This window comes from Sphingomonas phyllosphaerae, assembly GCF_029623345.1.
Lineage (GTDB): Bacteria > Pseudomonadota > Alphaproteobacteria > Sphingomonadales > Sphingomonadaceae > Sphingomonas > Sphingomonas phyllosphaerae_C.
Map to the genome: position 1 here is coordinate 1 of NZ_JAPYKH010000016.1, position 56,713 is coordinate 56,713.

A 56,713-nucleotide genomic window follows, 5' to 3' on the forward strand; every position below is an offset into this window, starting at 1 on the left:
ACCAGCCCTTGTACGCCGACAGCGGCGAGGGGTGCGGCGCACACAGCACCAAATGGCGCCGCGCCGCATCGACCTCCCGCACCAGCCCCACCTTGGCCTGCGCGTGCGCGCCCCACAGCAGGAACACCACCGGCTCCTGCTTCGCCGCGACCGCGCGGATCACCGCGTCGGTGAACGCCTCCCAGCCGCGCGCGCGGTGCGAGGCGGCGCGGCCGCTCTCCACCGACAGCACCGTGTTGAGCAGCAGCACGCCCTGCCGCGCCCAATGCTCGAGCGAGCCGTCGCGCGGCGGCGCCACGCCGAGGTCGCTCGCCAGCTCCTTGTAGATGTTGACGAGGCTCGGCGGCGGCTTGACCCCCGGGGGCACCGAAAAGGCCAGTCCATGCGCCTGCCCCGGCCCGTGATACGGGTCCTGCCCCAGGATCACGACTCGCACCGCCGACAAAGGCGTCAGCTCCAGCGCGCGAAAGCGTGCCTCGGCGCTCGGGAAGACCGCCTTGCCCGCCGCCGCCTCATCGCGCAGGAACGTCTGGAGCGCCGCCATCGTCGCGCATTCCAGCGCCGCCGCGAGCGGCGCCTCCCAGCTGGGGTCGAGGCGTGGCGGCCAGCTCATCTCAGTGCTTGCGGACGAACTCGGCGCGCAGCACCAACCCCTTGATGCCGTCGAACTTGCAGTCGATCTCCTGCGCGTCGCCGGTCAGCCGGATCGCCTTGATCAGCGTGCCGCGCTTGAGCGTCTGGCCCGCGCCCTTCACGTCGAGGTCCTTGATCAGCGTCACCTGGTCGCCGTCCGCCAGCAGGTTGCCGACCGAGTCGCGCACCTCCACCGTCGCCGCGGCCGCCTGCTTCTCCGCCAGCGCGGCGGCGCTGACCCACTCGCCGCTGTCCTCGTCGTACACGTATTTGTCGTCGCTCATGCTCGGTCCCTCACCCCTTCGTGCTCCTGCCGAAGCAGGAGCCCAGAGCCACAAGCGTCGCGCTCCGCGACACTGGGTTCCTGCGTCCGCAGGAACACGCGCGCGCTAGCACGCGTGGCGCTCCCCTCAGTGACGGAAGTGGCGCATCCCGGTGAACACCATCGCCAGCCCCGCGGCGTCCGCGGCGGCGATCACCTCCTCGTCGCGGATCGAGCCGCCCGGCTGGATCACCGCGGTGGCGCCCGCCTCGACCGCCGCCAGCAGCCCGTCGGCAAAGGGGAAGAAGGCGTCGGATGCAACCGCCGAGCCGATCGTGCGCGGGCTCGCCCAGCCCGCCTTGTCGGCGGCGTCCTTCGCCTTCCACGCCGCGATCCGCGCCGACTCCAGCCGGTTCATCTGCCCCGCACCCACCCCCGCGGTGGCACCGTCCTTGGCATAGACGATCGCGTTGGACTTGACGTGCTTGGCCACCGTCCAGGCGAACAGGCAGTCGGTGAGCTCCTGCTCGCTCGGCTGGCGCTTGGTCACCACCTGGAGGTCGGCGCGCGCCACCGCGCCGCCGTCGCGCGACTGGACCAGCCAGCCACCCGCGATCGACTTGGCGGTGAGCCCGTCGCGGCGCGGGTCAGGCAGAGCGCCGGTGAGCAGCAGCCGCAGGTTCTTCTTGGCGGCGAACAGCGCCAGCGCCTCCTCGTCGGCGTCGGGCGCGACCACCACCTCGGTGAAGATGCCCGTGATCGCCTCGGCGGTGGCGCGGTCGAGCGCGCGGTTGACCGCGATGATGCCGCCGAACGCGCTCACCGTGTCGCAGGCGAAGGCGGCCTGATAGGCCTCGGCCAGCGTCGCGGCGGTGGCGACGCCGCACGGGTTGGCGTGCTTGACGATGACGCAGGTCGGCGCCGCCTCGCGGAACTCGGCGACCAGCTCCAGCGCCGCGTCCGCGTCGTTGTAATTGTTGTAGCTCAGCGCCTTGCCCTGGACCTGCCGGGCCTGGCCGATGCCCGCGACGCCGTCGGACGCGGCGTAGAAGGCGGCCTGCTGGTGCGGGTTCTCGCCGTAGCGCAGCGTCTCGCCGGCGCGGCGCAGGGTCAGCGGCAGCGTGGCGGGGAAGGTCTCGCCCTGGTCGGTCCCTGCGAACCAGCGCGCGATAGCGCCGTCATAGCCGGCGGTGAGCGCATAGGCCTTGGCGGCGAGCCGCTTGCGCTCGGCGAGGTCGGTCTCGCCGCGCGCCACCAGCGCGTAATCAGCCGGGTCGGTGACGATCGCGACATAAGCGTGGTTCTTCGCCGCCGAGCGCACCATCGACGGGCCGCCAATATCGATATTCTCCACCACCTCGTCGCGCGCCGCGCCCTTGGCGACGGTCTGCTCGAACGGGTAGAGGTTGACGACGACGAGGTCGATCGCGGCGATATCATGCTCGCGCATCGACTGGGCGTGCGCTTCGTCGTCGCGCACCGCGAGCAGCCCGCCGTGGACCTTGGGATGGAGCGTCTTGACGCGGCCGTCCATCATCTCGGGGAAGCCGGTCAGGTCGCTGATGTCGCGTACCTCGAGCCCGGCGTCGCGCAGCGCCTTGGCGGTCCCGCCGGTCGAGACCAGCTCCACCCCCTTGTCGGCGAGTGCGATGGCGAGGTCGACGATGCCGCTCTTGTCGGAAACGGACAGGAGCGCGCGGCGGATCGGGATGATGCTCATGCGCGCGCGCTTACGCGGGCGCGCGCGGTGGCTCAAGCGCCTGTGCGGATAGTGGCCGCTAGCGCCCGCTCGCCGCGCGCGTCAGGTTGAGGAACACGTCCTCCAGGTCGGGCTCCTTGGTCGAGACGTCGACGATGCCGTAGCCGTCGGCCTGCACCGCGCCGAGCACCTCGCCCGCGTTCACCCGATCCTTGGCGTAGGTGATCTCGAGCGTGCGCGTGCCCTTCAACGCGATCTTCCCGAAGCAGGCGTTCTCCGGCACCACCGCGACGTCGCGGTCGACGGTGACCGCAACCACCTTCTCCTGTGCCTTGCCGACCAGCTCGGCGGTCGGCTCGTTGGCAATGACCCGGCCGCCGCTGATGATCGCGATGCGATCACACAATTCCTCGGCCTCCTCGAGATAGTGCGTCGTCAGCACCACCGTCACGCCCGCGGCGTTGAGGCCGCGGACATAGGTCCACAATTGCTGGCGCAGCTCGATGTCGACGCCGGCGGTCGGCTCGTCGAGCACCAGCACCGGCGGCGCGTGGACCATCGCCTTGGCCACCATCAGCCGCCGCTTCATGCCGCCCGACAGCGTGCGCGCATAGGCATTGGCCTTGTCCTCGAGATGGACCGCGCGCAGCAGCTCCATCGAGCGCCGCTCCTTCTTGGGCACGCCGTACAGCCCGGCCTGGATCTCAAGCGTCTCGACCGGCGTGAAGAAGGGGTCGAACAGGATCTCCTGGTTGACGATCCCGATCGACGCCTTGGCGTTGCGCGGGTGCGCGTCGATATCGAAGCCCCAGATCTCGGCGCTGCCGCTGGTCTTGTTGACCAGCCCGGCGAGGATGTTGATCAACGTCGACTTGCCCGCGCCGTTGGGGCCGAGCAGCCCGAAGATCGAGCCGCGCGGCACCTCGAAGCTGACTCCGTCGAGCGCGCGCTTGCCCGGCGCGCCGCCGACGCCCGCATAGGTCTTGCACAGGTCACGGATGGCGATCGCGGCGTCGGTCATGCGCGCGGAGGTAGGCGCGCGCGCGGGGCTTGCCAATCCTGCATGGGGCGGACGCGGCGGGATTGTCTCGCCGCGCCGCGCTTGCTAATCGCTCGGCCATGCTGCCGCCGCCCGAACTCGTCCGCGTCTCGCAACCCCGCGTCGCCTGCGACGGCGCGAGCGACATCCCCGGCGGCGCCGCGCTGGGCCACCCGCGCGTGTGGCTCCAGATCGACGAGCACGGCTATGTCGACTGCGGCTATTGCGACCGCCGCTTCGTGCTGATCGGCGGCCCCGCTGATGGCGCCGACCACAGCCAGCTGCCCGATATCGCCGAGGGTGCCAGCCCACAGTGATCGCGCGGTGGCGCGCACGCCCGCGCGCCCCTATCTTGGGGTGATGACCGACCCGCGCTCCTTCCTCTACCGTGACTCGCTCGATCCCGACGCGGCGCGGCGACTCACCGCCGCCGCGCTCGACCGCGCCGACGACGGCGAGCTTTACCTGCAATATCGCCGCGCCGAGGCGTTCGGCTTCGACGATGGCCGGCTCAAGACCGCGAGCTACGACACGCACGCGGGCTTCGGACTGCGCGCCGTCTCGGGCGAGATGACCGCCTTCGCGCATGCCAACGAGCTGAGCGCCGCGGCGATCGAGCGCGCCGCGGCGACGATGCGGCTGATCGATCCCTCGGCGCAGCCGCGCGCGGCCGCGCCGTCGCACACCAACCAGCGCCGCTATACCGACGCCGATCCGCTCGACCTCGTCCCCTTCGCCGACAAGGTCGCGCTGTGCCAGGCGATCGATGCCGCCGCGCGCGCGCGCGACCCGCGCGTGGCGCAGGTCTCGGTCGGGCTGTCCGGGACGTGGAGCGTGATCGAGATCGTCCGCCCGGACGGCTTCGTCGCCACCGACGTGCGCCCGCTGGTGCGGCTCAACGTCTCGATCGTCGCCGAGCAGAACGGCCGTCGCGAGACCGGTAGCTTCGGGCTGGGCGGTCGCTACCTCTACGACTCGCTGTTTGCACCCGAGACCTGGAACCGTGCGATCGACGAGGCGCTGGCGCAGGCTTTGGTCAACCTCGAGTCGGTCGCCGCCCCCGCGGGCGAGATGACGGTGCTGCTCGGCGCCGGCTGGCCCGGCATCCTGCTCCACGAGGCGATCGGCCACGGGCTGGAGGGCGACTTCAACCGCAAGGGCACCAGCGCCTTCTCGGGGCGGATCGGCGAGCGCGTCGCCGCCGCGGGCGTGACGATCGTCGACGACGGGTCGATCAAGGATCGTCGCGGCAGCCTCACCATCGACGACGAGGGCACGCCGACGGCCGAGACGCTGCTGATCGAGGACGGCATCCTGCGCGGCTACATGCAGGACCGGCTCAACGCGCGGCTGATGGGCGTGGCGCCGACCGGCAACGGCCGCCGCGAGAGCTTCGCGCACGCGCCGATGCCGCGCATGACCAATACCTTCATGAAGGCGGGGCAGGACGATCCCGCCGAGCTGCTGTCGCGGGTGAAGCGCGGCATCTTCGCCAAGTCGTTCGGCGGCGGGCAGGTCGACATCGTGTCGGGCAAGTTCGTCTTCTCCTGCACCGAGGCCTATCTCGTCGAGGACGGCAAGATCGGCGCACCGATCAAGGGCGCCACGCTGATCGGCGACGGGCCGAGCGTGCTCACCAAGGTCCAGGGCGTCGGCACCGACTTCGCGCTCGACGAGGGCGTCGGCATGTGCGGCAAGGGCGGGCAGAGCGTTCCCGCGGGCGTCGGCCAGCCGTCGCTGCTGATCGGCGGGCTGACGTTGGGCGGGACGGCGTGAGCGAGGTCGCGCGGCGCTAGAAGCCGGAGATCAGCATATCGAGCGCGGCGCCGATCTCGTAATCGTGCGCCGCCAGTGATGCCCGCCATGTTCGCAGCTCTTTGGCCGGGATGGCGGCGGCGAGATGTGTGAGCATCGTGTAAGAGCGGCCGTCTATCTCGAAGCGGGGGTTGAGCCGGCGATCTGGCCGAGCCCGCGCCGTCTCCCCGCTCACGTCATCGCTGAGCGGGATGACGAAGCGGCTGTTGAGCCCGCTTAGCACGTCGGCTTGGCAATCGACGACGAGCCCGCCGTGTGTCGTCACGTAGACGTCGAACTTGGCCATCAGAACAGGCGATAGCGTTCCAGCGGCAGGCCGTTCTCCTCGACCCACTTGTTGTTGGCCTCAACCCACTCGCGATTGTCTTCACGCCACCGCCGGTTTCGCTCCGCTTGGGCGGCTGCGCGGATCGCGGCCTCGGCCACCTGAGAGAGGTTGATGCCAGCATCGCGGGCCGCGGCAACGACGCCGGTGTCGATCGTCATATTGACCGATCGGCGCTTGCCCGAGGCGATGTGATCATGCTTCATGCGCGGAGATTATGCGCATGCCCACGGCGCGTCAAACCGGAGCCAGTTCGCGATGGCCGAGTTCTTCCCCGCGCTCACCGAGGCGCACCGTGCCTTCGTCGCGCGCCAGCCGGTGTTCTTCGTCGCCACCGCCGCGGCGGGCGCGCGGATCAATCTCAGCCCGAAGGGCATGGACTCGTTCCGCGTGCTCGACGACGCGACCGTCGCCTACCTGGACGTGGCGGGTTCGGGGAACGAGACCAACGCGCACCTGCTCGCCGACGGGCGCATCACGATCATGTTCTGCGCGTTCGACAACCCGGCGCTGATCTTTCGCATCTATGGCCGCGGGCGCGCGGTGCTGCCACAGGACGCCGACTGGGGCGGCCTTGCCGCCCACTTCACGCTGCTGCCCGGGACGCGTCAGATCTTCGTCGTCGCGGTGGAGCAGGTGCAGACCTCGTGCGGCTGGGGCGTGCCGCACATGGCGTTCGAGCAGGAGCGCGCCACGCTGAACACATATCATGCCGCCAACCCCGACTCGGCACGCTTCGCCAAATATGCGGTGCGCACCGCGAGCATCGACGGGCTGCCGGTGCGCAACCCGACCGTGGTGCCCGCCTGATGGCGTTGGTGGAGCTCGGCCGCTACGACCGCAACCTCGCCAACATCCTGGTCGGCCGGCTCGGATCCGAGGGGATCGACGCGCTTGCGTTCGACGGGGGCGCCTCGATTGCGGACGGCAGCTGGCTGCTGATCCCGGTGCGCGTGATGGTCGACGAGGATGATCTCGGGGCGGCGCGCCGGGTGGTGGACGGTGCCTGATTTTTAGGCACGTCTGTGGCAGTGCACAAAAGTTTAACAGTGGTTAACGGTTTATTGACAGCTTCCACCCGAGGCCATCCTCACCTCCTGCTCTCCTGACGATCCTCAACCCGCTCACATCGACATCCCCGCGGAGGCGGGGATCCAGACACGCTGAGGCTGGAGAATAGAGCCGCTACGACGGCGTTTATGGATCCCCGCCTCCGCGGGAATGACGAAGAGCAAGGAACGGGCGCGGCCAACCGCACTGCAGCCGCCTCCACGGACCCCGCTGCCAAAGCACTCGCGTCGCCAACTGGCACGTACCTTGCGAAGCGTCCCCCAGGGTAAACGCGGAAGGGGGCGCGATGAAGCTGGTCATAGCGATCATCAAGCCGTTCAAGCTCGACGAGGTGAGGGAAGCGCTCACCGGCGTCGGCGTGGCGGGGATGACGGTGTCCGAGGTGAAGGGGTTCGGCCGGCAGAAGGGCCAGACCGAGATCTACCGCGGCGCCGAGTACAGCACCAACATGGTGCCCAAGATCAAGATCGAGATCGTCTGCGGCAGCGACATCGCCGATCGCGTGGTCGAGGCGATCCAGGCCGCGGCCAACACCGGGGCGATCGGCGACGGCAAGATCTTCGTGCTCGACGTCGGCCAGGCGGTGCGGATCCGCACCGGCGAGACCGACGACAGCGCGCTGTGAGGGGGGACGGGATGAGACTTTCACGCACAATCGCCGCCGCGGGGGCGGTGGCGACGATCGCGGCGCTGGCCGCCGTGCCCGCGCTGGCGCAGGCCGCCGGGCCGGTGCGCGCGCCCAATGCCGCGCAGATGGCGACGATGGTCAACAAGGGTGACACCACCTGGATGATGATCTCGGCCGTCCTGGTGCTGATGATGTCGGTGCCCGGCCTCGCGCTGTTCTACGGCGGGTTGGTGCGCACCAAGAACATGCTCAGCGTGCTGATGCAGGTGCTGATGATCGTCTGCGTCGCCAGCCTGGTCTGGGTCAGCTGGGGCTACAGCCTCGCCTTCACCGGCGGCAACGCCTTCGTCGGCGGGCTCTCCAAGGCGTTCCTCGCGGGCGTCGGCCCCGGCTCCGCCGCGGCGACCTTCAGCAACAACGTCTATATCCCCGAATATGCCTTCATCTGCTTCCAGATGACCTTCGCCTGCATCACGCCGGCGCTGATCGTCGGCGCCTTCGCCGAGCGGGTGAAGTTCACCCCGCTGCTGATCTTCGTCGTGCTGTGGCTGACGATCGTCTATTTCCCGATGGCGCACATGGTGTGGTACTGGGCCGGCCCGGACTTCCTCGCCGACGCGCCGACCGACGCGGGCCTGCTCTACGGCTGGGGCGCGCTCGACTTCGCGGGCGGCACGGTGGTCCACATCAATGCGGGCATCGCCGGACTGGTCGGCTGCCTCATCATCGGCAAGCGTCACGGCTACAAGAGCGAGCCGATGCCGCCGCACTCGCTGACGATGACGATGATCGGCGCCTCCCTGCTGTGGGTCGGCTGGTTCGGCTTCAACGCGGGTTCGAACCTCGAGGCCAACGGCGCCGCCGCGCTCGCCTTCATCAACACCTTTGTCGCCACCGCGGGGGCCGCGGTCGCCTGGGCGGTGATCGAGCAGGTGGTGCACAAGAAGCCTTCGCTGCTCGGCGGCGTGTCGGGTGCGGTCGCGGGGCTGGTCGCGATCACCCCGGCGGCGGGCTTTGCCGCGCCGATGACCTCGATCCTCCTCGGCATGGTGGCGAGCGTGGTGTGCTTCTTCTTCGTCACCACCGTGAAGAACAAGCTCGGCTATGACGACACGCTCGACGTGTTCGGCATCCACTGCGTCGGCGGGATCATCGGCGCGATCGGGACCGGCATCGTCGCGGCGCCGTCGCTCGGCGGGCAGGGCTGGATCGACTACACCCAATTCCCCTCCGTCGCTGGCAGCTATGACATCGCCGGGCAGGTCTGGACCCAGATCAAGGCCGTGGTGCTCACGCTGGTGCTGTCGGGCGGCGTGTCGGCGGTGCTGTTCCTCGGGCTCAAGGCCACGATGGGGCTGCGTCCCTCGCTCGAGGTCGAGAGCGAAGGGCTCGACATCAACGAGCATGGCGAGCGGGCCTACAATTACTGACGAGATCGCGGGCGGCGCCTCAGGCCGCCGCCCGCCCACGACGTTCCTCCTGCGGACGCTCCTCGGCCCGGTATGGCGACATACCGGGCCTTTTTTTGCGTTCTGAGCAGGCGTGTTCCTGCCGTCGTAGAAGCATGATGAGCATCGCTATGCTGCACCCATGCTGCGCCGCAGGATGGTCAAGGGCGCGTTAAATCGCTATCTACGAAGGCGAGAGCCGGGCGACCCCGGGAATCGTGGCCCCGGCTCCGCAGAGGAGAGGATGTGCCATGACGACGATCAAACATGTCGGCGAGCAGGGCGCGGTGGTGGTCGGGGCGGCGGCCGCCTTCACCGCCGCCGTCTATCTCGCGCAATTCGCCGCCGACGCGGTAGTGTTCCTGGGCGAGTGGGTGTTGCGCTGAGGGTCGAAACGGTTGATCGTCGCGAGCCATCGAGGCTTCGCTGACGGCGTCGCGGACGGCTGTGGTGCTGCCCCACCTTCCCTTCGACCTTCATCGCCCGCACCTTCCACTTTCGTCATCCCCGTGGAGGCGGGGATCCAGACGCGCAGGTCCTGCCAGAAGTCGAGACGTCAGCGTGGAGGGATCCCCGCCTTCGCGGGGATGACCAGTGGGGGAGGCGGCCCGACCCGCTCGGCGTCGCCACCAGGGCCTTCAAAGCCCACCCCCTTCCGGGAACGTTCCCACGGCCCATTGTTCTCGCGGCGTGCGCCTGCGATATCTCCGGGCAAACGACGCCACGGGAGGGAAAACAGCGTGCGACCGATCTTGATAGGCCTCGCCGCCGCGGCGCTGTCCGCTCCCGCCACCGCGCAGGCGCCCGCCACCCCCGAACAGCTGGCGCAGGCGCGGGCGATCGTCGGCGACACCGCCGCGCGCCCGCAGACGCTCGTCCTCGCCGACGTGCCCCGCGCCACGGGCAAAGCGCGCGCGCTGCTCAACGGTCGCGACCTCGCCGGCTGGCACCCGTGGCTGGGCTACCCCGACCCGTCGGTGACCTATCGCGATCAGCCCGGTGCCGCGCCGATCGGCACGACGCGCGCCACCGCGGGCGACTTCGCCGTCCGCCAGATCGACGGCCGCCCCGCGCTCTGGGTCAAGGGCGAGACCTGGGGCGCGCTGGTCCACGAAGCCGACCTGCGCGACTATCACCTGCGGCTACACTATCGCTGGGGCGCCAAACGCTGGGCGCCGCGGCTCGGCCAGCCGCCCAACAATGGGCTGCTCTACCACACCCATGGCGCGCCGGGCGCGGTGTTCGGCACGTGGCAGCCCTCGGTCGAGTTCGAGATCATGCAGGGCTCGACCGGCATGGCGGTGGCGGTGGGGCGCGACGTGCGCCTGCGCACCACCGCCGCACTCGACCCGTCGCTCGTCTCGCCGCCGGTGCGTTATCGCCAGGGCGCGCGGCCGGTGGAGATCGTCAACGGCACGCTGATCTGGAACGTCGAGAACGCGCGCGACGCGGAAAAGCCCGCGGGCCAGTGGAACACGCTCGACCTCTACGTGCTCGGCGACCGCGCGGTCCACGTCGTCAACGGCGTGCCGGTGATGGTGGTGGACGGACTGGCAACGGTCGATGCCGCGGGGAAGCGGACGCCGCTGACGCACGGGAGCGTCCAGCTCCAGTCGGAGGGCGCCGAGACCTGGTTCCGCGACATCACGGTCGAACCGATCGACCGGTTGCCGAAGGTCGTCGTGAAGGAGTGAGGGAAAGATCCTCCCCGCTCAGCGAAGAGGGGGACCACGACGCGTAACGTCGTGGTGGAGCGGGCTCTCCTAATAGCACAGCGCCTTTGGAAGCCCCTTCCACCACCACGCTGCGCGCGGAAGTCCCCGTCGCCGTGCCGGAGAGGAGTGAAGCAGCAACTCGCGCTGTCCTAAGCGCCCGCAGCTGTGCCACAGGGAAGACATGTCCGTCGACCATCCCGATCGCCTCGAGGGCCTTCTGCGCCAGCAACTCAACGTCCGAAATTGGCCCAACACGCGCCAGCGACTCAACATTCGCAACATTCGCGGGCTAAGCGCATGACACAGAGCGATGTCCTGATCGTCGGCTCGGGCGCGGCCGGGCTCACCGCGGCGCTCAACCTGGCCGATCGCTTCACGGTCACCGTTCTCGCCAAGGGCGCGCTCAACGAGGGCAGCACCGCTTGGGCGCAGGGCGGGATCGCGGCGGTGCTCGAGCCCGGCGACACGTTCGAACACCATGTCGAGGACACGATGGTCGCCGGCGCGGGGCTCAACGACCGCGCCATCGTCGAGTTCGTGGTCGAGCGCGCGCCCGCGGCGATCGCGCGGCTGCGCGCGCTCGGCGTGCCGTTCGCCGAGGAGGGCGGCGCGCTCCACCTCACGCGCGAGGGCGGGCATTCGCACCGCCGCATCGTCCACGTCGCCGACGCGACCGGATGGGCGGTGCAGGAGGCGCTGCAGCGCGCCGCCGAAGCGCATCCCAATGTCACGCTCGTCCCCGACCAGGTCGCGATCGACCTTGCCACCAGCCGCCACGAGGAACGCTACTCGGGCGCAGGCAACGTCTGGGGCGTCTACGCGATCGACCGGCGCACCGGCGCGGTCGAGGTGCACACCGCGCGCGCGACGATCCTGGCCACCGGCGGGGCGGGGCGGACCTATCTCTTCTCGACCGCGCCGCGCGGCGCCACCGGGGACGGGATCGCGATGGCGTGGCGCGCGGGTGCGCGCGTCGCCAACATGGAGTTCATGCAGTTCCACCCGACCTGCCTGTACCATCTCGAGGTCAAGAACTTCCTGATCACCGAGGCGGTGCGCGGCGAGGGCGGGCATCTGATCAACCCCACCACCGGGCGGCGCTTCATGCCGTGGTACGACGACCGGCTCGAGCTCGCCCCGCGCGACGTCGTGGCGCGCGCGATCGACGCCGAGATCAAGCGCTACGGCCTCGACTTCGTCCATCTCGACATCAGCCACATGCCCGCCGAGTTCGTGCGCGCGCATTTCCCCAACATCCATGAGAAGCTGCTCGGGCTGGGAATCGACATGACCACGCAGCCGATCCCGGTGGTGCCGGCGCAGCATTATACCTGTGGCGGGATCGTGGTGGACCGCGACGGCCGCACCGACCTGCCCGGCCTCTACGCCGCGGGCGAGTGCACCCAATCGGGGCTGCACGGCGCCAACCGGCTCGCCTCCAACTCCTTGCTCGAATGCTTCGTCTTCGGCGAAGCGGCGGCGCAGCACATCGCGCAGCATTGGGACGCGCTGCCGCCGGCCCCTGCGGTCCGCGCCTGGGACGAGAGCCGCGTTACCGACTCCGACGAGGAGGTGGTGATCAAGCAGAACTGGACCGAAATCCGTCGCTTCATGTGGAATTACGTCGGCATCGTCCGCACCACCAAGCGGCTGGAGCGTGCGCAGCACCGCATCGACCTGCTGCGCAGCGAGGTGGAGGATTATTACGGCCACTTCCGCGTCACCCCCGACCTGATCGAGCTGCGCAACCTGCTCCAGGTGGCCGAGCTGATCGTCCGCTCGGCGCTCCACCGCCACGAGAGCCGCGGGCTGCACTTCACGCTCGACTGGCCCGAGACGCTCGCTGACGCGGCGGACACGGTGCTGGTGCCGCGGGCCTGACGCGTGACGGACGAGCGCCCCACCGTTCGTCGCGCCGGCGGTGGTGATCGTCGCAGCGGCGAGTCGCAGCGCATTGTGTCTGCGCCATTATTGTCCACAGGCACGAGTCAAGCGGGGTTGGTGGCGTCAGATATGGGTACTCGAACTTTCGGACGCCGCGCCGCGATCGTCGGGTGGACACTGCTGATCGCGGGCTGTGGCGCGGGCGCGGGCTCGGCGCTTATCCCCGCCGCGCCGCCCAAGCCGCTCGTCTCGATCCCGGTCCCGCTTGCGGCAGTGCCACCGCCCCCGCCGCCGCGCCGCTCGGCCGCGCCGCGCGCGCTCCAGGCGCGGGTCGAGCAGCTCATCCGCAACTTCCCGGGCAAGGCGGGTGCGGCGATCGTCGCGGTCGACGAGGATTGGGTGATCCAGCAGGGCGGCGACCTCAGCCTGCCGCAGCAGAGCGTCAGCAAGACCTGGGTGGCGATGACGGTGCTGTCGCAGCGCGACGAGGGCCGGCTCACGCTTGACGACCCGGTGCTGGTCACACGCGACGATCTTACCCTCTTCCACCAGCCGATCGCGGGGCTGGTGACGGGCGGCGGCTATCGCACCACCGTCGGCGGGCTGCTGACTCGCGCGCTGACGCAGAGCGACAACACCGCCAACGACCGGCTGCTGACCGTGGTGGGCGGACCGGCCGCAGTGCGGCGCTTCATCGCCAAGCACCAGCTCGGCGCGATCAAGTTCGGTCCGGGTGAGCGGCTGCTCCAGAGCGGCACCGCGGGGCTGACCTGGAACCAGTCGATGGCGCTGGGGCGCGGCTTCGAGGCGGCGCGCGCCCGGCTCGACCCGGCGGTGCGCCGTGCCGCCTTGCAGCGCTACATCGACAATCCGCCCGACGGCGCCGCGCCGGTGGCGATCGCGGGCGCGCTGGCACGATTGGCGCGCGGCGAACTGCTGAGCGAGACCTCGACCCGGATCCTGCTCGACACGATGGCGGCGTCGCGCACCGGCCACGCGCGGCTGCGCGCCGCCACGCCGCCGGGCTGGAAGGTGGCGCACAAGACCGGGACGGGGCAGGATTTCGGCGCGCGTAATGCGGGCTTCAACGACGTCGGGCTGCTCACCGCGCCGGATGGTCGACGCTACGCGATCGCAGTGATGATCGGCGACACCGCCGCGCCGATGCGGATGCGCCAGCAGTTGATCCAGAACGTCTGCGCCGCCCTCACCGGTGCGCAACCGCGCGTGGCGGGTGGGGACGAGGACGGGACGTGAGCGGCGGGTCAGCGCGGAGGGTCGATCGCTGACGGTGAGAGGCGCATGACGCCGAGCCACAACCCCGGTTTCCCACACGGCCAATCCGGTTTAGGGCAGCGCGATGCCGCACCTCTATCTCGTCGACGGATCGGGCTACATCTTCCGCGCCTACCATCGGCTGCCACCGCTGACCAACAAGCACGGCGAGCCCGTCGGTGCGGTCTACGGCTATACCACCATGCTGTGGAAGCTCGCCGACGAGCTGCACAAGGCCGACGGGCCGACGCACATGGCGGTGATCCTCGACAAGAGCTCGTCCACCTTCCGCAACGAGCTGTACGACCAGTATAAGGCGCATCGCCCGGCGCCTCCCGAGGACCTCGTCCCGCAGTTCCCGATGATCCGCGACGCCACGCGCGCTTTCTCGCTGCCGTGCATCGAGGAACAGGGCTGGGAAGCGGACGACCTGATCGCCAGCTACACCAAGGCCGCGCTGGCGCAGGGCTGGCAGGTGACCATCGTCAGCTCCGACAAGGACCTGATGCAGCTGATGACCGATCCGTCGGTCGACATGCTCGACACGATGAACAACCGCCGGCTGGGTCCCGAGGCGGTGGTGGAGAAGTTCGGCGTCGGCCCCGACAAGCTCGGCGACGTGCTCGCGCTGATGGGCGACAGCGTCGACAATGTCCCCGGCGTTCCCGGCGTGGGGCCGAAGACCGCGGCCAAGCTGATCGTCGAGCATGGCGACGTCGAGGCGGTGCTCGCCGCCGCGCCCGAGATGAAGAAGGGCAAGCTGCGCGACAATCTGATCGAGCACGCCGCGGCGGCGCGGATGAGCCGCCGACTGGTCGAGCTGGCCTGCGACGTGCCGCTGCCCGACACGCTCGACTCGCTCGCGCTGCCCGCGGAGGGCATCCCGCAGGCACCGCTGCGGGCCTTCCTCGAGCATCACGGCTTCCGCTCGCTGCTCACCCGGCTCGGCGAGGTCGCCGAGGCGACCCAGCCCGAGACCGTCGGCGCCCCCGCCGAGGACGACGAGCCCGCCTGCGACCACGACGGCTACGAAACCGTGGTCGACGAGGGCGCGCTCGATCGCTGGATCCAGGTCGCGCGACACCAGGGTTGGGTCGCGATCGACACCGAGACCACCGCCAAGGACCCGATGCTGGCCGAGTTGGTCGGGGTCAGCCTCGCGCTCGCCCCCAACCTCGCCTGCTACGTCCCGCTCGGCCATGGCGGGAGCGACATGTTCGCGGAGAAGCCGGCGCAGCTCGACCGCGACCTCGCGCTGGCGCAGCTCAAGCCGCTGCTCGAGGATCCAAGCGTGCTCAAGATCGGGCACAATCTCAAGTATGACCTGATCGTGCTCGAGCGCGCCTATGCGGCGCAGGGCGGGGTCGCGCTCGCGCCCTATGACGACACGATCGTGATGAGCTTCGACCTCGACGCCGGGCGCCACGGCCATGGCATGGACGAGCTCGCCGCGACGCACCTGTCGCACAGCTGCATCGCCTACAAGGACGTGGTCGGCACGGGCAAGAAGGCGCTCGGCTTCCACGAGGTCGATCTCAAAGCGGCGACGCGCTACGCCGCCGAGGACGCCGATGTCACGCTGCGGCTGTGGCGGCGGTTCAAGCCGCGGCTGCCGATCGAGGGCTCGACGCGCGTCTACGAAATGGTCGACCGCCCGCTGGTCGCGGTGATCGCGCGCATGGAGCGCCACGGCATCAAGGTGGATCGCGCCAGGCTGGCGCAGCTCTCCGACGAATTCTCCACCCAGATCGCCGCGCTGGAGACGCAGGTTCATGGCCTCGCGGGTGGTCCCTTCACGATCGGCAGCCCCAAGCAGCTCGGCGACGTGCTGTTCGAGCGTCTGGGGCTTAAGGGCGGGCGCAAGGGCAAGAGCGGGGTCTATTCCACCGACGTCACCGAGCTGGAGCGGCTGGCCGCCGACAAGGACTCACCCGGCGCGGAGATCGCCGCGCGCGTGCTCGACTGGCGCCAGCTGACCAAGCTCAAGAACACCTATACCGACTCGCTGCAGGAGCAGATCCATCCCGACACCGGCCGCGTCCACACCAGTTACTCGCTGACCGGGGCGCAGACCGGGCGGCTATCGTCGACCGATCCCAATCTCCAAAATATCCCGATCCGCACCGAGACCGGGCGCCAGATCCGCGACGCCTTCGTCGCCGACGCGGGCAACGTCATCCTCGCCGCGGATTATTCGCAGATCGAGCTGCGCCTCGCCGCGCACATGGCGGACGTACCGCAGCTCAAGGAAGCGTTCGCGCGCGGCGACGACATCCACAGCCTCACCGCGCAGGAGCTGTTCGGCGAGGTGACGCGCGACACGCGTGCCTCCGCCAAGACGATCAACTTCGCGATCCTGTACGGCATCTCGCGCTGGGGTCTGGCGGGGCGGCTCGACATCTCGGCGGACGAGGCGCAGTCGATGATCGACCGCTATTTCGAGCGCTTCCCCGGCATCAACCGCTATATCGCGGAGACGCTGACGCAGGTGCGCGAGCGCGGCTACACCACGACGCTGTTCGGGCGGAAGACGCATTTCCCGCGCATCCGCAGCAAGGTGCAGCACGAGCGCCAGGGCGCCGAGCGCGCCGCGATCAACGCGCCGATCCAGGGTACCAGCGCCGACATCATCAAGCGTGCGATGGCGCGGATGGAGCCGGCGCTGGCGGCGGCCGGGCTGGGCCATGTGCGGATGCTGCTCCAAGTCCATGACGAGCTCGTGTTCGAGCTGCCCGAGGGCGACGTGGACGCGGCGCGTCCCGTGATCGAGCGCGTGATGGCAACCGCGGCCGAGCCGGCGGTGACGCTCGACGTGCCGTTGAGCGTGGAGATCGGCGTCGGCGCGAGCTGGGGCGCGGCGCATTGAGGCGCCGGCTTGAGAATCGATCCTCCCCGGCACGGGGAGGGGGACGGATCGCGAAGCGAGTGGTGGAGGGCGCTCGCCTCAAACGAGACGCTTCGTGCGCGGAGAGCCCCCTCCACCAGCCTGCGGCTGGTCCCCCTTCCCGCGAGCGGGGAGGATTGTTCGAGCTCGGCTCGCCATCGCCCGCGCACGACCGGTACCGCGCCGCATGACCGCGACCGACCAACCCGACGACATCGCCGCGCTCGCCAAGGGCGGGCGCACCAATGTGGCGGGGTTCATCCTCAAGCTCGGCGCGCGCATCCCCTTCCTGTTCATCGCGGGCCATCTCTACGGCGCCGCCTTGGTCGGGCGCTTCGCCATTGCGGTCGTCGTGGTCGAGCTCGCCGCGTTGGTGGCGACGCTCGGGCTCAAGCGCGGGCTGGCGCAGGCGCTGTCCTCGGCCGAGCGGCCGCACAACCATGTCGTGTTCGACGCGCTCGCGCTCGCATTGGTCGCGAGCCTGATCGCCAGCGCGGTGCTGTTCACCTTCCCGCAGGCGATGTACCCGAATTCGGCGATCGGCGGGCTCGACCGTCTCTTTCCGCTGATCATCCTCGCGCCCGCGCTGAGCGACGTGAGCCTCGCCGCGCTCGCCTATCGTCTCGACATCAAGGCCAGCGTCACCGCGCGTGCGATCGTCGAGCCGTGGACGCTGTCGATCTTCGCCTTCCTCTTCTCCTTCTTCACGCTCAAGGACGGGCTGGTGCTCGCTTATGTGGCGTCGATGGTGGCGGCGCTGATCGCGAGCATCGTCCCGCTGCTGCGCAGCTATGGTGTGCCGAGCGGCTGGTCGCCGCACCTCAGCGTGCTGTGGCAGATGGCACGTGCCAACACGCCGCTCGCCGGGGCCGACGCGCTGGAATGGGGCAGCCGCAACGTCGACCGGCTGATCCTGGGGACGCTGTTCGCGCCCAACGTGGTCGGCATCTATTACATGGCGCAGCAGGTCGCCTCGTTGCCGCAGCGGCTCAAGACCAGCTTCGACCCGATCCTCGGCCCGGTGGTGACGCGGAGCATCGCGCGCGGCGACCTCGGCGCGATCGCGCGCCAGGTGCGCCAGGTGGCGTTCTGGATCATCGCCGCGCAGCTCGCGCTGGCGCTTACCGCCTCGATCCCGCGCAAGGCGGTGATGGCGACGATCGGCCCGCAGTTCACCAGCGGCGCCGCGGCGATGGTGTTCCTGCTGTTCGCCGAGGTGTGCGCTTCCACCGGCGCGGTCGCGGAATCGGCGCTGGTGTACCTCGCGCGGCACCGCAACCTGCTGATCTCCGCGACGATGCTGGTGATCCAGATCGCTTTGTCCTTCGCCTTCATCCTGCTGATCCGAGATGCGGGCTATGGCATCACCGAGCAGGCCGCGGGTGCGCCCGTCGCGCTGCTGCTGGTGCTGCTGCTCACCTCGTTCGTGAAGGCGCGCGTGCTCGGGCGGCTGCTCGGCGCGCCGGTGTCGCCGATGCGCTGGCCGCTGCTGTGGGCGGCGCTGGCGGGGGGCGCGGTCGGGGGTGCGTTCACGCTGCTGCCGCCGGGGTGGCGCTGGCTGCAGGTGTCGGCCGGCGTACCGGCGACGATGGCGGCCTATCTGTTCGTGATCTGGCGCTATGCCTTCGGCCCCGAGGACCGCGCGTTGTTCAGCAAGATGCCGACCGCCGAGGAAGCGACCTTGCCCAACGAGGGCAGCTTCATCCGCTAGGCGCGGCTATTCCACCAGCGCCCAGTGCAGCTCGCCCTGGCCAAGCGCGCGCCCATCGTGGCTCAGCACCGCGACGGGGCGGATCGGGCGGCCGTCGCGCACGTCGACCAGCACCGGCGAGGCGGGGCAGCCGGTCTCCCAGCGCTCGCCCCATTGCCGCAGCGCCACCATCGTCGGCAGCAGCGCCCAGCCCTTGTCGGTGAGGCGATAGACCACCTTGCGGCGATCCTCGGGCACCGCGCCGCGCTCCATGATGCCGTGCGCGACGAAGCGCGCCAGCCGGTTGGCGAGGATGTTGCGCGCAATCCCCAGCTCCTGCTGGAACTCCTCGAAATGCTGCAGTCCGTTGAAGGCGGCGCGCAGGATCAGGAAGGCCCAGCGCTCGCCCATCGCCTCCAGGGCGGCGGGCAGGCTGCATTCGGTCCAATTCTCGCGCACACGCCGCTGTTCCACAGGCCACTCCGTCACGCGACGCTAACCCGGCGACCGCGCCCGCGATAGCCGCACCGCGCGTGAAGCAACACGCCGACACGTTTTTTTCGGCATCGTTGTTGCATTGTCACCGTGGATGTAAGCACATTGGATAGGTGCTGAGGCAATATGAACTGATCGATCGCGTGCTCGCCTATGATCCCGAGGCGGACGAGGCGATGTTGAACCGTGCCTATGTCTTTTCGGTCAACGCGCACGGCACTCAGAAGCGCGCCAATGGCGATCCCTATTTCAGCCACCCGATCGAGGTCGCGGGCATCCTCACCGAGCTGCGGCTCGACGACGAGACGATCGCCACCGCGATCCTGCACGACACGGTCGAGGACACGGTCGCCACCCCGGAGGAAATCGAGCGGATCTTCGGCGGCAACGTCGCGCGGCTGGTCGACGGTGTCACCAAGCTCAGCAAGATCGAGGCGCAGACCGAGAACGAGCGCGCCGCGGAGAATCTGCGCAAGTTCCTCCTCGCGATGTCGGGCGACATTCGCGTGCTGCTGGTGAAGCTGGCCGACCGGCTGCACAACATGCGCACGCTCCACTTCATTCCCAAGCCGGAGAAGCGCCGCCGCATCGCCAAGGAGACGATGGACATCTACGCGCCGCTCGCGGAGCGGATCGGCATGTACGAGTTCATGAAGGAGATGCAGACGCTCGCCTTCGAACAGCTCGAACCCGAGGCCTATCAGTCGATCACCAAGCGGCTCGAGCAGCTCAAGGAGGGTTCGGGCGGCGACCGCATCGCCAAGATCGGGTCGGGGCTCAAGCTGCTGCTCGGCCGCGCCGGGGTGGAGGCGCAGGTGTCTGGGCGCGAGAAGCATCCCTATTCGATCTGGCGCAAGATGCAGGAGCGCCACATCAGCTTCGAGCAGCTCTCCGACATCATGGCGTTCCGCGCCATCGTGCCGAGCGAGGAGGATTGCTACCGCGCGCTCGGCATCATCCATCGCCGCTGGCCGATGGTGCCGGGGCGGTTCAAGGACTATATCTCGACGCCGAAGCGCAACGGCTATCGCTCGCTGCACACCAGCGTGATCCACGCCGAGAACCGCCGCATCGAGATCCAGCTGCGCACCCCCGCGATGCACGCCGAGGCCGAGTTCGGGCTGGCGGCGCACTGGGCGTACAAACAGGCGGTGGGCGGCGCCGCGGCGCTGCGCCCGGACTCGCAGCAGGACTGGATCAAGGACCTGGTCGAAATCCTCGACACCGCGGCGACGCCGGAGGAACTGCTCGAGCACACCCGAATCGCGATGTACCAGGATCGCATCTTCGCCTTCACCCCCAAGGGCGAGCTGATCCAGCTGCCTAAGGGTGCGACGCCGATCGACTTCGCTTATGCAGTCCACACCGATCTCGGCGACCAGGCGGTGGGTGCGAAGATCAACGGCCGCGTCGTGCCGCTGTCGACCGTGATCGAGAACGGCGACCAGGTGCAGGTGCTGCGCTCCAAGGCGCAGACGCCGCAGCCCGCCTGGCTCAAGGTGGCGATCACCGCCAAGGCGCTGGCCGCGATCCGCCGCCACCTGCGCAATACCGAGCGCGAGCAGACGATCACGCTCGGCCGCAAGCTGTACGACGACATCGTCCAGCGCCTCCCCGCGCCCCTGGCCGAGAGTGCGCGCGACGAGGCGCTCAAGCGGCTCAAGCTGCCCGACGAGGCCGCGTTGCTCCAGCAGATCGCGCGCCGTCACCTGTCCGATGCGCAGGTGATGGAGGCGCTGATGCCCGGTTCCGCCGGCGCCGACGTGGCGGAGGCGCCGCCGCAGTCGAGCGCGATCTCGATCGAGGGGCTGGCGCCGGGCGTCGCCTATGAGCTGGCGGAATGCTGTCACCCGGTGCCGGGCGACCGCATCATCGGGCTGCGCCGCCCCGATGCCTCGATCGAGGTGCATGCGATCGACTGTGGCGTGCTCGCCGACCTGGCCGAGCGTTCGGACGACGAGACCGACTGGATCGACGTGCAATGGGGCCACGCGACCGAAGGCGCCACCGCACGCATCTCGGTCGAGGTGCGCAACGAGCCCGGCGCGCTTGGCATGCTCGCGACGATCATCGGCCAGCACAAGGCCAACATCATCAACCTGCGGCTCGACAACCGCGACTCACGTTTCCACACCAACCTGATCGACGTCGAGGTACACGACGCGCACCAGCTGATGCGGCTGCTCGCCGCGTTGCGCGCAGCAGAGTCGGTCAATGCGGCGGAGCGGGTGTGAGGACGATCCGACGATACGGTTCAGGCGCTACTTCCCCAGCCGTCATTCTCGACTCGTTTCAGCATCCACCGCGCCGCCTATTCTAACAGACGTGGGCCAACCGCGCCGGATCGACGGTCACCTCGCGGGAATAATGCACCGCCATCTCCCCACATCGGTTCATCGACCAGCGCCGTCCGGCTGCAACCGCGCGCCGGTTGTGGCATTGATGCCGCGATCGGAGGACCAGCCATGTACCGACAGCTCATGTTCGCCGCCGCGCTGGTGGCCGCGGCGCCCGCGACTGCGCAGTCGATCTCGCCGCAGGATCGTGCCACCGGCGCTCAGGCCGACCCGCAGCTCGTCAAGGAGTTCGGCGGGCGCTATAGCGGCCCGCAAGTGGCGCTGGTCGAGCGCGTCGGGCGGCGCGTCGCGGTCCAGTCGGGCCTATCGAACGCGCAGAGCGACTTCACCATCACTTTGCTCGACTCACCCGTCGAGAACGCCTTCGCCATCCCGGGCGGCTACGTCTATGTCACGCGCCAGCTGCTCGCGCTGATGAACTCGGAGGCCGAGCTCGCCTCGGTGCTGGGACATGAGGTGGGGCATGTCGCGGCGCGCCACAGCGCCTCGCGCAACCGCACCGCGACGATCGGCGGCGTTCTCGCGGGCGTGGTCGGTGCGGTGGCGGGCAACGGCGCGGCGGGGCAGCTCGCCAGCACGGTCGCGCGCGGCGGCGCGCAGCTCTACACGCTGCGCTACGGCCGCGAGCAGGAATATGCCGCAGACGCGCTGGGCGTGCGCTACATCACCGCGGCGGGCTACGACCCGTATGCCGCGGCCGACATGCTCGCCTCGCTCGACGCCGAGACCGGGCTCCAGTCCGCGGCGGTGGGTCGCAGCGGCCAGCAGCTGCCGAGCTGGGCGTCGACCCACCCCAACGGCGCCGACCGGGTCCGTCGCGCCGCGCAGCTCGCCCAGCAGACCGGCAAGCCGATGCTCGATCCGCCGCCCGAGGATACCGCCTTCCTGCGCGCGCTCGATGGACTGGCCTATGATGCGAAGGGCTCGGGCAAGCGGATCCGCATCCGTACGGTCAAGGCGGGGGACACGGTCGACACGCTTGCGCGCCAGATGGCCTATGACTCGCTCCAGCGCGAGCGCTTCCTGACGCTCAACGCACTCGACGACGACGTCCGGCTCACACCGGGCCGGCTGGTAAAGGTCGTGACGAAGGAGTGACGATAAGCTATGGCGGGGACCCATGTTCCCGCCCGCGCCCCCGCCCGCGATCACGCCGCCGGCCGCCGCTCTCCCCGACCTCCCGCCGTCGCTCGCGACCGCGTCGCCCCGGCCCGCGCTGTCGGTGGTGGTGCCCTGCTACAACGAAGAGGCGACGCTGCCGCTGCTGCACGCGCGCGTCAGCGCCGCGGCGCGCGCGGCGGTGGGCGACGACCATGAGATCGTGCTGGTCAACGACGGCTCGCGCGACGGCAGCTGGGCGGCGATGCAGAAGCTCGCCGCGGCCGATCGGCGGGTGGTGGCGATCAACCTGTCGCGTAACCACGGCCACCAGCTCGCGCTCACCGCCGGGCTCGACTTGTGCGCGGGCGAGCAGATCCTGATCATCGACGCCGACCTGCAGGACCCGCCCGAGCTGCTCGCCGACATGCGGGCCGTGATGGCGCGCGACGGCGCCGACGTGGTTTATGCGGTGCGGCGCAAGCGCGAGGGTGAGACCTTCTTCAAGAAGGCGACCGCGGCCGCCTTCTACCGCGTGCTCGACCGCGTCACCGACACGCCGATCCCGCTCGATACTGGCGACTTCCGGCTGATGACTCGGCGCGCGCTCGACGCCTTGCTGTCGCTGCCCGAGCAGGCACGCTTCATCCGCGGCATGGTCGCCTGGGTCGGCTTTCGCCAGGTGCCGTTCGCCTATGATCGCGCCGAGCGGCACGCCGGCGAGACCAACTACCCGTTCGCCAAGATGATGCGGCTGGCGCTCGACGCGGTCACCGGCTTCTCTACCGCGCCGCTGCGCTGGGCGAGCCACCTGTCGGTGATGCTGGCGGGCTGCTCGCTGCTGCTGCTGGTCTATATCGGCTACGGCTATTTCAGCGGCGAGCGGGTGCAGGGCTGGACCTCGACCATGCTGGTGGTGGTGGTGCTGTCGGCGATCCAGATGTTCGTGCTCGGCATGATCGGGGAGTATCTCGGCCGGCTCTACATCGAGGCGAAGCGGCGTCCGCTGTACCTCATCGCCGACGTCGCGGGCACGCCGGGCAGTCGCGCCACGCTCGGCTTCCAGGCGGCGATGCCGGGAGAGCGGGTGGGGGCGTGAGCGGACGGGTCCTTGCCTAGGCGACGACCGTTGCCGAGCCCGGACCCGACAACCATCGTCATCCCGGCCCCGTGCCGACTTCCACCTTCCGCAAGAGCAACGCCCGAGGCGTGCGCGGCGCGATGGATCCCGGCTCAAGGCCGGGATGACGGAGGTTGCACGGCGGTCCTGCTTCGATAGAGGACTGCTACGCCGCCTCGGCGTCCAGCCCGTAGGCGGTGTGGAGCACGCGCACGGCGAGCTCGGTCTCGTCCTCGTGGATCAGCACCGAGACCTTGATCTCGCTGGTCGAGATCGCCTGGATGTTGATCCCACGTGCGCCGAGCGTGGTGAACATCGTGCTCGCCACGCCGGCGTGGCTGCGCATGCCGACACCGACGACGCTGATCTTCGCCACGCGCGTGTCGTGGATCAGCTCGCCGAAGCCGATCGTCTCGCGCGCCTGGTTGAGCGCCTCGATCGAGCGCGCCAGGTCGGCGGCGGGCACGGTGAACGTCACGTCGGTCGCGCTGGTGCTGCTCGCGCCGTTGCTCGCGCTCTGGTGCGCGATGTTCTGGATGATCATGTCGACGTTGATGTTCGCCGCCGCGAGCGGCTCGAAGATGCTCGCCACCGTGCCGGGCTGGTCGGGCACGCGCGTCAGCGTGATCTTGGCCTCGTTCTTGTCATGCGCGATGCCGGTGATGAGCTGGCGTTCCACGTCGTCGATCTCCTCTTCGCCCACGATCATCGTGCCGGGCAAGGTGTCCGCCATCGGTGCTCCATCCCCGTCGGCGCGGCCGGTGAACGACGACAGCACCTGGACGCGGACCTTCTCCTTCATCGCCAGCCCGACCGAGCGGGTCTGGAGCACCTTGGCGCCGACCGAGGCGAGCTCGAGCATCTCCTCGTAGGTTACCTTGGCGAGCTTGCGCGCGCGCGGCACGATGCGCGGATCGGTGGTGTAGACGCCGTCGACGTCGGTATAGATGTCGCAGCGGTCGGCGCGGATCGCCGCTGCGACCGCCACCGCCGAGGTGTCCGAGCCGCCGCGCCCGAGCGTGGTGATGCGCTGCCCCGGCGCGACACCCTGGAAGCCCGGGATCACCGCCACCGCGCCGGCGGCGAAGCTCTCCTCCAGCGCGTCGGTGTCGATCGTGTCGATCCGCGCCTTGGCGAAGGCGGTGTCGGTGCGGATCGGCAGCTGCCAGCCGAGCAGCGAACGCGCCGGCACGTTGATCGCCTGCAGTGCGATCGCGAGCAACCCGCTGGTGATCTGCTCGCCCGCGGAGACCACGACATCATATTCGCGCGGGTCGTACAACGGCGACGCCTCGCGGCAGAAGCCGACCAGCCGATCGGTCTCGCCCGCCATCGCCGAGACCACCACCGCCACCTGGTTGCCCGCGGCCGCCTCGCGCTTCACCCGCGCCGCGACCGAGCGGATGCGCTCGATCCCCGCCATCGAGGTGCCGCCGAACTTCATGACGATCCGCGCCACTGCCGTGTCCAAACGCCTTGGGTGAAGAGGGGCGTCCTGATAGGAAGCACGCATGACCGACGCAAGCGTAACAACCGCAACCACTTCGCCGCATCACGCCTCGGTGCTGGCGAAAGAGGCGACCCACTTCGGTCGGCTGGCGCGCGACTGGTGGGACCCGGCAGGGTCGTCGGCAATGCTGCACCGGCTCAACCCGGTGCGGCTGCGCTATCTGCGCGCCGCGATCGACCGCCACTGGGACCTCGACGACCGGTCGTTCGCGCCGCTGGCGGGGAAGCGCGTGCTCGACATGGGGTGTGGCGCGGGGCTGCTTGCCGAGCCGCTGGCGCGGCTGGGCGCGGCGGTGACCGCGGTCGACGCGGCGGCGGAGAGCATCGCGGTGGCATGCGACCATGCGGCGCAGAGCGGGCTGACGATCGACTATCGCGCCGGCGGGGTCGAGGCGGTGGCGGCCGAGACCTTCGATCTGGTCGCCTCGCTCGAGGTGGTCGAGCATGTCGCCGACGCGCGCGCCTTCGTGGCGGGGCTGGCGGGCGCGGTGACGCCGGGCGGGCTGCTGGTGATGAGCACGCCCAACCGCACCTGGCTGTCCCGCGCTGCGCTGGTCGAGGCGGCCGAGGCGCTGGGCCAGATTCCGCGCGGGACGCACGACTGGGACAAGTTCCTGACACCGGATGAGCTGGGGGCGATGATCGCGGCGGCGGGGCTGCGGGTGACCGACGTCACCGGGCTGACGCTGGGAGCGAGGGGCTTCGCGCTGGGGAGCTCGACCGCGCTCGATTATTTCGTGACTGCGGTGCGGTAGGATCACCCGATCCTCCCCGCTCGGCGGGTAGGGGGACCGCCACGCGCAGCGGGGTGGTGGAGGGGCTCTCCGCCAATGCGCCGGCCGTTTGCGAAACCCCCCTCACCAGCTTGCGGCTGGTCCCCTCCGCGCGAGCGAAGAGGATCTACGTGCCGCGTGTGGCAGGGATCTCGCTCACCCCCGCTGCTTGCCCGCGTCACGCTCGACCCATTGCGCTCCGTTGCGTCGGCACGCCGCACTCACCACGGGGAAGTCGAGATCGGTGTTGCGCGCGAGCACGTCGGCCATCGCCGCCTCGCACTGCTGCACCGTGGCGTAACGCGCGGGTGCGACGCGCGCCTCGGCGCAGGCGCTCGCGCCGTCGCCGCAGCCCATGATCGCCATCACGTAGAACACCGCGTCCATTACCGCCTCCGTTCGGCGTAAAAAACGATCGCTGTGACGCGACGTTCCGATTCGCACGCGACGGTTGACGCTCCCGTTCCGGCACACGACATCTCAGGCACATGCCTCCTGATCGTCCCGCCGCCCCCGGCACAGAGCGTCCGCTGCTGCCGACGCTTCGCCGCTTCCTCCCCGATCTCTGGCCGAGCGACTCGCCGGGGATGAAGCTGCGTGTCGCGGGGGCGCTGGCGCTGGTGGTCGTCTCCAAGCTGGTGCAGGTCTATGGCGCGCCCTTCGCGCTGCAGGGCGCGGTGGACGGCATGGCGGTGCCGACCACGCCGGTGTCGCTGATCGTGCTGCTGGTGGTCGGCTATGCCGCGGCGCGCTTCGGCACCACCTTGTTCGACAATCTGCGCAACACCGTGTTCGAGAAGGTCGGGCAGGAGGCGACGCGGCGGCTGGCGGCGCGCGTGTTCCGCCACCTCCACCGCCTCTCGCTGCGCTTCCACCTCGAACGCCGCACCGGCGCGGTCACCAAGGTGGTCGAGCGCGGCACCAAGAGCATCGACACGATGCTTTATTTCCTGCTCTTCAACATCGCGCCGACGATCCTCGAACTGGTGCTGGTGCTCGGCATCTTCCAGGTCAAGTTCGGCTGGCAGCTGGTCGTCGCGACGCTGGCGATGGTGGTGCTGTACATCTGGTTCACGCGCACCGTCACCGACTGGCGCTCCTCGCTGCGCGAGCGGATGAACGATCTCGACACGGGCGCCGTGGCGCATGCGGTCGACTCGCTGCTCAACTTCGAGACGGTCAAGTATTTCGGCGCCGAGGAGCGCGAGGCGAAGCGCTACGACGGTGCGATGCGCTCCTACGCCGAGGCCGCGGTGAAGAGCGAGAACAGCCTGGCATGGCTCAACATCGGCCAGGCGCTGATCACCAACCTGATGCTCGCCGCCGGCATGGCCTGGGTCGCCTGGGGGTGGAGCCAGGGGCGCTTCACCGCGGGCAACGTGGTGCTGGTATCGACGCTGCTGTCGCAGCTGTTCCGCCCGCTCGACCTGCTCGGCATGGTGTATCGTACGATCCGCCAGGGCGTGATCGACATGGGCGCGATGTTCGACCTGATCGACACGCCGCCCGAAGTGGTCGACGCGCCCGACGCGCCCGCGCTGACGGTGCGCGACGCGCATGTCCGCTTCGAGGGCGTGGCGTTCGGCTATGATGCGGGGATGCCGATCCTCAAGGGGATCGACATCGACGTCCCTGCGGGGACCACCTGCGCGGTGGTCGGCCCGTCGGGCGCGGGCAAGTCGACGCTGGCGCGGCTGCTCTACCGTTTCTACGACGTCGACCAGGGACGGATCACGATCGACGGACAGGATGTCGCGCGCGTGCGGCAGGACTCGCTGCGCGCCGCGATCGGCATCGTCCCGCAGGACACGGTGCTGTTCAACGACACGATCGGCTACAATATCGCCTACGGGCGCGAGGGCGCGGGCGCGGGCGACGTCGCCGCCGCGGCGCGCGGAGCGGCGATCGCCGGCTTCATCGAGCGCCAGCCCGAGGGATACCAGACGCGCGTCGGCGAGCGCGGGCTCAAGCTCTCGGGCGGCGAGAAGCAGCGGGTGGCGATCGCGCGGACGCTGCTGAAAAATCCGCCGCTGCTGATCCTCGACGAGGCAACCAGCGCGCTCGACAGTCGCACCGAGGGCGAGATCATGGAGACGCTCGCCGCGATCGAGCGCGGGCGCACCACGATCGTGATCGCGCACCGGCTTTCCACCATCGTTCATGCCGACCAGATCGTGGTGCTGGAGGCGGGGCGCGTGGTGGAGCGCGGCAGCCACGCCGAGCTGCTGGCGCGCGACGGGCTCTACGCCGCGATGTGGGCGCGCCAGGCGGCCGAGAGCGAGGAGGCCGAGGAGGCACCCGTCGCGGTGGCGTGAGCTCCGTGGCCGCCGATTACCCGATTGCGAGCTGACGTGCTCGTGCGCGAGCAGGCGCCCAGAGCCACAGGCCGACCGCTTCCGGCCCTCGGCTCCGGCGTTCGCCGGAGCACGATGTAACGTTAGCCAGCAACGATCTAGACGACCCGCCGCTCGTCGCCGCGCAGCGTCAGCACCTCGACGCCACTGGCGGTCACGGCCACCGTATGCTCGAACTGCGCCGAGAGCTTGCCGTCCTGCGTCACCACGGTCCAGCCGTCGGCGCGCGTGTCGACGCGGCGGCTGCCCTGGTTGAGCATCGGCTCGACCGTGAACACCATGCCCTCACGCAGCGCCGGCCCGGTGCCGGGGCGACCGAAGTTGAGCACCTGTGGCTCCTCGTGCATCTCGCGCCCGATGCCGTGGCCGCAGAACTCGCGTACCACCGCATAGCCGTGCTTCTTGGCGTGACGCTCGATCGCGGCGCCGATGTCGCCGAGCCGCGCGCCCGGACGCACGGCGCCGATCCCCTGCCACATCGCCGCCTGCGCCACTTGCACCAGCCGCCGCGCCGCGGGCGCCACGCTGCCGACGGCGTAGGTCTTGCTGGAGTCGGCGATATAGCCGTTCTTCTCCAGGGTGACGTCGAAGTTGACGATGTCGCCGTCCCGGATGATCTCGGCGGCGTCGGGCACGCCATGGCACACCACCTGGTTGCGCGAGGAGTTGAGCACGTACTGGAAGCCGTACTGCCCCTTGCTCGCGGGGCGCGCCTGCAGGTCAACGGTGATGTAACGCTCGACCAGGTCGTTGACTGCGAGGGTCGACAGGCCGGCGAGCGGCTGGCGGTCGAGCATCTCGAACACCGCGGCGAGCAGTCGCCCGGAGACCCGCATCAGCGCCAGTTCGTCGGGCGTCTTGACCATCTTAGGCAGCGACGGCGCGCAACTGCGCCGACTCGTATCGGCGGCGCACGATCTCGTTGAAGCTGAGCGTCGGATGGGCCTCGGCAAGCATGCCGATCGTCATCCAGAACTCGGCCTGAGCGTTGATCGAGCGGCACATCACCGCGCTGGCGCGGCGCGCCTCGGCGTGCAGCTCGTCGTCGATCTTGACGATGCCCATCGGTCTGGTCCTTGGCTGGTGAGCGATACGGGGCGTATATGAAGCATAGTGTCCGGCGGCAAGGGAAAGAGCCCGCGACGCCGCGATCCCGGGCACCGCTCGCCGCTCCCGTCGCCTGCCCGCCTTGCCCCACCGCCACCACGCTGCCACAGCGACGTGCCACTACCAGGGGACAGCGACCATGATCGTGCGCAGCGACGAATATCAGGACGTGGCGGTGCCCGGCGCGGGGACGATGCGCACCCATCTGTTCCGCCCCGCGATCGACGGGCGCTTCCCCGGCGTGCTGTTCTTCTCCGAGATCTACCAGGTGACCGCGCCGATCCGCCGGCTCGCCACGTTGCTGGCGGGCAACGGCTATGTCGTCGCGGTGCCCGAGGTCTACCACGAGTACGAGCCTGCCGGCACGGTACTGGCCTACGACCAGCCCGGCACCGATCGCGGCAACGCGCTGAAGATCACCAAGCCGGTGGCGCAGTACGACGCCGATTCGCGCGCTGCGCTCACCGCGCTGGCGGCGCATCCGGCGTGCGACGGGCGGCTCGCCACCTTCGGCGTCTGCCTCGGTGGGCACCTCGCCTATCGCGCCGCGCTCGACCCGCGCGTCGGCGCCGCTGCCTGTTTCTACGCCACCGACATCCACTCGGGTACGCTGGGCGAGGGCCGCGCCGACGATAGCCTGGCGCGCATGGACGCGCTCCAGGCCGAGGCGATGTTCGTCTGGGGGCGGCAGGACCCGCATGTTCCTTTCGCCGGGCGCGAGGCGATCCGCGCGCGGCTGGAGGAGGTGGGGGCGCGCTACGAGTGGCACGAGGCCAACGCGCCGCACGCCTTTCTGCGCGACGAGGGGCCGCGCTACGATCCGGCGCTCTTCCTGCAGAGCGTGGCGTGGACGCTCGCGCTGTACCGCCGCGCGCTGGGGTGAACGGTCGCCGTCCGCCCGTGCCGCGACGCCCGCTTCACGCCGCGACGCGCTGTTCCAGCGTGGCGACGAAGGCGTCCGCCACCATCGGCCGCCCGATCAGATAGCCCTGCACCAGGTCGCAGCCGGCGTCGCGCAGCAGCGCGAGGCAGCCCGGCTCCTCGATCCCTTCCGCCACCACCTTGAGCCCGAGCCCGTGCGCGAGGTCGATCGTCGAGCGCACCATCAGCGCGTCCGCCGGATTGAGATGCGCGTGCTGGACGAAGCTGCGATCGATCTTGAGCTCGGACAGCGGCAGCTCGCGCAGGTAGGTCAGCGTCGACTGGCCCGTGCCGTAATCGTCCATCGAGATCGCGACGCCCTTGGCACGAAAGTGGCGCAGCTGCGCGGCGGCGCGCTCCGGGTCGGCCAGTGTGGCGGACTCGGTCACCTCGAAGATCAGCCGGTCGGCCGGCACCGCGCCCGCGTCGAGCAACGTGTCGACCGCGGCGCTGAACCCCGGCTCGGCGATCAGCATCGCGGAGAGATTGATCGCGACCGAGACGTCGTGCCCGCGCGCGCGCCAGTCGGCGAGGTCGGCCACCGCGCGCGCGAGCACGTGGAGCGTCAGTGCGCCGATGCGGTCGGTCTGCTCGGCGAGCGGGATGAACAGGTCGGGGCGGATCATCCCGCGTACCGGGTGGCGCCACCGCACCAGCGCCTCGGCACTGGCGACCCGATCGGTCGCAAGCGCGAGCTTGGGCTGGTAATGAACCTCGATCTCGCCGGCGGCGATCGCCTGATCGAGCTCGCCCATCAGCACCAGCCGCCGCTCCAGCGCCTCGGCATCGACGTGCGCGTGGCGCCAGAACGTGCCCGCGGCCGCAGCGGCGTCGGCGGCGCGGGTCGCGCTCACCAGCCGGTCGTGGATCGTGCCCTCGCCCGCCGAGACGCCGAGATGCACCGCGGCGTCGGCGCGGCGGCCGAGGATCTCGACCGGCTCGGTCAGCGTCGCGCGCAGCGCCATTACCAGCTCCTCGACGTCGTCGCCCGGCGCGTCGACCGCGAGCAGCCGTTCGCCGACACGATAGACGGTGGCGCCCACCGTCGCGCGCAGCCGGTCGGCGATCCGCAGCAGCAGGTCGTGCCCGGCGCGCTCGCCCAGCAGCGTGATGAGCGCGTCGGCGTTGCCCAGCGACGCCACCAGCAGCGGCGTCGGCACGGCAGCGTCCCTGTCGTGCAGCAGCGCACGGCGATTGGGCAGACCGGTGTCCTCGTCGACGCGGCGCTGGCGCTCGAAGCGGCGCGCGAGATCGAGCGCGCCGCGCGCCAGCCCGGTCGCGACCACCAGCACCAGCGCGGGGGCGAGCGGGAACACCGCCTGGCCTGCGACCTGCGCCCATACCGCCACCGCGAACAGCGTCACCGGCGCGGCCAACGCGAGCCCCGCGGCAACGGCGCCGCGCCGCACCAGCAGCATCGGCGCGGCGAGCAGCAGCGCGAGGAGCAGCGGCAGCGCGCTGCTGCGCTCGGCCGGCACGCCCGCGAGCAGCGTCTCGGCGGCGAGCGCCTGCACCACCACGCCGGGGATCACACCCCAGTGCGGCGTGGCGTAGCGATCGCCCATCTCGATCGCGGTGGCGCCGATCAGTACGTCGCGCCCGCGAACCGCGGCCGGGTCGAAGCGACCGTCCCGCACCGCGACGAAGCTCAGTCGCGGCAGCCGCGTCGGATCGATCCCGCCGTCGATCGGGAAGAAAGTGTCGGCTGCGCCCGAGCGGTGCGCGATCAGTGCGGAGAGCGACGGTCGCGGCATCTTCCCGGTGACGGTGCCGAACGGCGCGCGGCGGACGATGCCGTCGGCGTCGGGCTGCATGCTCACCGAGGCGAGCGCGGCACCGGCGCGCAGTGCGGGCAGCGGCAGCGAGTCGATCGTGCGGCGGTCGTCCGAGCGCGCGCGCTGCGCGAAGGTGGGCAGCGCGATCAGGCCGGGTGCACGTCCGATCGCCCGCGCCAGCGCGGCATCGCCTGCGCCGGGGCCGGCCGAGGAGAAGTCGACGTCGAAGGTGATCGAGGCGGCGCCCGCGGCGCGCAGCCGGTCGACCGCGCGCGCATAATGGTCGCGCGACCAGGGCCATTCGCGAATCGCGGCGACGCTGGCGGCATCCATCTCGACGACGACGACCTGCCCGCTCGGCGCGTGCACCCAGGCGGCGGAGCGCGGCGGATCGAGCAGTCGATCGACCCGCGCGCCCAGCCCGCTGAGCGCGGTGAGCAGCGCGAGCGTGAGCGCGGCGGCGAGCGCGAGGGCGCGGCGGTGACGCAGCAGGCGGCGGCGGCGGGGGCTCAGCATGCAGGCTGCGCCCGGCGGCTGGTGGCGAGAGGCGCACCTGCCCCGCCCGCGAGCATGGCAGCTTGCACCAAGCCGCCCGCTTCCCCCCACGCACCACCCCGGCGCACGCCGCGAGCCGGTTGGGCGGACCGCTGCGAGTTTACCCCGTCGTTCCCCACCTGGACCCCGGCGTCCGCCGGGGTGGGAGCTGCGGGAAGAAGATGGCGCTGTGCCACGCTCGCATTCCCATGCGCCTCAACTTGCCTGCCGCCCCGCATCAGAACACCCGCGACAACCGCAGCGAGATGCGCGGCCGGCGGTTGCCGGTGTCGAACCGGTCGGCGTTGAGCGGGAAGGCGACCTCGACCATGCCGTCAAGTCGACCCGCGCCGGCGCGCACGCCCAGCCCGGTCGAGGCCAGCGTCCCGCCGCCGAACCCGTCGCGCAGGTTGCTCACATGCCCCCCGTCGACGAAGGCATAGCCCTGTGCGCGGTCGATCACGCCGGGCACCACGCGCCCGGCGTCGGCGCGGAGCTCGGCCGAGGCCATCGCGCCCTGATCGCCGGTGCGCTCGGCATAGTCGTAGCCGCGAGCGAAGCCGGGGCCGCCGAGCCCGATCTCGGCGGTGGCGAGCAACGGGCGCGAGGCGAGCTGCGCCGCCCCCGCCAGCACCGCGCTGAACGGCCCGCCGAGCCGGCGCGTATAGTCCATCTGCCATGTCGCCAGCACGAAGCGCGCGTCGCCGTCGCCGCGCGACAGCAGCGCGTCGCCGGCGTGGCTCACCCCGGCGAGCGGCAGCCCGACGACGCCGGCGAGCTCGCCGCGCAGCGTGCCGCCGGCGACGGTCGCCTGGCCGTTGAGCGAGGCGGTCGCGGTGGCGAGCCGATCGCGGCGCAGCCGTGCGCCCTTGAGCGTCTGGGTCACCGTCACCGCGCGCAGCTCGGCACTGCCCCACAGGCTGCGCGCGCGGGTGCGCACCAGCGCACGCACGTAGCTCACCGACAGGTCGCCGCTGCGCCCGACCACGTCGAGCGGCGCCAGCGCGGCGCCGGGGTTGGAGCGCGCGACCGAGCCGGCCACGGCCAGCACCGAGCCGGCCGAGTCGACCGGCGCGGCGTAGCGCGCGCGCAGGAAGGCGAACTCGCTCGGCTGGAAGGGAGTCTGCGCGACGATCAGCGCGAGCTCGTCGCCGTCGCCCGCGAGCCCGCGCAGGCTCGCGAGCAGGGTGGAGCGTACCGGGCCGACCTCGGCGCTGCCGCGGTTGTCGAGCTGCGCATAGGCGCTGGCGCGGTCGCTCGCGATCGTCACCAGCAGGATCCCGAAGCCGTCCTGGCGGACGTAGCGGGTGTCGGTCACGCGCACGCCGGGGACGTCGCCGACCAGCAGCAGCGCGCGCTCGAGCATTTTCTGCGTGACCGCGCCGCGCCCGGTGAGCGCGTGGACCAGCAGCGTGTCCGCGGCCTCGCTGCGCGCGCCGATCACGCGCACCGCGTCGATGCGGCCGAGCTCGACCTCGACCGCGAGCACGCCGTCGGCCATCGGCTGCGCCGCGATCGACGCGGTGGCGAAGGGGTAGCCGCGCGCGCGCACGGCGCTTGCCACCTGGCCGGCGAGCGTCGCCAGCGCGGCGCGGTCGAGCGCGCGGCCGATCACCGGCGTCACCGCGACCGCATAGGCCGATTCGGGCACGCGGTCCGCACCGCGCACGCGCACCGCGCGCACCGGCGGGGTCAGCGCCGCGCCGGCGGCGGCACGGCTGGCGGCCTCGACCTCGGTCGGCCGCGCGCGCTCGGGCTGCTCGAGCGAGGGGCGCGGCAGCGCGCGCGCCGCGATCGTCGGGTCGGCGCGGTCAAGCGCGGTCTGTGCCGCGGCGGGCATGGCCGCCAGCGCGGCGCTGCCCAGCAGCGCCAGACGGATCGTGATAGTAGCTCGCATGCGAACGCCCCTGTTGTCGCGACGCGACCTAGGCGGGAGCGGGTTCCGATTTGGTTACTTCAGCCGCGCCATTTCATTAACCAGCCGCCCTAAGTTGTTCGCAACGCTCTCCTTCTACTCGACTGAGTCGGCGCGCCTGGCGGGCCGAGGGAGAATCAAATGCGTAAGCCGATCGTGGCGCTGCTCGCCGCTTCCACCGCCATCTTCGCGCCGTCCGCGAGCGCCGGCACCGCCGGCTGGCGGATCAGCGAGGCAATGGGCGACGTGCAGGTGACGCGCGCGGGCGTGTCGAAGGTCGCCACGCGCGGCAGTGCGATCGCGGCGGGCGACACGGTCACCACCGCCAAGGGGGCGCGCGCGGTGCTGGTGCGCGGCACCGAGTTCATGCTGGTCGCGCCGGGTTCGCGGCTGACGCTGCCCGCGGCGACCGAGGCCAAGGGGATGACACGGATCGTCGAAGAGTTCGGCAACGTCGTCTTCATGATCAAGAAGAAGATGACGCCGCATTTCGAGGTGCAGACGCCGTATCTCGCCGCGGTGGTGAAGGGGACGACCTTCAGCGTCAGCGTCGGCGGCGCCGGCAGCGCGCTGCAGGTGATCGAGGGCGCGGTCGAGGTCGCCACCAGCGACGGCGGCGCGCACGACCTGCTGACCCCGGGGGCGGTGGCGCAGGTCGGCGCTGACGACCGCTTCCGCATGGCGATCGAGCGCGACGGCGTGCGCCGTGTGATCGAGTCGCCGGCGCGGCCCAAGGAGGCGCCTGCGCCGGCGCTGCCCGTTGCGCTCGAGACCGCCGCGGCGCCCGAGCCGGCGGCTGCCCCAGTCGACGAAGCGGCGCCAACGGCGCTTGCCGCCGTCGCCCCAACCGTCGCCGCAGAGCCGGTGGCGGCGAGCGCCGCGCCAGTGATAGCCGCGCCGACGGTCGTCGCGGTGAGTGAGACAGTTTACGCCGCCCCGGTGGCATTGGCGGACACCACCGGCGGGCTCGTCCAGGGCACCACCGCGGCGGCGGGCGGCGCCAGCGCGGCGCTCGCGGCGGTGGCGAGCGCGACCCGCACCGCCACCGAGGCGTCGACCACCACGGTCAAGGTGGTCGAGATGGCCGCCGAAGTGGCCGGCGCGCGTGCCGAACAGGCGAGTGCGAGCGCGGCGGCGGCGAAGAGCGCGGCCGAGAGTGCCGCGGCGGCCGAGGTCAAGGCCGGCGCCGACCGTGCCGCGGTGGAGGCGGCGGCACAGGCACGCGCGACCGAAGTTGCGGCGCAGTCCTCCGCGCTCGCGGCGGCGCAGGCCGGCGTGGAGCAGGAACAGGCCGCGGCGGCACGCGCCGCCGCCGCCGCGCAGGCGGAGGCGAGCGCGCAGGCGGCGCAGGCGGCGCTCGTCGCGCAGCAGCAGATCGCGGCGGAGCAGGTCGCGATGGCCGATGCGCAGGCCAAGGCGGCCGCCGAGCAGGCGACGGCGGCGGCAGCACAGGTTCAGGCCGAGGCGACCGCAAGCGCGACCGCGCACGCGGCCGAGGCGGCACGTCAGGCGGCTGCCGACGCCGCGACGCTGGCCGCCGCGATGGTGGCGCAGCAGACTGCGGCGCAAGCCTCGGGCGATGCCGTGGCCCAGGCGGCGGCGGCGAGCCAGGCCCAGGCGGCGCAAGCCGCCGCCGCGGCATCGGCGGTGCAGGCCGCGCAGGCGCAGGCGCAGGCCGACAGCGCCGCCAAGGGCGCCGGCAACGCCGCCGCCGCAGCGGTGCAGGCGGCGATCGCCAAGGCCGCGCGCGATGCCGCCAAGGCGCTCTCCGACGCCGCCGCGCAGAAGGCGGCGCAGGACGCCGCCAAGGCCGCCGACCAGGCGCAGAAGGCCGCCGATCAGGCCGCCAAGGCCGCCGCCGACAAGGCCGCCAAGGACGCGGAGAAGGCAGCCCGCGACGCCGACAAGGCGGCCAAGGACGCGGACAAGGCGGCCAAGGAGGCAGCGGATCAGGCCGCCAAGGCCGCGGCCGATGCGGCCAAGGAGCAGGAGAAGGCGGCGCGCGACGCACAGAAGGCCGCCGACGACGCCGCCAAGGCCGCGCAGAAGGCGGCGGACGATGCCGCCAAGAAGCCGCTTCCGGGCCCGCTCGATCCGCTCAAGCAGGTGGTCGACCTGTTGCTGCCCAAGAAGCCCTGACGCGCGACCATTGCGCCGCCCGGTTGCGCGCGACATGTAGGCGCGTCGCACCGGGAGAGAGTGAATGCGCCTGAACGCCGCGCTGTTGTTGACCTCGACCCTCGCGCTGGTCGCCGCCGCGCCCGCGCCGCAGGCCGCCCCGCCCGCGGCGCCCACCGCCGCGACCCAGGCGGCCGATCGCGCGCTGCTCGCCTTCCTCGACCAGGCGTTCGACGAGCAGCTCGCGCTCAGTCCCGAGGGCCAGACCCAGCTCGGCCTCAAGACCAGCGAGGACCGGCTCGACGATTACACCGACGCCGCGCAGGTGCGCGCGCGCGACCTCGCCGAGCGCCAGCTCGCCGTGCTGCACCGCCGCTTCCGCCCCGCGCAGCTCGGCGAGTCGGCGCGGGTCAGCTACCGGCTGTTCGAGGAGCAGGTGGCGCGCGACCGCGCCTCGTTCCGCTTCCGCCAGCTGCGCTTCCCGGTCTCGACCAACGGCAGCCCGGCGGGGTCGATCCCGGTGCTGCTGATCAACAACCACCGCGTCGACACCGTCGCCGACGCGCAGGCCTATGTCGCGCGGCTGCGCGACACCGAGCGCGTGATGCGCGAGGTGGCCGCGACGATGCGCGCCCAGGCGGCCAAGGGGATCATCCCCAACCAGGTCAATTTCGCCCCGGCGCGCGCCGACGCGCTCAAGGTCGTCACCGGCGCGCCGTTCGACGCCGGCGCCGATTCGACGCTGCTCGCCGACTTCCGCAAGAAGGTGAGCGCGCTCGACGCCCCCGCCGCGACCAAGGCGCAGCTGCTCGCCGACGCCACCGCCGCGCTCAAGGGTCCGTTCCGCCAGGGCTATACCGTGCTGATCGCGGCGCTGGACGAGATCGCGCCCAAGGCGACGGGCAATTACGGCGCCTGGCACCTGCCGGACGGCGCGGCCTATTACGCCGACCGGCTGCGCGAATCGACCACCACCGATCTCAGCGCCGAGCAGATCCACCAGCTCGGGCTGCAGCAGGTGGCGGCGATCCGTGGCGAGATGGAGGCCGTCAAGCGCCAGGTCGGCTTCACCGGCACGCTGGAGCAGTTCTTCGACAAGGTCCGCACCGACCCGTCGCTCAAATATCCCAACACCGCGGCAGGTCGCGAGCAGTATCTCGGCGACGCGCGCGCGGTGATCGCGGGAGTGATGGCCGCGGCGCCGCGCTATTTCCGGGTGCTGCCCAAGGCGCCGCTGGAGGTGCGCGCGGTGGAGAAGTGGCGCGAGGGCACCGCCTCCACGGCCTTCTACAACCCGCCTTCCGCGGACGGGACGCGGCCCGGCATCTATTATGTCAATCTGGTCGACATGAACCAGACGCAGAAGGTGCAGGTCGCGGGCATCGCCGCGCACGAGGGCGCGCCGGGGCACCATTTCCAGATCGCGCGCCAGCAGGAGCTGGCCGATCTGCCCAAGTTCCGCAAGTTCGGCGGCTACGGCGCCTATATGGAGGGCTGGGGGCTCTATTCGGAGCGGCTCGCCGACGAGATGGGCGTGTACAAGACGCCATACGATCGCTTCGGCATGCTGTCGCTCCAGGTGTGGCGCGCGATCCGGCTGGTGCTCGACACCGGCATTCATTCCAAGCGATGGACGCGCGACCAGGCGATCGCCTATTTCCGCGCCAACAGCTCGGTGTCGGACACCGATATCGCGCGCGAGGTCGACCGCTACTTCAACTGGCCGGGGCAGGCGACCAGCTACATGGTCGGCCAGCTCAAGATCGCCGAGCTGCGCGCGCGCGCCGAGCGCGCACTCGGCCCCACGTTCGACATCCGCGATTTTCACGAAGCGGTGCTGAGCCAGGGCGCGCTGCCGCTCGGCGTGCTGGAGGAGCAGGTCGATCGCTATATCGCGGCGAAGAAGGGGTAAGCCGCGCCGCGCCCCATTCGCGCTTGACTGCGCCGCGCCCGGGAGGCACCCGGCGGGGATCGCGGGCGATCGTCCGCCCGCGCCCGGAGGAGTGATCCCGTGCGAGTCGCCATCGCTACCGACCATGCCGGCTTCGCGCTCAAGCAGGAGCTCAAGGCCTGGCTCAACGAGCAGGGCCACGCCGTTACCGACCTCGGCACCGATGGTACGGCCAGCGTCGATTATCCGGACTATGGCCGCGTCCTCGCCGAGACGATCGCCTCGGGCCGGGTCGAGCGCGGCATCGCGCTGTGCGGGTCGGGCATCGGCATCATGATCGCGGCGAACCGCAACCCGGCCGTGCGCTGCGCCTTGGTGTCGGAGCCTTATTCCGCCGCGCTCGCGCGCAGCCACAACGACGTCAACGCGATCGCGCTCGGCGCGCGACTGATCGGCCTCGACATGGCCAAGCAATGCGTCGCCACCTTCCTCGCGACCGATTTCCTCGGCGGGCGCCACGCCGCCCGCGTCGACATGCTCAAGGAGCCCGTATGAGCACCAACCCCGCCCACCAGCTCACCGCTGCGCCCGACGGCTTCTTCGACCGCGGCCTCGCCGAGGCCGATCCCGCGGTGTTCGCCGGGATCGAGCATGAGCTGACCCGCGAGCAGACCCAGATCGAGCTGATCGCCAGCGAGAATATCGTCAGCCGTGCGGTGCTCGAGGCGCAAGGCTCGGTGTTCACCAACAAATATGCCGAAGGCTATCCGGGCAAGCGCTATTACCAGGGCTGCCACCCGTCGGACGAGGTCGAGCAGCTCGCGATCGATCGCGCCAAGCAGCTGTTCGGCTGCGGCTTCGTCAACGTCCAGCCGCACTCGGGAGCGCAGGCCAACGGCGCGGTGATGCTCGCGCTGGCCAAGCCGGGCGACACCATCCTGGGGCTCAGCCTCGACGCCGGCGGCCATCTCACCCATGGCGCGCGCGCGGCGTTGAGCGGCAAGTGGTTCAACGCGGTGCAGTACGGCGTCGACGCCGAGACGCATCTGATCGACTATGACGCGGTCGAGCGGCTCGCCGCCGAGCATAAGCCGCGCGTCATTATCGCGGGCGGCTCGGCCTATCCCCGCCACATCGATTTCGCGCGCTTCCGCGCGATCGCCGACCAGGTCGGCGCGACCTTCATGGTCGACATGGCGCATTTCGCGGGGCTGGTCGCGGGCGGGGTGCACCCGACCCCGTTCGGCCACGCGCATGTCGTCACCACCACCACGCACAAGACGTTGCGCGGCCCGCGCGGCGGGATGATCCTCACCGACGACGAGGCCATCGCCAAGAAGATCAACTCGGCGGTGTTCCCGGGGCTGCAGGGCGGCCCGCTGATGCACGTCATCGCCGCCAAGGCGGTGGCGTTCGGCGAGGCGCTGCGCCCCGAGTTCCGCGGCTATGCCGCCGCGGTGGTGGAGAATGCCAAGGTGCTGGCGGCGACGCTCAAGGAGCGTGGCGCCGACCTCGTCTCGGGCGGCACCGACACGCATCTCGCGCTGGTTGATCTCACCCCGCTGGGCGTCACCGGCCGCGATGCCGACGAGGCGCTGGAGCGCGCCGGGATCACCTGCAACAAGAACGGCATCCCCAACGATCCGCTGCCGCCGGTGAAGACCAGCGGCATCCGCGTCGGCTCGCCCGCTGGCACCACGCGCGGCTTCGGCACGGGCGAGTTCCGCGAGATCGGCAACATGGTCGCGGACGTGCTCGACGGTCTCGCGCAGAAGGGCGAGGCGGGGGACCCGCAGGTCGAGGCGAGCGTTCGGGACCGTGTGCGCGCTTTGTGTGCGCGCTTCCCGATCTACCAATAGGAGACTCGCCGATGGCGACGTTCGACGACAAGGCGCGCGAAGTGCAGAGCAACGTCAAGGGCACGCCCGGGCTGGGCAAGAGCATGGCGAAGTGGAGCGCGCTCGGTGCCGTGGTGGCGATCCCGGTGCCGATCGTCGGACCGGTGTTCGGGGCGATCGCGGGTGCGGTCTATGCCTATCGCAAGGGTACCAAGAACCGCGGGCTCTAAGCCGCGCGCGCTGCAACGGGTGAACGACTGAGATGCGCTGCCCGTTCTGCGGCCATGACGCGAGCCAGGTGAAGGACAGCCGCCCCACCGACGACGGCGCGGCGATCCGTCGCCGCCGCCAATGCGAGGGCTGTGCCGCGCGCTTCACCACGTTCGAGCGCATCCAGCTGCGCGAACTGACCGTGGTGAAGAGCGAGCACCGCCGTGAGCCGTTCGATCGCGAGAAATTGCTCCGCTCGATCGCGATCGCGGCGCGCAAGCGCCCGGTCGAGCCGATCCAGCTCGAGAAGCTGGTGAGCGGCATCCAGCGCCAACTCGAGACCAGCGGGGACGCCGAGATCTCGGCCAAGCGCATCGGCGAGATGGTGATGGACGGGCTCAAGGGGCTCGACTCGGTCGCCTATATCCGCTTCGCCAGCGTGTACCGCGACTTCAGCGAGGCGCGCGACTTCGAGGAGTTCGCCGGCAGCGTCGAGGAGGCCGGGCGCGAGGGGTGAGGCAGCGCGCCCGCTTCCGTGCCGGTCAGCGATTGATCTCCGCCCGCTACCGTCGCCCTCCGATGCGCCTGCCGCTTCCCCTCGCCGTTCGGTTCGAGCAGCATCGAGCTTGCCGAGATGCGTCCGTCGAGAACATAGGCCAGCGATGAGCTTCTACGTCTACATCCTGCGCTGTGCCGATGGCAGCTACTATACCGGCCATACCGAGGATCTGGAGCGCCGCGTCGCCGAACATCAGGCCGGCACGATCCCCGGCTACACGCATGACCGCCGGCCCGTGGAGCTGATGTGGTCGCAGGATTTCGCCACCAGCGCCCAGGCGCTCGAGCGCGAACTCCAGGTAAAAGACTGGTCGCGCAAGAAGAAGGAAGCGCTGTTCCGCGCCGACTGGGAGGTGGTCGCGGAGGCGGCGCGTTCTCGACCGCGCGTCTCGGCTGCGCTCGATGCTGGCTCGAACCGAACGGAAGAGGGGCAGGCGATGAATCAGGAGGAAATGGTCTCAGCCACCGCCCCGTCCCCGGTCATCGTGCTGGTACGCCCGCAGCTCGGCGAAAATATCGGTAAGGCCGCGCGCGCGATGCTCAATTTCGGGCTGACCGAGCTGCGCCTGGTGGCGCCGCGCGACGGCTGGCCCAATGCCCAGGCCGGCCCCGCCGCCTCGGGCGCCGACGTCGTGCTCGAGCGCGCGCGCGTGTATGACAGCGTCGCCGACGCGGTGGCCGATTGCGCCCATGTCTACGCCACCACGGTGCGCAAGCGCGGCGTCACCAAGCCCGTCGTCACCCCCGCGGTGGCCGCGCGCGCGATCCACGCCCACTCGGGCCGGTCGGCCATCCTGTTCGGCCCGGAACGGTCGGGGCTCGAGACCGACGACGTCGCGGTGGCGCGGACGATCGTCACGGTGCCGATCAACCCGGAGTTCGGCAGCCTCAACCTCGCCCAGGCGGTGATCCTGGTCGCCTATGAATGGTCGAAGGGGCAGGCGCTCGCCAGCCCGCCCGAGACCGAGCTCGCCCCGCCGGCGCCGCAGCAGGAGCTGGACGGCATGATCGCGCAGCTTGACGCGCTGCTCGACGAGGCGGGCTATTTTTTCCCGCTCGACCGCGCGCCGGCGTCGCGGCGCACGCTGCGGACGATGCTGACCAAGCCCGGCTGGAACAGCCAGGAGGTCCGCACGATGCGCGGCGTGCTCTCCGCGCTGGTGCCGCGCCCACCGCGTGGCTGAACCCGCCGCTCAATCAATCCGTGGGGTCTCCGGTCGTCCGCCCAGATAGGCCGAGGCGGGCGCGTGGAAGGGGAAGCCCGCCGCGGCGACGCGGTTGAGGATCAGCTGCATCGAGCCGTGACGCGCCTCGCACGCCATCGCGCTGGCGCGTTCAAGCCAGGCCGGGTCAACCAACGTGCCCGAGCGCGTGCGCATCAGCGGGCCGCTCGGCCCCGTCATCGCGGCGATTCGGCGGCGTACCGTGGTGTCGGGCAGCGACAGCGCGCGCGCGATCGCGGCGACGCGCACGGCATGGCTCTGGCGGAAGGTCGCGCCGCTCTCGCCGCGCGCCGCCAGCGTACCGCCTTCGGCGGCGAAGCGCTGCGTGTTGGCATGGAGGATCGCGGAGAAGATCGCGGTGTCCACCGCCTCGGGGAACAGGTTGCGGTTCTGATCGACCAGCGCCAGCACCAGATCGAGCAGCCCGCAGATCCCGTCGGTTTCGGTGAACTGGCCGACCGAGCGGATCGTCGGCAGTTCGATCGCACCCGCGGCCGTGGCATCGGCCACGAAGCGGACGAAGCAATCGTGCGCGTAGCGCAGCTTGGCTTTGATGAAGCGGCTGCGCCAGAAGCGCGGCGACATGGTCACCCCGGCGTCGATCCGATGGCACAGCCCCGAGTCGATCAGCGCGGCGATGTGGCGGCGCACCGTCTCGAACGGCCGCCCGAGCGACAGCGCCGCCGAGTGGATCGAGATCGCGCCGTCGCGCTCGGGCTTGGTCAGCGCGGTGCGCATCAGTAGCGCCAGGACGAGCAGACGGTCGACGTTGCCGCGCAGCGGCCGCAGCATGGCGATGTTGATGCCGGTATGCAGCTCGGCGATCAGCCGCACCTTCTGATGAATGGGCATCGAGAGACGAACGCTGGCATGAGCGGGGGGCATGTCAGTCTGACGTCGCGCGGCCGTCGCATAATTCGGCACCGTGCTGGTCCTTTCACATCGAGTAACCATCGCCGTCAAGACAATCATTCCCGAATAAAGACAGACGAGTGTCGGCGTTTTCCAATGGTTGCACGAGCTCCCTGCATAGCCGTGCAACCCGCCGACCTCCGCAAGGCCTTTTTCAGCGGAATGAGTACATTATACGGTAAGGTGGAACCGTCGCACAGGTGCCTTTTACCCAATATGGTTGGTAGATGATCTTTTCGTCAGTTGAAGTTCAGCTTAGCGGCGGGCGTCCGAAACAGTCCTCACGTTGCGTCGTCTGGCGCCCGGGAGACAAGATGTTGCTCCGAGCCTGAGGCAGATCAACTGGCCTGGTTGGTAACCATTGGCCGCGCGGGTGATCCGGCAGCTGGCGGCACAGCGTCCAGAGGCGCCGGGTCGCCGCGCAACGCCGAATCGAGTCGCGCGCGGTCCAGCTTGTTCTCCCACCGCGCCACCACGATCGCGGCCACCGCGTTGCCGACGAAGTTGGTGAGGCTGCGGCACTCGCTCATGAAGCGGTCGACGCCGAGGATCAGCGCCATGCCCGCCACCGGGACGGTCGGCACGATCGACAGCGTCGCCGCCAGCGTGATGAAGCCGGCGCCGGTCACCCCCGCTGCGCCCTTGGACGAGAGCATCGCCACCGCGAGCAGCAACAGCTGCTGGCCGAGCGACAGGTCGACGTTGCACGCCTGCGCGATGAACAGCGCCGCGAGCGTCATGTAGATGTTGGTGCCGTCGAGGTTGAACGAATAGCCCGTCGGCACCACCAGCCCGACCACGCCGCGATCGCACCCGGCCGCCTCCAGCTTGGTCAGCAGCCCCGGGAGCGCCGGCTCGGACGAGGAGGTGCCGAGCACCAGCAGCAGCTCGCCCTTGAGATAGGCGATCAGCCGCAGGATCGAGAAGCCGTGCAGCCGCGCCACCACGCCCAGCACGCCCAGCACGAAGATCAGCGAGGTCGCGTAGAAGGTGAGCACCAGCCCGCCGAGGTTGACCAGGCTGCCCGCGCCATATTTGCCGACCGTGAAGGCGATCGCGCCAAACGCGCCGATCGGCGCCGCGCGCATCAGGATCGCGACGACCTTGAAGACGACGAGGTTGAGCCGCTCGACGAGCTCTAGCACCGGCCGCGCCGGCTCGCCGACCAGGCTGATCGACACGCCGACCAGGATCGCCACCAGCAGCACCTGAAGGATGTTGTCCTGCGCCAGCGCGGAGGCGAGCGTGGTCGGGATGATCGCGAGCAGGAAGCCGATCAGCGAGGTCTCGTGCGCCTTGGCGGCATAGTCCTTCACCGCGCCGGTATCGAGCGTGGCGGGATCGACGTTCATGCCCGCGCCGGGCTGGACGACATTGGCCACGATCAGCCCGACGACCAGCGCCAGCGTCGAAAAGAACAGGAAATAGCCGAACGCCTTGAGCGCGATCCGCCCGGCCGAGCGGAGTTCGCTCAATCCCGCGATGCCGCTCACCAGGGTGAGGAAGATGACCGGCGCGATCACCATCTTCACCAGCTTGATGAAGGCGTCGCCCAGCGGCTTGAGCGCGGCGCCGAGCGTCGGGTGGAAATGGCCGAGCAGCGCGCCGGCGACGATCGCGACCAGCACTTGGACGTACAGATGCTGGTAGAAGGGACGCGGCGCGGGCGGCGGCGCGGCGGCGGGGATGACGGTCATGGGCCTCTCCTGCGTCCGGCGGTCGGACGTCTCGTCATCCTAGGATACGCGCGTCGGGCGATCGCGCCAGCGCCGCTGCCACGCGCCCGGAAAGCCACGGAAATGCTGGCGGATCGCCCTCCTGCCGACGCCGCGACGACGACCTGGCGTGCGGATTTCCGCGGCGGGGCGGGCGCGCCTGTGCCGAAGTTCGCGCGGCGCGGCGGGTCGGCACCGCCGACGCATCGCGCAACGTCGCGGCGGCCGGCGAGTTGACCCGGCATGACCGACCCCCGCACCGAACCCGCCGCCACCCGCACCGAGACCGACGCGCTCGGCGCGATCGAGGTACCCGCCAGCGCCTACTGGGGTGCGCAGACCGAGCGCAGCCTCGAGAACTTTCCGTTCGGCGCGCGTGAGCGGATGCCGATCGAGATCGTCCGCGCGCTCGCGCTGGTGAAGCAGGCGGCGGCGCGGGTGAACCGCCGCCACGGGCTCGCTGCCGAGAAGGCGGAGGCGATCGAGGCCGCGGCGCAGGAGATCACGCAGGGGCTGCTCGACGACCAGTTCCCGCTGGTGATCTGGCAGACCGGCAGCGGCACGCAGAGCAACATGAACGTCAACGAGGTGATCGCGGGCCGCGCCAACGAGATTCTCACCGGCCAGCGTGGCGGCAAGGCGCCGGTCCACCCCAACGACGACGTCAACCGCGGCCAGTCGTCCAACGACAGTTTTCCCACCGCGCTCCACGTCGCCTGCTCGCTCGCGGTGCGCCAGCGGCTGATCCCCGCGGTCGAGCGGCTGCACGCCGCGCTTGACGCGCGCGCGCGCGAATGGGCCGGGCTGGTCAAGATCGGCCGCACCCACCTCCAGGACGCGACGCCGCTGACGCTCGGCGACGAATTCTCCGGCTACGCGCACCAATTGTACCGCTGCATCAAGCGGATCGAACCCGCGGTGGAGCAGGGTACCGACAAGCTCGCGCAGGGCGGCACCGCGGTCGGCACCGGCCTCAACGCGCCCAAGGGCTTCGCGCGCGACGTCGCCGCCGAGCTCGCGGCGATCACCGGCGTGGCCTTCGCGCCGGCGGAGAATTTCTTCGAGGCGCTCGCCAGCAACGATCCACTCGTCCATCTCTCGGGCGTGCTCAACACGCTGGCGGTGGCGTGCACCAAGATCGCCAACGACATCCGCCTGCTCGGCTCAGGGCCGCGCAGTGGCCTCGGTGAGCTCGACCTGCCCGCCAACGAGCCGGGCAGCTCGATCATGCCGGGCAAGGTCAACCCGACCCAGTGCGAGATGCTGACGATGGTGGCGGCGCAGGTGATGGGCAACCACGTCGCGGTCACCGTGGGCGGCGCGCAGGGGCATCTCGAGCTCAACGTCTTCAAGCCGATGCTGGGCGCCGCGGTGCTGCGCTCGATCGACCTGCTAGCGACCGGGTGCGAGAGCTTCGCGCTGCGCTGCGTCGACGGGCTGCGCGCCAACGAGGCGCGGATCGGCGAGCTGGTCGAGCGCTCGCTGATGCTGGTGACCGCGCTCGCGCCCGAGATCGGCTATGACAATGCCGCCAAGATCGCCAAGCACGCGCACGAGCGCGGGCAGACACTGCGCGAGGCCGGGCTGGAACTGGGGCTGGTGGACGAGGCGACGTTCGACCGGGTGGTACGGCCAGAGGCGATGCTGGGGGAGCGGTAGAAGGCGGCACTGCGGCGCGTCACCGTGACGTCCGCAAGCTCGTTCGATGCTTTGCCTCACACCATTGCCGTCATCCTGAACTTGTTTCAGGATCCACTGGTGCGCCGGCATCGCGACCGCTAAGTGCGCGGATCGGTGGATCCCGAAACGAGTTCGGGATGACGCCAGCTAAGGGGCAAGCGGCGCGTCAAGCTTCCGCCTTGGCCCGGTGCGCACGCCCGATGTGGCGCCCAGGTCAGTCCATGGCGTCAGGCGCGCTCCCCGCCCGATCCTACCGGAAATTGTCCGCGTAGCTCTGTAGCTTGAGCGTCTTTGTCGGGGTCGGGATAACGGTGTAGCGCAACCCCTGCTGCTCGGCATACGCCACTGCCGCCTCGCACGTCGGGAAGCCCAGCTTGATCTGGTCGCGCGTGTCGCCGCTGCCGGCCCAGCCGGTGAGCGCATCGGCCTTCTTGGGCTCGCCGGGCTCGAATTCGAGCTGCCAGTGATCGGTGCGGGCCTTGCCCGACTGCATGGCGTTCTTCGGGCGCTGGTAGATGCGGGCGGTCTGCATGACCGGCGTCATACGGGTCACGCGCGAGTCAGGCAATCGTTCCCGGCCGCCCCCGCCACACGGCCGCCGCAATCTTGCGGGGCGCGACCGCGCACCTATATCGCGCTTCGTCATCGCGGTTGCGCTGCCGTAACGGGGCGTCGCCGCAACATTACACGTCAACGCAGGGGCTAGGCAAAGCACTCATGGCAAAAGTTATCGGGATCGACCTCGGCACCACCAATTCGTGCGTGGCCGTGATGGAAGGCGGCAAGGCCAAGGTCATCGAGAATGCGGAGGGCGCGCGCACCACGCCGTCGATCGTCGCCTTCGCCAAGGACGGCGAGCGGCTGATCGGCCAGCCCGCCAAGCGCCAGGCCGTGACCAACGGCGACAACACGATCTTCGCGGTGAAGCGGCTGATCGGCCGCCGCTTCGACGATCCCGTCACGCGCAAGGACACCGAGCTGGTCCCGTACAAGATCGTGCGCGGCCCGAACGGTGACGCGTGGGTCAGCGCCGGCGGCAAGGAATACAGCCCGTCGCAGATCAGCGCCTACACGCTGCAGAAGATGAAGGAGACCGCCGAGTCGTATCTCGGCGAGACGGTCACGCAGGCGGTGATTACCGTCCCGGCGTACTTCAACGACGCCCAGCGCCAGGCGACCAAGGACGCCGGCCAGATCGCGGGTCTCGAGGTGCTGCGCATCATCAACGAGCCGACCGCGGCGGCGTTGGCCTACGGCCTCGACAAGCAGGACGGCAAGACGATCGCGGTCTATGACCTCGGCGGCGGCACGTTCGACGTCTCGGTGCTCGAGATCGGCGACGGCGTGTTCGAGGTGAAGGCCACCAACGGCGACACCTTCCTCGGCGGCGAGGACTTCGACAACAAGATCGTCGACTATCTCGCGCAGGGCTTCCAGAAGGACGAGGGCATCGACCTCACCAAGGACAAGCTCGCGCTCCAGCGCCTCAAGGAGGCCGCGGAGAAGGCGAAGATCGAGCTGTCGTCGGCGCAGTCGACCGAGGTCAACCTGCCCTTCATCACCGCCGACCAGAACGGCCCGAAGCACCTGGTCAAGACGATCACCCGCGCCGACCTTGAGCGGCTGGTCGAGGACCTGATCAAGCGCACGCTCGACCCGTGCAAGAAGGCGCTGGCCGACGCGGGCGTCTCCGCCAATGAGATCAGCGAGGTGGTGCTGGTCGGCGGCATGACGCGCATGCCGCGCGTGCGCGAGATCGTGAAGCAGTTCTTCGGCAAGGACCCGCACACCGGCGTCAACCCCGACGAGGTGGTCGCGATGGGCGCGGCGATCCAGGCGGGCGTGCTGCAGGGCGACGTCAAGGACGTGCTGCTGCTCGACGTGACCCCGCTGTCGCTCGGCATCGAGACGCTGGGCGGAGTGTTCACGCGCATGATCGATCGCAACACCACGATCCCGACCAAGAAGACCCAGGTCTACTCGACCGCCGACGACAACCAGCAGGCGGTGACGATCCGGGTGTTCCAGGGCGAGCGCGAGATGGCGGCGGACAACAAGCTGCTCGGCCAGTTCGATCTGGTCGGCATCCCCCCGGCGCCGCGCGGCGTGCCGCAGATCGAGGTGACGTTCGACATCGACGCCAACGGCATCGTCAACGTCTCGGCCAAGGACAAGGGCACCGGCAAGGAGACCCAGATCCGCATCCAGGCCTCGGGCGGTCTCTCCGACGCCGACATCGACCAGATGGTGCGCGACGCCGAGTCGTTCGCCGAGGAGGACAAGAAGCGCCGTGCCGCGGCCGAGGCGAAGAACAATGCCGAGTCGCTGATCCACACCACCGAGCGTCAGCTCGCCGACAATGGCGACAAGGTCGACGAAGCGCTCCGCGGTGAGATCCAGGGCGCGATCGACGCCGCCAAGAAGGCGGTCGAGTCGAACGATCCCGAGCAGATGAACGAGAAGAGCCAGGCGCTTGCGCAGGTCGCGATGAAGCTCGGTCAGGCGATCTACGAGAAGCAGGCCCAGAGCGAGGCCGCGCCGCAGGGCGAGACCGCGCAGGCCGACGCGCCCAAGGATGACGTGGTCGACGCCGAATTCTCGGAAGTCGACGACCACAAGGCGTGATCCGCGCCGGAGTGAACTGACATGAACCTCTCCCGTCATACCGGCGCAGGCCGGTATCCCGTGCCGCAGACGAGACCGCGCGCGGCACTGGACCCCGGCCCTGGCCGGGGTGACGGCGACGGGCGCGGGGGCGCTGCATGACTGAAATCGACTATTACGAGCTGCTCGAATGCGAGCGGACCGCGGACGCGGCGACGATCAAATCGTCGTATCGCAAGCTCGCGATGAAATACCATCCCGACAAGAACGCCGGGTGCAAGGACAGCGAAGCCAAGTTCAAGGCGGTCAGCGAGGCCTATGACTGCCTCAAGGACCCGCAGAAGCGCGCGGCCTATGATCGCTTCGGCCACGCTGCCTTCAAGAACGGTGGCGGCAGTGGCGGCGGCGCGCAGGATTTCTCCGGCTTCTCCGATATCTTCGAGAGTGTCTTCGGCGAATTCATGGGCGGCCAGCGCGGCGGCGGGCGGCAGGTGCGCCGCGGCGCCGACCTGCGCTACGACATGGAGATCACGCTGGAGGAGGCGTATCACGGCAAGGAGACGGAGATCACCGTCGACATTTCCGCCGCATGCGACACCTGCAACGGCACCGGCTCCAAGCCGGGCACTCATGCGCACACCTGCCAGCACTGCCACGGGCACGGCAAGGTGCGCGCGCAGCAGGGCTTCTTCGTGGTCGAGCGGGCCTGCCCCTTGTGCCACGGCTCGGGTGAGGTGATCACCGATCCGTGCGCCGACTGCCGCGGCGAGGGTCGGGTCGAGAAGACCAAGACGCTCGCGGTCAACGTGCCGCCGGGCGTCGACGAGGGCACGCGCGTGCGCCTCACCGGCGAAGGCGAGGCGGGCGCGCGCGGCGCCCCGCCGGGCGATCTCTACATCTTCCTCCACGTGAAGCGGCATTCGATCTTCGAGCGCGAGGGTACGACATTGTTCGCGCGCGCGCCGATCAGCTTCACCACCGCCGCGCTGGGCGGGACGCTGTCGATCCCCGGGCTCGACGGCAAACGCCACGAGGTCAAGATCCCTGCGGGCATCCAGTCGGGCAAGCAGCTGCGCCAGCGCGGCGCGGGCATGCCCGTGCTCCAGGGCCGTGGCACCGGCGACCTGGTGATCCAGGTTGAGGTGGAGACGCCGTCCAAGCTCAGCACGCGGCAGCGCGCGTTGCTGGAGGAATTCCGCGAGACCGAGACGGGTGACGAATGCCCGCAGAGCCAGGGCTTCTTCTCGCGGCTCAAGAACGCGATCGCGGGCGAGTGAGCGACGTGGACGCAACCGCGCCAGCGACTCAACATTCGCAACATTCGCCGGCGACGCGCTGTGGCCTGGTTGCGGTCGTGGGCGCGCCCAATGCGGGAAAGTCGACCTTGGTCAACGCCTTGGTCGGGCAAAAGGTAGCGATCGTCAGTCCCAAGGCGCAGACCACGCGCGCGCGGCTGATGGGCGTCGCGCTGGAGGGCGAGACGCAGCTGCTGCTCGTCGATACGCCCGGCATCTTTGAGCCGCGTCGCCGGTTCGATCGTGCAATGGTGGCCGCGGCGTGGGGCGGCGCCGAGGGTGCCGACGTGATCGCGCTGGTGGTCGACGGCAAGGGCGGGCTCGGCCCCAAGGTGACCGAGATCGTCGAGTCGCTGAAGGACCGGCGCGAGCCGATCTACCTCGTGCTTAATAAGGTCGACCTCGCCGACAAGCCCAAGCTGCTGGTCCATGCGGAGAAGCTCAACGCGCTTCTGCCCTTTGCCGAGACCTTCTTCATTTCCGCGCAGACCGGCGACGGGCTGCCTCAGTTCAAGCAGGCGCTGGCGGCGGCGATGCCGGCGGGGCCGTGGCATTATCCCGCGGATCAGGTGTCCGACGCGTCGGAGCGTGCGCTGGCGGCGGAGGTGACGCGCGAGCAGCTCTACCTCCAGCTCCACGCCGAGCTGCCTTATGCCAGCGTGGTCGAGACCGAGAAGTTCAGCGAGCGCGAAGACGGCTCGGCCGAGATCCACCAGCAGATCCTCGTCGAGCGCGTGACCCAGCGCGCGATCGTGCTGGGCAAGGGCGGCACGCGCATCCGCGAGATCGGCGCGCGCGCGCGTGCGGAACTGGCGGTGCTGCTCGACCGGCCGGTCCACCTCTACCTCCACGTCAAGGTCAAGCCCGGCTGGGACGAGGACCGCGGCGTCTACCGCGACATCGGGCTCGACTGGGTGGAGTGAGGCGGGGGTGGCAGGCGCCTCCCGCGCCGCACCCACTGCGCGTCACCCCGGACATGGTTCGGCATCCACCGTGCCGCGCACCTCACCCGGTGGCGCTCGCGGGACGGTCGATGAACTTGCCGACGCCCGGTTCGTCCTAACCGTTACCGGCCGGTGACGGGCCGCGAGAGGGGTGAACGAGACGACGCCATGGCGGTGCTGACGCGGCTGCGCGACTTCGTTAGCGAGGAACGCTGGGAGTTCGCTCCGCACGAGCGTCCGGTCATGCCCGGCTCGCCGGGGTCGCCCGAGCATCCGCGGCGCCGTCGCCTCACCTATGCGCTGGTCGGCACCCTGGTGGGGCTCACCGGCGGGTTCGGCAACGCGCTGGTGGCGGCGAACACGACGACGCTGGCGGGCGCGCTGGGGCTCGACCCGTCCGAGATCGGGTGGCTGCCGACGGTCTATGTGATGACCAACGTCAGCATCAACCTGCTGCTGATCAAGTTCCGGCAGCAATTCGGGCTGCGCCCGTTCGCGATGCTGTTCATCGGCATCTATGTCGCGGTGACCTTCGCGCATCTGTTCGTCCACGGTTTCGCCTCGGCGATCGTGGTGCGCGCGGCGAGCGGGCTGGCGGCGGCGCCGCTCTCCACTTTCGCGCTCTATTATTTCATGCAGGCGGTGCCCGCGAACTGGCGGCTGCGCGCGATCGTGCTCGGCATCGGCGTGCCGCAATGCGCCACCCCGCTGGCGCGGCTGTTCTCCCCCGAGCTGCTGGCGATGAGCCAGTGGCGCACGCTATATCTGTTCGAGCTCGGGCTCGCCGCGCTGAGCCTCGCCGCGGTGACGGTGTTCCGGCTGCCGCCCACCACGCGCCAGCCCGCGTTCGAGAAGCTCGATTTCGTCACCTTCGCGCTCTACGCCGGGGCGATGGCCCTGTTCGCCGCGGTGCTCGGGCTGGGACGGTACGTGTGGTGGACCGAGGCCCGCTGGATCGGCTGGGCGCTGCTCGCCGCCATCCCGATGCTCGCCGCCGCCTTGGTGATCGAGCATCACCGCGCCAACCCGCTGATCAACACGCGCTGGCTCGGCAGCGCCGACATCCTGCGCTTCGCGGTGGTGACGCTGATGGCGCGGATCGTGCTATCCGAACAGACCTATGGCGCGGTCGGGCTGCTCACCGTGCTGGGGCAGAACAACGACCAGCTGGGCACCTTCTTCACGATCATCTTCCTCGCCACCGTGGCGGGCTTCGTCGCCAGCGCGGTGACGCTGAACGTCGAGAGACTGGCGCATCCGGTGATGCTCGCGATCGGGCTGGTGGCAGTGGCGGCCTGGGTCGATTCGTCCGCGACGAGCCTGACGCGCGCGCCGCAATTGTATCTTACCCAAGCGACGATCGCCTTCGCGGGCGCGTTCTTCCTCGGCCCTTCGCTGCTGTTCGGCATGACGCGCGCATTGCAGCAGGGGGCCGGTCACGTGATCAGCTTCATCGCGCTGTTCGGCGTGCTCAACTCGATCGGCAGCCTGGCCGGAACCGCGATCCTCGGCACCTATCAAATCGTCCGTGAGAAGGCGAACAGCGCCGCTTTGGTGCAGGCGATCGACCCGACCGACCCGCAGGTGCAGGCGCGGCTCGCCGCGGGGGCGAGCGGCGTGGCGCGCGTGGTCGGGGACACCGGGCTGCGCTCCGCCGAGGGCGGCGCCTTGCTGTCGCAGGCGGCGACGCGCGAGGCCAATGTGCTCGCCTATGACGATCTGTTCCGGCTGATCGCGGTGCTCGCTGCGCTCACCTTCGTGTACCTGTTGTTCCTCCTGCTGCGCCGCGAATGGCGCGCGCGCCGTCAGAGTATCGCATGACCGACACCCGATCGCCTGTCGCTGCCGGACCTGTGACCGAGGAGCGCGCCGCCGAGGAGCGCGCCGCCGCCAGCTCCGCGGCGCCGGTGGGCTCGGGCTGGCGTCCGCCGCGGCTGTCGCGCACCGCCACGCTGCTGATCACCTTGCTCGCGGTCGCGGGGGTGCTGGCGGTGCTGGCGGCGTGGCGGATGTGGCCGTTCACCAGTGACTATGAGTCGACCGACAACGCTTATGTCCGCGGCCGCACCACGGTGATCGCGCCGCAGGTGTCGGGCTATGTCGAGCAGGTGCTGGTGCGCGACTTCGAGAATGTTCGCGCCGGGCAGCCGCTGGTGGTGGTCGATCGGCGAATCTACGCGCAGCGCGTCGAGCAGGCCGAGGCGCAGGTCGAGAATGCGCAGGCGACGCTGGCCAACAGCGTCCAGGCCGCGGCGAGCCGTCAGGCCAGCTTCGGCGGGCAGGAAGCGGCGTTGGCGAATGCGCGCGCGCAATTGCTGCGTGCCGAGGCGGACATGAACCGCGTCAACGACCTCGTCACCGATGGCTCGGTCTCGTTGCGCGAGCGCGACCAGACGCTCGCCACGCTGCGCCAGGCGCAGGCGCAGCTCCAGCAGGCGCAGGCCGCGCGCGAGATCGCGCGACAGGACATCCGCACCGTCGCGGTCGGTCGCAGCGGGCAGGAGGCGGGCGTGTCGGGCGCGCAGGCGGCGTTGCGGCTGGCGCGGATCGACCTCGCCAATACCGTGATCCGCGCGCCGGAGGCGGGGCGACTGAGCGAGGTGGGGGTGCGGGTCGGCCAATATGTCACCGCGGGATCGCAGCTGATGTTCCTGGTGCCGGCCGAGACTTGGGTCATCGCCAACTACAAGGAGGCGCAGACCGCGCGGATCGCGGTGGGCCAGCGCGCCAGCTTCACCGTCGACGCGCTCGCCAACGCGCGACTGGCGGGCCGGGTCGAGCGGATCTCGCCCGCGGCAGGAAGCGAGTTCGCGGTGCTCAAGTCGGACAATGCCACGGGCAATTTCACCAAGGTGCCGCAGCGGATCGCGGTACGGATTCGGATCGATCCCGGGCAGGCGCTGGCGGCGCGGCTGCGCCCGGGCATGTCGGTGCAGGCGCGGGTCGACACCGCCGGCACGCCGGCGCCGCGATGAGGGTCGGTGGCCCGCATGGAGTCGGTGCGCACGTCGGCGACGCTGGCTGCAGTATTGTCGCGAGTGCTGGTTGCTGGCCGCCGCCGTCAACCCACGCTCTTCCGTCATCCCGGACGTGTTCCGGGATCCACGGTCCCGCACATTCAGCGGCCTGCGAACGTGCGGGCGGGTGGACCGCGGACCAAGTCCGGGGTGACGGCGGGCGTGCGAAGAAGGGCTCAGGCTTCACCAGCGTACCGCCGATGCGTCGCTGCGCTCCCCGTATCCTCTACGCGCTTCTTCTCCCGCTCCTCCTCGCCGGCTGCGCGCTCCCCGGGCCCCGCCACCCCGCGCCGCCCGACGCCACCGTCACGCCGCCGCCGGCGTGGCGCAGCGCACTGACCACGCCCGACGCCTCGCCGGTGAGCGCCGCCTGGTGGCAGGGTTTCGGCGACCCGGTGCTCACCGCGCTGGTCGAGCGCGCGCTGGCCAACAACCTCGACGTGCTCGCCGCCGCCGCGCGGGTCGAGGAGGCGCGCGCCGCCGAGGCGCTGGCGCGCGCGCAGCTGCTGCCCCAGCTCGGCGGCACCGTGCCCGAGACGCAGGGCCAGTCGATCAGCGCGCTCGGCACCACCGCGCGCTCGGCGGCGGTGCAGCCCGGCGTCCAGCTCAGCTACGACCTCGACCTGTTCGGGCGGCTGCGCCAGTCGAGCCGCGCCGCGCGCGCGCAGCTGCTCGCCACCGCGGCGGCGCGCGACACGGTGCGGCTCGCCACCACCGCCACGGCCGCCTCGAGCTATGTCACACTGCGCGCGCTCGACCAGCGGCTGGCGATCGCGCGCGAGACACTGGCGGCGCGCGCCGAGGCGTTGCGGATCGCGCGGCGGCGCTATGAGACGGGTTATGCGTCGCGGCTCGAGTACCGTCAGGCGCAGGCGGAATATGCGGGCACGCAACAGCTCGTCCCCGCCGCCGAGCTGGCGATCGCGCGGCAGGAGAATGCGCTGGCGCTGCTGACCGGCGACTCGCCACGCGTGGTGGCGCGCGGGCTCGCGCTCGACCGGCTGACGACGCCGCCGCTGCCGGGCGGGCTACCCGCGCAGCTGCTGCGCCGCCGCCCCGACCTCTTCCAGGCCGAGCAGACGCTGGTGGCGGCAGACCGCACGCTCGACAGCCAGCGCGCGGCGATGCTGCCCAACCTGTCGCTGACGGGTGCGGGCAACCTCGTCCTCTCCACCGCGCTGGCGCAGCCCGAGGTGATCTTCTCGCTCGGCGCAAGCGTGCTGGGGCCGATCTTCGACGGCGGGCGGCTGCGCGCGCAGGAGCGCGTCGCCACCGCGCGGCGCGACCAGGCCGCCTACGCTTATCGCCGCGCCGCGCTGGTGGCGTTCCGCGAGGTGGACGACGCGCTCGTTGGGGTGCGCCGCACGGGTGAGCAGGCCGACGCGCTGGCGGCGCAGGCGGCGGCGTCGCGCGGCGCGTTGGAGAATGCGACCAACCGCTACCGCGCTGGCTATTCGGCCTATCTCGAGCAGCTCGACGCGCAGCGCACCTTGCTCACCGCCGAGCTGTCGCTGGTGCAGGCGCGCGCCGACCGGCTGACGAGCTATGTCGCGCTGTACCAGGCGATGGGTGGGGGGTGGACGCCGGCCGAGGTGGCGGCGGTGGCGCGGTGACGTCGTCTCTTGTGCTCCTGCGGCGGCAGGAGCCCAGGACCGCAAGTACCAAGTGGCGTTGTTTTGCTCGGCCCTGGGTTGCGGCTTTCGCCGGAACCCGATGGCGTAACCCGCGAGTTAAGCAACGTCGCAACGATTCCCTGTGTGGAAGGGAGGGGTCGATGGTGGCCGCTGCGCAAGACGCGGCGTGAGGAGATGACGTTCAGTCCGACGTCCCCAACAGGGAGGGGCTTTGCGCGGGCTCCTCTTCCTCCGCCGCCAATGCCTCGCGGCTCTCCACCTCCGGCTGCTTCCACAACGCGGTCAGCAGGTAGAATACCAGGTTGCTCCCCTGCGTCAGCGCGCCGCCGGCGAGCAGCAGCCCGGCCATCGCCTCGCGCGGGCCGTTGATCGTGCCGCTCATCTCCAGCGCGGCGCTGAGGAACAGCAGGTCGCGGTTGGGGACGATCGGCAGTCGCGAGATCACCATCTGCGCGGTGAGGAACACCAGCCACACGCTCCACGGTTCCTGCGGCAGCACCACCGCCCATTGCGTCGCCTGGAGCAGCACCACGCCCGCGATCCGCGCCACGTGGATCGCCAGCACGCGCGCGGCGAGCGGCAGCGGCATCGCGATCAGCTGGCGGCGCAGGCGGAACAGCAGCGGTACCAGGAACACCGCGCCGACGCCGCCCGCGATCAGCAGCGCCGGCCCCGGATCGAGCCACGCCGCGATGCGCCGCCCGTTGCCCGCCGCGGCGAAGCCGAGCAGCAGCAGCAGCGTCACCAG

At 70.3% G+C, this 56,713-nt stretch carries 49 protein-coding genes (1 of these 49 cut by a window edge); 32 read left to right on the forward strand and 17 right to left on the reverse strand.

Annotated features, from left to right (window positions below):
* From QBJ89_RS14520 to QBJ89_RS14535, 4 genes are all read right to left on the reverse strand, one after another.
* On the reverse strand, positions 1-613 hold a 613-nt coding region (locus tag QBJ89_RS14520; RefSeq protein ID WP_277981192.1), incomplete at its 3' end, for a uracil-DNA glycosylase.
* Position 614: 1 nt separating this feature from the next.
* On the reverse strand, positions 615-917 hold the full coding sequence (locus tag QBJ89_RS14525; protein ID WP_277981193.1) for an alkylphosphonate utilization protein: 303 nt from the start codon (positions 915-917) through the stop codon (positions 615-617).
* A 126-nt stretch (positions 918-1,043) separates the two neighbouring features.
* On the reverse strand, positions 1,044-2,615 hold the full coding sequence (purH, locus tag QBJ89_RS14530) for a bifunctional phosphoribosylaminoimidazolecarboxamide formyltransferase/IMP cyclohydrolase (RefSeq protein ID WP_277981194.1): 1,572 nt from the start codon (positions 2,613-2,615) through the stop codon (positions 1,044-1,046).
* 58 nt (positions 2,616-2,673) lie between these two features.
* The gene (locus QBJ89_RS14535) at positions 2,674-3,615 is read right to left on the reverse strand and encodes an ABC transporter ATP-binding protein (protein ID WP_277981195.1); all 942 of its coding nucleotides are present in this window, start codon (positions 3,613-3,615) and stop codon (positions 2,674-2,676) included.
* 98 nt (positions 3,616-3,713) lie between these two features.
* On the opposite strand from QBJ89_RS14535, the gene QBJ89_RS14540 reads away from it, so the two are divergent.
* Positions 3,714-3,950, forward strand: coding sequence for a zinc-finger domain-containing protein (locus tag QBJ89_RS14540; RefSeq protein WP_132908859.1), 237 nt, complete (start codon positions 3,714-3,716; stop codon positions 3,948-3,950).
* Positions 3,951-3,993: 43 nt separating this feature from the next.
* The gene (tldD, locus tag QBJ89_RS14545; protein WP_277981262.1) at positions 3,994-5,409 is read left to right on the forward strand and encodes a metalloprotease TldD; all 1,416 of its coding nucleotides are present in this window, start codon (positions 3,994-3,996) and stop codon (positions 5,407-5,409) included.
* A gap of 16 nt (positions 5,410-5,425) precedes the next feature.
* Here tldD and QBJ89_RS14550 read toward each other — a convergent pair whose 3' ends face one another.
* Entirely contained in the window at positions 5,426-5,734 is a 309-nt protein-coding gene (locus tag QBJ89_RS14550) for a CcdB family protein (RefSeq protein WP_277981196.1), read from the reverse strand.
* Entirely contained in the window at positions 5,734-5,979 is a 246-nt protein-coding gene (locus tag QBJ89_RS14555) for a type II toxin-antitoxin system CcdA family antitoxin (RefSeq protein ID WP_277981197.1), read from the reverse strand. The genes QBJ89_RS14550 and QBJ89_RS14555 overlap by 1 nt, the downstream gene beginning before the upstream one ends.
* Before the next feature lie 52 nt (positions 5,980-6,031).
* Between QBJ89_RS14555 and QBJ89_RS14560 the strand changes: the two genes are divergently transcribed.
* The 10 genes from QBJ89_RS14560 to QBJ89_RS14605 all read left to right on the forward strand — a co-directional run bounded on the left by QBJ89_RS14560 (position 6,032) and on the right by QBJ89_RS14605 (position 18,389).
* A complete protein-coding gene (locus tag QBJ89_RS14560) occupies positions 6,032-6,583 on the forward strand; it encodes a pyridoxamine 5'-phosphate oxidase family protein (protein ID WP_277981198.1) in 552 nt (183 codons plus the stop codon).
* On the forward strand, positions 6,583-6,783 hold the full coding sequence (locus QBJ89_RS14565) for a DUF2007 domain-containing protein (RefSeq protein WP_277981199.1): 201 nt from the start codon (positions 6,583-6,585) through the stop codon (positions 6,781-6,783). The genes QBJ89_RS14560 and QBJ89_RS14565 overlap by 1 nt, the downstream gene beginning before the upstream one ends.
* A gap of 347 nt (positions 6,784-7,130) precedes the next feature.
* A complete protein-coding gene (locus QBJ89_RS14570) occupies positions 7,131-7,469 on the forward strand; it encodes a P-II family nitrogen regulator (protein ID WP_132908565.1) in 339 nt (112 codons plus the stop codon).
* Positions 7,470-7,480: 11 nt separating this feature from the next.
* The gene (locus QBJ89_RS14575) at positions 7,481-8,902 is read left to right on the forward strand and encodes an ammonium transporter (RefSeq protein WP_277981200.1); all 1,422 of its coding nucleotides are present in this window, start codon (positions 7,481-7,483) and stop codon (positions 8,900-8,902) included.
* A gap of 269 nt (positions 8,903-9,171) precedes the next feature.
* A complete protein-coding gene (locus QBJ89_RS14580) occupies positions 9,172-9,306 on the forward strand; it encodes a hypothetical protein (RefSeq protein ID WP_258046665.1) in 135 nt (44 codons plus the stop codon).
* Between the two features lie 354 nt (positions 9,307-9,660).
* On the forward strand, positions 9,661-10,614 hold the full coding sequence (locus tag QBJ89_RS14585) for a 3-keto-disaccharide hydrolase (protein WP_277981201.1): 954 nt from the start codon (positions 9,661-9,663) through the stop codon (positions 10,612-10,614).
* A gap of 318 nt (positions 10,615-10,932) precedes the next feature.
* Positions 10,933-12,516, forward strand: coding sequence for an L-aspartate oxidase (gene nadB, locus QBJ89_RS14590; protein ID WP_277981202.1), 1,584 nt, complete (start codon positions 10,933-10,935; stop codon positions 12,514-12,516).
* A gap of 132 nt (positions 12,517-12,648) precedes the next feature.
* Positions 12,649-13,776: a serine hydrolase gene (locus QBJ89_RS14595; RefSeq protein ID WP_277981203.1), complete on the forward strand. Its 1,128-nt coding sequence runs from the start codon at positions 12,649-12,651 to the stop codon at positions 13,774-13,776.
* Positions 13,777-13,879: 103 nt separating this feature from the next.
* Entirely contained in the window at positions 13,880-16,660 is a 2,781-nt protein-coding gene (gene polA, locus QBJ89_RS14600; protein WP_277981204.1) for a DNA polymerase I, read from the forward strand.
* Positions 16,661-16,865: 205 nt separating this feature from the next.
* Positions 16,866-18,389, forward strand: coding sequence for a lipopolysaccharide biosynthesis protein (locus QBJ89_RS14605; protein ID WP_277981205.1), 1,524 nt, complete (start codon positions 16,866-16,868; stop codon positions 18,387-18,389).
* A gap of 6 nt (positions 18,390-18,395) precedes the next feature.
* Here the strand turns inward: QBJ89_RS14605 and QBJ89_RS14610 are convergent, their stop codons facing one another.
* Entirely contained in the window at positions 18,396-18,779 is a 384-nt protein-coding gene (locus tag QBJ89_RS14610; protein WP_260181543.1) for a winged helix-turn-helix transcriptional regulator, read from the reverse strand.
* A 197-nt stretch (positions 18,780-18,976) separates the two neighbouring features.
* Between QBJ89_RS14610 and QBJ89_RS14615 the strand changes: the two genes are divergently transcribed.
* The 3 genes from QBJ89_RS14615 to QBJ89_RS14625 all read left to right on the forward strand — a co-directional run bounded on the left by QBJ89_RS14615 (position 18,977) and on the right by QBJ89_RS14625 (position 23,417).
* Complete coding sequence (locus QBJ89_RS14615; RefSeq protein ID WP_277981206.1) at positions 18,977-21,097, forward strand: RelA/SpoT family protein; 2,121 nt, start codon at positions 18,977-18,979, stop codon at positions 21,095-21,097.
* 231 nt (positions 21,098-21,328) lie between these two features.
* Positions 21,329-22,318: a M48 family metalloprotease gene (locus QBJ89_RS14620; RefSeq protein WP_277981207.1), complete on the forward strand. Its 990-nt coding sequence runs from the start codon at positions 21,329-21,331 to the stop codon at positions 22,316-22,318.
* A 22-nt stretch (positions 22,319-22,340) separates the two neighbouring features.
* Entirely contained in the window at positions 22,341-23,417 is a 1,077-nt protein-coding gene (locus QBJ89_RS14625) for a glycosyltransferase family 2 protein (protein WP_277981208.1), read from the forward strand.
* Between the two features lie 187 nt (positions 23,418-23,604).
* Here the strand turns inward: QBJ89_RS14625 and QBJ89_RS14630 are convergent, their stop codons facing one another.
* The gene (locus QBJ89_RS14630; protein WP_277981209.1) at positions 23,605-24,897 is read right to left on the reverse strand and encodes an aspartate kinase; all 1,293 of its coding nucleotides are present in this window, start codon (positions 24,895-24,897) and stop codon (positions 23,605-23,607) included.
* Between the two features lie 52 nt (positions 24,898-24,949).
* On the opposite strand from QBJ89_RS14630, the gene ubiG reads away from it, so the two are divergent.
* Positions 24,950-25,702 (forward strand): bifunctional 2-polyprenyl-6-hydroxyphenol methylase/3-demethylubiquinol 3-O-methyltransferase UbiG, encoded by a 753-nt coding sequence (ubiG, locus tag QBJ89_RS14635; protein WP_277981210.1) that lies wholly within the window; start codon positions 24,950-24,952, stop codon positions 25,700-25,702.
* A gap of 174 nt (positions 25,703-25,876) precedes the next feature.
* Here the strand turns inward: ubiG and QBJ89_RS14640 are convergent, their stop codons facing one another.
* Positions 25,877-26,107 (reverse strand): hypothetical protein, encoded by a 231-nt coding sequence (locus QBJ89_RS14640; protein WP_277981211.1) that lies wholly within the window; start codon positions 26,105-26,107, stop codon positions 25,877-25,879.
* A gap of 101 nt (positions 26,108-26,208) precedes the next feature.
* Between QBJ89_RS14640 and QBJ89_RS14645 the strand changes: the two genes are divergently transcribed.
* Positions 26,209-28,035 (forward strand): ABCB family ABC transporter ATP-binding protein/permease, encoded by a 1,827-nt coding sequence (locus QBJ89_RS14645; RefSeq protein WP_277981212.1) that lies wholly within the window; start codon positions 26,209-26,211, stop codon positions 28,033-28,035.
* Positions 28,036-28,172: 137 nt separating this feature from the next.
* Here the strand turns inward: QBJ89_RS14645 and map are convergent, their stop codons facing one another.
* On the reverse strand, positions 28,173-28,940 hold the full coding sequence (gene map / locus QBJ89_RS14650; RefSeq protein WP_277981213.1) for a type I methionyl aminopeptidase: 768 nt from the start codon (positions 28,938-28,940) through the stop codon (positions 28,173-28,175).
* Position 28,941: 1 nt separating this feature from the next.
* Positions 28,942-29,139, reverse strand: a complete 198-nt coding sequence (locus tag QBJ89_RS14655) for a ParD-like family protein (protein WP_277981214.1) — start codon at positions 29,137-29,139, stop codon at positions 28,942-28,944.
* A gap of 181 nt (positions 29,140-29,320) precedes the next feature.
* Between QBJ89_RS14655 and QBJ89_RS14660 the strand changes: the two genes are divergently transcribed.
* Positions 29,321-30,064: a dienelactone hydrolase family protein gene (locus QBJ89_RS14660; RefSeq protein ID WP_277981215.1), complete on the forward strand. Its 744-nt coding sequence runs from the start codon at positions 29,321-29,323 to the stop codon at positions 30,062-30,064.
* Between the two features lie 34 nt (positions 30,065-30,098).
* Here the strand turns inward: QBJ89_RS14660 and QBJ89_RS14665 are convergent, their stop codons facing one another.
* Positions 30,099-32,393 carry a putative bifunctional diguanylate cyclase/phosphodiesterase gene (locus QBJ89_RS14665; protein WP_277981216.1) on the reverse strand — a complete coding sequence of 765 codons (2,295 nt, stop codon included), beginning with the start codon at positions 32,391-32,393 and terminating at the stop codon, positions 30,099-30,101.
* Positions 32,394-32,649: 256 nt separating this feature from the next.
* Positions 32,650-34,308 carry a ShlB/FhaC/HecB family hemolysin secretion/activation protein gene (locus QBJ89_RS14670; protein WP_277981217.1) on the reverse strand — a complete coding sequence of 553 codons (1,659 nt, stop codon included), beginning with the start codon at positions 34,306-34,308 and terminating at the stop codon, positions 32,650-32,652.
* A 159-nt stretch (positions 34,309-34,467) separates the two neighbouring features.
* Between QBJ89_RS14670 and QBJ89_RS14675 the strand changes: the two genes are divergently transcribed.
* From QBJ89_RS14675 to QBJ89_RS14705, 7 genes are all read left to right on the forward strand, one after another.
* Positions 34,468-36,465: a FecR family protein gene (locus tag QBJ89_RS14675; protein WP_277981218.1), complete on the forward strand. Its 1,998-nt coding sequence runs from the start codon at positions 34,468-34,470 to the stop codon at positions 36,463-36,465.
* 64 nt (positions 36,466-36,529) lie between these two features.
* Positions 36,530-38,356 carry a DUF885 domain-containing protein gene (locus tag QBJ89_RS14680; RefSeq protein WP_277981219.1) on the forward strand — a complete coding sequence of 609 codons (1,827 nt, stop codon included), beginning with the start codon at positions 36,530-36,532 and terminating at the stop codon, positions 38,354-38,356.
* Positions 38,357-38,455: 99 nt separating this feature from the next.
* Positions 38,456-38,890 carry a ribose 5-phosphate isomerase B gene (gene rpiB, locus QBJ89_RS14685; protein ID WP_277981220.1) on the forward strand — a complete coding sequence of 145 codons (435 nt, stop codon included), beginning with the start codon at positions 38,456-38,458 and terminating at the stop codon, positions 38,888-38,890.
* Positions 38,887-40,194: a serine hydroxymethyltransferase gene (gene glyA, locus QBJ89_RS14690; protein WP_277981221.1), complete on the forward strand. Its 1,308-nt coding sequence runs from the start codon at positions 38,887-38,889 to the stop codon at positions 40,192-40,194. The genes rpiB and glyA overlap by 4 nt, the downstream gene beginning before the upstream one ends.
* Before the next feature lie 11 nt (positions 40,195-40,205).
* Positions 40,206-40,403 (forward strand): hypothetical protein, encoded by a 198-nt coding sequence (locus QBJ89_RS14695; RefSeq protein WP_277981222.1) that lies wholly within the window; start codon positions 40,206-40,208, stop codon positions 40,401-40,403.
* Positions 40,404-40,435: 32 nt separating this feature from the next.
* Positions 40,436-40,900: a transcriptional regulator NrdR gene (gene nrdR / locus QBJ89_RS14700; protein ID WP_277981223.1), complete on the forward strand. Its 465-nt coding sequence runs from the start codon at positions 40,436-40,438 to the stop codon at positions 40,898-40,900.
* Positions 40,901-41,045: 145 nt separating this feature from the next.
* Complete coding sequence (locus QBJ89_RS14705) at positions 41,046-42,125, forward strand: TrmH family RNA methyltransferase (RefSeq protein WP_277981224.1); 1,080 nt, start codon at positions 41,046-41,048, stop codon at positions 42,123-42,125.
* Between the two features lie 9 nt (positions 42,126-42,134).
* Here the strand turns inward: QBJ89_RS14705 and QBJ89_RS14710 are convergent, their stop codons facing one another.
* Both QBJ89_RS14710 and QBJ89_RS14715 read right to left on the reverse strand, forming a co-directional pair.
* Positions 42,135-43,016 (reverse strand): hypothetical protein, encoded by an 882-nt coding sequence (locus QBJ89_RS14710; RefSeq protein WP_277981225.1) that lies wholly within the window; start codon positions 43,014-43,016, stop codon positions 42,135-42,137.
* Positions 43,017-43,414: 398 nt separating this feature from the next.
* Entirely contained in the window at positions 43,415-44,773 is a 1,359-nt protein-coding gene (locus QBJ89_RS14715) for a dicarboxylate/amino acid:cation symporter (RefSeq protein ID WP_277981226.1), read from the reverse strand.
* A 261-nt stretch (positions 44,774-45,034) separates the two neighbouring features.
* On the opposite strand from QBJ89_RS14715, the gene fumC reads away from it, so the two are divergent.
* Positions 45,035-46,450 (forward strand): class II fumarate hydratase, encoded by a 1,416-nt coding sequence (gene fumC / locus QBJ89_RS14720; RefSeq protein WP_277981227.1) that lies wholly within the window; start codon positions 45,035-45,037, stop codon positions 46,448-46,450.
* Between the two features lie 271 nt (positions 46,451-46,721).
* Here the strand turns inward: fumC and QBJ89_RS14725 are convergent, their stop codons facing one another.
* Positions 46,722-47,003 (reverse strand): ETC complex I subunit, encoded by a 282-nt coding sequence (locus tag QBJ89_RS14725; RefSeq protein ID WP_277981228.1) that lies wholly within the window; start codon positions 47,001-47,003, stop codon positions 46,722-46,724.
* A gap of 185 nt (positions 47,004-47,188) precedes the next feature.
* Here QBJ89_RS14725 and dnaK point away from each other — a divergent pair, with 185 nt between their 5' ends.
* The 6 genes from dnaK to QBJ89_RS14755 all read left to right on the forward strand — a co-directional run bounded on the left by dnaK (position 47,189) and on the right by QBJ89_RS14755 (position 55,944).
* Complete coding sequence (gene dnaK / locus QBJ89_RS14730; RefSeq protein WP_277981229.1) at positions 47,189-49,096, forward strand: molecular chaperone DnaK; 1,908 nt, start codon at positions 47,189-47,191, stop codon at positions 49,094-49,096.
* A gap of 137 nt (positions 49,097-49,233) precedes the next feature.
* Entirely contained in the window at positions 49,234-50,352 is a 1,119-nt protein-coding gene (dnaJ, locus tag QBJ89_RS14735) for a molecular chaperone DnaJ (protein WP_277981230.1), read from the forward strand.
* Positions 50,349-51,293, forward strand: coding sequence for a GTPase Era (gene era, locus QBJ89_RS14740; protein ID WP_431522545.1), 945 nt, complete (start codon positions 50,349-50,351; stop codon positions 51,291-51,293). The genes dnaJ and era overlap by 4 nt, the downstream gene beginning before the upstream one ends.
* 189 nt (positions 51,294-51,482) lie before the next feature.
* On the forward strand, positions 51,483-53,135 hold the full coding sequence (locus QBJ89_RS14745; RefSeq protein ID WP_277981231.1) for an MFS transporter: 1,653 nt from the start codon (positions 51,483-51,485) through the stop codon (positions 53,133-53,135).
* On the forward strand, positions 53,132-54,289 hold the full coding sequence (locus QBJ89_RS14750; RefSeq protein WP_277981232.1) for an HlyD family secretion protein: 1,158 nt from the start codon (positions 53,132-53,134) through the stop codon (positions 54,287-54,289). Before QBJ89_RS14745 ends, QBJ89_RS14750 begins: the two co-directional genes overlap by 4 nt.
* Before the next feature lie 242 nt (positions 54,290-54,531).
* Positions 54,532-55,944, forward strand: coding sequence for an efflux transporter outer membrane subunit (locus QBJ89_RS14755; protein ID WP_277981233.1), 1,413 nt, complete (start codon positions 54,532-54,534; stop codon positions 55,942-55,944).
* A gap of 202 nt (positions 55,945-56,146) precedes the next feature.
* Here QBJ89_RS14755 and QBJ89_RS14760 read toward each other — a convergent pair whose 3' ends face one another.
* Positions 56,147-56,713, reverse strand: partial view of a hypothetical protein gene (locus tag QBJ89_RS14760; RefSeq protein WP_277981234.1) — the 3' portion only. It continues 438 nt past the right edge of the window; only the last 567 of its 1,005 coding nucleotides appear in the window; its start codon lies off the right edge, out of view; its stop codon occupies positions 56,147-56,149.

Excerpts from the sequence above, each read along its gene's own strand:
- QBJ89_RS14525 (WP_277981193.1), bottom strand. The coding sequence starts at position 917 with ATGAGCGACGACAAATACGTGTACGACGAGGACAGCGGCGAGTGGGTC.
- purH (WP_277981194.1), bottom strand. The coding sequence starts at position 2,615 with ATGAGCATCATCCCGATCCGCCGCGCGCTCCTGTCCGTTTCCGACAAG.
- QBJ89_RS14535 (WP_277981195.1), bottom strand. The coding sequence starts at position 3,615 with ATGACCGACGCCGCGATCGCCATCCGTGACCTGTGCAAGACCTATGCG.
- QBJ89_RS14540 (WP_132908859.1), top strand. The coding sequence starts at position 3,714 with ATGCTGCCGCCGCCCGAACTCGTCCGCGTCTCGCAACCCCGCGTCGCC.
- tldD (WP_277981262.1), top strand. The coding sequence starts at position 3,994 with ATGACCGACCCGCGCTCCTTCCTCTACCGTGACTCGCTCGATCCCGAC.
- QBJ89_RS14550 (WP_277981196.1), bottom strand. The coding sequence starts at position 5,734 with ATGGCCAAGTTCGACGTCTACGTGACGACACACGGCGGGCTCGTCGTC.
- QBJ89_RS14555 (WP_277981197.1), bottom strand. The coding sequence starts at position 5,979 with ATGAAGCATGATCACATCGCCTCGGGCAAGCGCCGATCGGTCAATATG.
- QBJ89_RS14560 (WP_277981198.1), top strand. The coding sequence starts at position 6,032 with ATGGCCGAGTTCTTCCCCGCGCTCACCGAGGCGCACCGTGCCTTCGTC.
- QBJ89_RS14565 (WP_277981199.1), top strand. The coding sequence starts at position 6,583 with ATGGCGTTGGTGGAGCTCGGCCGCTACGACCGCAACCTCGCCAACATC.
- QBJ89_RS14570 (WP_132908565.1), top strand. The coding sequence starts at position 7,131 with ATGAAGCTGGTCATAGCGATCATCAAGCCGTTCAAGCTCGACGAGGTG.
- QBJ89_RS14575 (WP_277981200.1), top strand. The coding sequence starts at position 7,481 with ATGAGACTTTCACGCACAATCGCCGCCGCGGGGGCGGTGGCGACGATC.
- QBJ89_RS14580 (WP_258046665.1), top strand. The coding sequence starts at position 9,172 with ATGACGACGATCAAACATGTCGGCGAGCAGGGCGCGGTGGTGGTCGGG.
- nadB (WP_277981202.1), top strand. The coding sequence starts at position 10,933 with ATGACACAGAGCGATGTCCTGATCGTCGGCTCGGGCGCGGCCGGGCTC.
- QBJ89_RS14595 (WP_277981203.1), top strand. The coding sequence starts at position 12,649 with ATGGGTACTCGAACTTTCGGACGCCGCGCCGCGATCGTCGGGTGGACA.
- polA (WP_277981204.1), top strand. The coding sequence starts at position 13,880 with ATGCCGCACCTCTATCTCGTCGACGGATCGGGCTACATCTTCCGCGCC.
- QBJ89_RS14605 (WP_277981205.1), top strand. The coding sequence starts at position 16,866 with ATGACCGCGACCGACCAACCCGACGACATCGCCGCGCTCGCCAAGGGC.
- QBJ89_RS14610 (WP_260181543.1), bottom strand. The coding sequence starts at position 18,779 with ATGGGCGAGCGCTGGGCCTTCCTGATCCTGCGCGCCGCCTTCAACGGA.
- QBJ89_RS14620 (WP_277981207.1), top strand. The coding sequence starts at position 21,329 with ATGTACCGACAGCTCATGTTCGCCGCCGCGCTGGTGGCCGCGGCGCCC.
- QBJ89_RS14625 (WP_277981208.1), top strand. The coding sequence starts at position 22,341 with ATGTTCCCGCCCGCGCCCCCGCCCGCGATCACGCCGCCGGCCGCCGCT.
- ubiG (WP_277981210.1), top strand. The coding sequence starts at position 24,950 with ATGACCGACGCAAGCGTAACAACCGCAACCACTTCGCCGCATCACGCC.
- QBJ89_RS14640 (WP_277981211.1), bottom strand. The coding sequence starts at position 26,107 with ATGGACGCGGTGTTCTACGTGATGGCGATCATGGGCTGCGGCGACGGC.
- QBJ89_RS14645 (WP_277981212.1), top strand. The coding sequence starts at position 26,209 with ATGCCTCCTGATCGTCCCGCCGCCCCCGGCACAGAGCGTCCGCTGCTG.
- map (WP_277981213.1), bottom strand. The coding sequence starts at position 28,940 with ATGGTCAAGACGCCCGACGAACTGGCGCTGATGCGGGTCTCCGGGCGA.
- QBJ89_RS14655 (WP_277981214.1), bottom strand. The coding sequence starts at position 29,139 with ATGGGCATCGTCAAGATCGACGACGAGCTGCACGCCGAGGCGCGCCGC.
- QBJ89_RS14660 (WP_277981215.1), top strand. The coding sequence starts at position 29,321 with ATGATCGTGCGCAGCGACGAATATCAGGACGTGGCGGTGCCCGGCGCG.
- QBJ89_RS14665 (WP_277981216.1), bottom strand. The coding sequence starts at position 32,393 with ATGCTGAGCCCCCGCCGCCGCCGCCTGCTGCGTCACCGCCGCGCCCTC.
- QBJ89_RS14670 (WP_277981217.1), bottom strand. The coding sequence starts at position 34,308 with ATGCGAGCTACTATCACGATCCGTCTGGCGCTGCTGGGCAGCGCCGCG.
- QBJ89_RS14675 (WP_277981218.1), top strand. The coding sequence starts at position 34,468 with ATGCGTAAGCCGATCGTGGCGCTGCTCGCCGCTTCCACCGCCATCTTC.
- QBJ89_RS14680 (WP_277981219.1), top strand. The coding sequence starts at position 36,530 with ATGCGCCTGAACGCCGCGCTGTTGTTGACCTCGACCCTCGCGCTGGTC.
- glyA (WP_277981221.1), top strand. The coding sequence starts at position 38,887 with ATGAGCACCAACCCCGCCCACCAGCTCACCGCTGCGCCCGACGGCTTC.
- QBJ89_RS14695 (WP_277981222.1), top strand. The coding sequence starts at position 40,206 with ATGGCGACGTTCGACGACAAGGCGCGCGAAGTGCAGAGCAACGTCAAG.
- nrdR (WP_277981223.1), top strand. The coding sequence starts at position 40,436 with ATGCGCTGCCCGTTCTGCGGCCATGACGCGAGCCAGGTGAAGGACAGC.
- QBJ89_RS14705 (WP_277981224.1), top strand. The coding sequence starts at position 41,046 with ATGAGCTTCTACGTCTACATCCTGCGCTGTGCCGATGGCAGCTACTAT.
- QBJ89_RS14710 (WP_277981225.1), bottom strand. The coding sequence starts at position 43,016 with ATGCCCATTCATCAGAAGGTGCGGCTGATCGCCGAGCTGCATACCGGC.
- QBJ89_RS14715 (WP_277981226.1), bottom strand. The coding sequence starts at position 44,773 with ATGACCGTCATCCCCGCCGCCGCGCCGCCGCCCGCGCCGCGTCCCTTC.
- fumC (WP_277981227.1), top strand. The coding sequence starts at position 45,035 with ATGACCGACCCCCGCACCGAACCCGCCGCCACCCGCACCGAGACCGAC.
- QBJ89_RS14725 (WP_277981228.1), bottom strand. The coding sequence starts at position 47,003 with ATGCAGACCGCCCGCATCTACCAGCGCCCGAAGAACGCCATGCAGTCG.
- dnaK (WP_277981229.1), top strand. The coding sequence starts at position 47,189 with ATGGCAAAAGTTATCGGGATCGACCTCGGCACCACCAATTCGTGCGTG.
- dnaJ (WP_277981230.1), top strand. The coding sequence starts at position 49,234 with ATGACTGAAATCGACTATTACGAGCTGCTCGAATGCGAGCGGACCGCG.
- QBJ89_RS14745 (WP_277981231.1), top strand. The coding sequence starts at position 51,483 with ATGGCGGTGCTGACGCGGCTGCGCGACTTCGTTAGCGAGGAACGCTGG.
- QBJ89_RS14750 (WP_277981232.1), top strand. The coding sequence starts at position 53,132 with ATGACCGACACCCGATCGCCTGTCGCTGCCGGACCTGTGACCGAGGAG.
- QBJ89_RS14755 (WP_277981233.1), top strand. The coding sequence starts at position 54,532 with ATGCGTCGCTGCGCTCCCCGTATCCTCTACGCGCTTCTTCTCCCGCTC.